This window comes from Aquidulcibacter sp., from assembly GCF_020253525.1.
In the GTDB taxonomy this organism is placed as follows: Bacteria; Pseudomonadota; Alphaproteobacteria; order Caulobacterales; family Aquidulcibacteraceae; genus Aquidulcibacter.
Genome location: NZ_JADCBK010000051.1, coordinates 1 through 57,671, shown reverse-complemented (window position 1 = coordinate 57,671; position 57,671 = coordinate 1). Strand labels below are relative to the sequence as shown.

The 57,671-nt window shown below is 55.6% G+C and carries 44 protein-coding genes; 24 read left to right on the top strand and 20 right to left on the bottom strand.

Going from position 1 to position 57,671, the window contains the following annotated elements:
* Window positions 1-728: 728 nt before the first annotated feature.
* Both IOB61_RS06960 and IOB61_RS06955 read right to left on the bottom strand, forming a co-directional pair.
* Window positions 729-1,364 carry an outer membrane protein gene (locus tag IOB61_RS06960; RefSeq protein ID WP_290814178.1) on the bottom strand — a complete coding sequence of 212 codons (636 nt, stop codon included), beginning with the start codon at window positions 1,362-1,364 and terminating at the stop codon, window positions 729-731.
* A gap of 357 nt (window positions 1,365-1,721) precedes the next feature.
* On the bottom strand, window positions 1,722-2,603 hold the full coding sequence (locus IOB61_RS06955; protein ID WP_290814176.1) for a LytTR family DNA-binding domain-containing protein: 882 nt from the start codon (window positions 2,601-2,603) through the stop codon (window positions 1,722-1,724).
* Between the two features lie 301 nt (window positions 2,604-2,904).
* On the opposite strand from IOB61_RS06955, the gene IOB61_RS06950 reads away from it, so the two are divergent.
* Window positions 2,905-3,681: a MerR family transcriptional regulator gene (locus tag IOB61_RS06950; protein WP_290814174.1), complete on the top strand. Its 777-nt coding sequence runs from the start codon at window positions 2,905-2,907 to the stop codon at window positions 3,679-3,681.
* 64 nt (window positions 3,682-3,745) lie between these two features.
* Here IOB61_RS06950 and IOB61_RS06945 read toward each other — a convergent pair whose 3' ends face one another.
* From IOB61_RS06945 to IOB61_RS06920, 5 genes are all read right to left on the bottom strand, one after another.
* Window positions 3,746-4,972 carry a hypothetical protein gene (locus IOB61_RS06945; RefSeq protein WP_290814172.1) on the bottom strand — a complete coding sequence of 409 codons (1,227 nt, stop codon included), beginning with the start codon at window positions 4,970-4,972 and terminating at the stop codon, window positions 3,746-3,748.
* Window positions 4,973-5,296: 324 nt separating this feature from the next.
* Complete coding sequence (locus tag IOB61_RS16815; RefSeq protein WP_367272821.1) at window positions 5,297-6,760, bottom strand: 2-dehydro-3-deoxy-6-phosphogalactonate aldolase; 1,464 nt, start codon at window positions 6,758-6,760, stop codon at window positions 5,297-5,299.
* Window positions 6,757-7,695 carry a 2-dehydro-3-deoxygalactonokinase gene (locus tag IOB61_RS06930; protein ID WP_290814170.1) on the bottom strand — a complete coding sequence of 313 codons (939 nt, stop codon included), beginning with the start codon at window positions 7,693-7,695 and terminating at the stop codon, window positions 6,757-6,759. Before IOB61_RS06930 ends, IOB61_RS16815 begins: the two co-directional genes overlap by 4 nt.
* Window positions 7,679-8,419, bottom strand: a complete 741-nt coding sequence (locus IOB61_RS06925) for an SDR family NAD(P)-dependent oxidoreductase (RefSeq protein ID WP_290814168.1) — start codon at window positions 8,417-8,419, stop codon at window positions 7,679-7,681. Before IOB61_RS06925 ends, IOB61_RS06930 begins: the two co-directional genes overlap by 17 nt.
* A 35-nt stretch (window positions 8,420-8,454) precedes the next feature.
* Window positions 8,455-11,112 carry a TonB-dependent receptor gene (locus tag IOB61_RS06920; RefSeq protein WP_290814165.1) on the bottom strand — a complete coding sequence of 886 codons (2,658 nt, stop codon included), beginning with the start codon at window positions 11,110-11,112 and terminating at the stop codon, window positions 8,455-8,457.
* 219 nt (window positions 11,113-11,331) lie between these two features.
* Here IOB61_RS06920 and IOB61_RS06915 point away from each other — a divergent pair, with 219 nt between their 5' ends.
* From IOB61_RS06915 to IOB61_RS06875, 9 genes are all read left to right on the top strand, one after another.
* A complete protein-coding gene (locus IOB61_RS06915) occupies window positions 11,332-12,234 on the top strand; it encodes a dihydrodipicolinate synthase family protein (protein WP_290814163.1) in 903 nt (300 codons plus the stop codon).
* Window positions 12,234-13,409 carry a mandelate racemase/muconate lactonizing enzyme family protein gene (locus IOB61_RS06910; protein ID WP_290814161.1) on the top strand — a complete coding sequence of 392 codons (1,176 nt, stop codon included), beginning with the start codon at window positions 12,234-12,236 and terminating at the stop codon, window positions 13,407-13,409. The genes IOB61_RS06915 and IOB61_RS06910 overlap by 1 nt, the downstream gene beginning before the upstream one ends.
* 94 nt (window positions 13,410-13,503) lie before the next feature.
* Window positions 13,504-14,229: a helix-turn-helix domain-containing protein gene (locus IOB61_RS06905; RefSeq protein ID WP_290814159.1), complete on the top strand. Its 726-nt coding sequence runs from the start codon at window positions 13,504-13,506 to the stop codon at window positions 14,227-14,229.
* Between the two features lie 21 nt (window positions 14,230-14,250).
* Entirely contained in the window at window positions 14,251-15,507 is a 1,257-nt protein-coding gene (locus IOB61_RS06900) for an MFS transporter (protein ID WP_290814158.1), read from the top strand.
* A 335-nt stretch (window positions 15,508-15,842) separates the two neighbouring features.
* Window positions 15,843-17,783: a TadE/TadG family type IV pilus assembly protein gene (locus IOB61_RS06895; RefSeq protein ID WP_290814157.1), complete on the top strand. Its 1,941-nt coding sequence runs from the start codon at window positions 15,843-15,845 to the stop codon at window positions 17,781-17,783.
* A gap of 113 nt (window positions 17,784-17,896) precedes the next feature.
* Window positions 17,897-19,039, top strand: coding sequence for an FtsX-like permease family protein (locus tag IOB61_RS06890; protein WP_290814154.1), 1,143 nt, complete (start codon window positions 17,897-17,899; stop codon window positions 19,037-19,039).
* The gene (locus IOB61_RS06885; protein WP_290814152.1) at window positions 19,036-19,749 is read left to right on the top strand and encodes an ABC transporter ATP-binding protein; all 714 of its coding nucleotides are present in this window, start codon (window positions 19,036-19,038) and stop codon (window positions 19,747-19,749) included. Before IOB61_RS06890 ends, IOB61_RS06885 begins: the two co-directional genes overlap by 4 nt.
* Window positions 19,750-19,754: 5 nt before the next feature.
* The gene (locus IOB61_RS06880) at window positions 19,755-20,990 is read left to right on the top strand and encodes an HlyD family efflux transporter periplasmic adaptor subunit (protein WP_290814150.1); all 1,236 of its coding nucleotides are present in this window, start codon (window positions 19,755-19,757) and stop codon (window positions 20,988-20,990) included.
* Complete coding sequence (locus IOB61_RS06875; protein ID WP_290814148.1) at window positions 20,987-22,327, top strand: TolC family protein; 1,341 nt, start codon at window positions 20,987-20,989, stop codon at window positions 22,325-22,327. The genes IOB61_RS06880 and IOB61_RS06875 overlap by 4 nt, the downstream gene beginning before the upstream one ends.
* A 44-nt stretch (window positions 22,328-22,371) precedes the next feature.
* On the opposite strand, the gene IOB61_RS06870 is transcribed toward IOB61_RS06875, so the two are convergent.
* A complete protein-coding gene (locus tag IOB61_RS06870) occupies window positions 22,372-23,616 on the bottom strand; it encodes a pilus assembly protein TadG-related protein (RefSeq protein WP_290814146.1) in 1,245 nt (414 codons plus the stop codon).
* A 338-nt stretch (window positions 23,617-23,954) separates the two neighbouring features.
* Between IOB61_RS06870 and IOB61_RS06865 the strand changes: the two genes are divergently transcribed.
* From IOB61_RS06865 to IOB61_RS06845, 5 genes are all read left to right on the top strand, one after another.
* Window positions 23,955-24,434 carry a hypothetical protein gene (locus tag IOB61_RS06865; RefSeq protein WP_290814143.1) on the top strand — a complete coding sequence of 160 codons (480 nt, stop codon included), beginning with the start codon at window positions 23,955-23,957 and terminating at the stop codon, window positions 24,432-24,434.
* 154 nt (window positions 24,435-24,588) lie between these two features.
* On the top strand, window positions 24,589-25,956 hold the full coding sequence (locus tag IOB61_RS06860; RefSeq protein ID WP_290814141.1) for an ActS/PrrB/RegB family redox-sensitive histidine kinase: 1,368 nt from the start codon (window positions 24,589-24,591) through the stop codon (window positions 25,954-25,956).
* Window positions 25,957-26,025: 69 nt separating this feature from the next.
* Entirely contained in the window at window positions 26,026-26,580 is a 555-nt protein-coding gene (locus IOB61_RS06855; RefSeq protein ID WP_085338453.1) for an ActR/PrrA/RegA family redox response regulator transcription factor, read from the top strand.
* A gap of 98 nt (window positions 26,581-26,678) precedes the next feature.
* Window positions 26,679-28,139 carry an NAD(P)/FAD-dependent oxidoreductase gene (locus IOB61_RS06850; protein ID WP_290814139.1) on the top strand — a complete coding sequence of 487 codons (1,461 nt, stop codon included), beginning with the start codon at window positions 26,679-26,681 and terminating at the stop codon, window positions 28,137-28,139.
* 65 nt (window positions 28,140-28,204) lie between these two features.
* Window positions 28,205-29,452, top strand: coding sequence for a TIGR03862 family flavoprotein (locus IOB61_RS06845; protein ID WP_290814136.1), 1,248 nt, complete (start codon window positions 28,205-28,207; stop codon window positions 29,450-29,452).
* Here IOB61_RS06845 and nagA read toward each other — a convergent pair.
* Entirely contained in the window at window positions 29,443-30,582 is a 1,140-nt protein-coding gene (nagA, locus tag IOB61_RS06840; RefSeq protein ID WP_290814133.1) for an N-acetylglucosamine-6-phosphate deacetylase, read from the bottom strand. The two genes, IOB61_RS06845 and nagA, sit on opposite strands and share 10 nt — an antisense overlap.
* Window positions 30,579-31,613, bottom strand: a complete 1,035-nt coding sequence (locus tag IOB61_RS06835; protein ID WP_290814130.1) for an SIS domain-containing protein — start codon at window positions 31,611-31,613, stop codon at window positions 30,579-30,581. The genes nagA and IOB61_RS06835 overlap by 4 nt, the downstream gene beginning before the upstream one ends.
* 104 nt (window positions 31,614-31,717) lie before the next feature.
* Here IOB61_RS06835 and IOB61_RS06830 point away from each other — a divergent pair, with 104 nt between their 5' ends.
* On the top strand, window positions 31,718-32,119 hold the full coding sequence (locus tag IOB61_RS06830; RefSeq protein ID WP_290814127.1) for an EVE domain-containing protein: 402 nt from the start codon (window positions 31,718-31,720) through the stop codon (window positions 32,117-32,119).
* Here the strand turns inward: IOB61_RS06830 and IOB61_RS06825 are convergent.
* Window positions 32,116-32,523, bottom strand: coding sequence for a GtrA family protein (locus IOB61_RS06825; protein WP_290814124.1), 408 nt, complete (start codon window positions 32,521-32,523; stop codon window positions 32,116-32,118). The two genes, IOB61_RS06830 and IOB61_RS06825, sit on opposite strands and share 4 nt — an antisense overlap.
* A gap of 213 nt (window positions 32,524-32,736) precedes the next feature.
* On the opposite strand from IOB61_RS06825, the gene IOB61_RS06820 reads away from it, so the two are divergent.
* Together IOB61_RS06820 and IOB61_RS06815 are read left to right on the top strand one after the other, a co-directional pair.
* Window positions 32,737-34,539: a hypothetical protein gene (locus IOB61_RS06820; RefSeq protein WP_290814121.1), complete on the top strand. Its 1,803-nt coding sequence runs from the start codon at window positions 32,737-32,739 to the stop codon at window positions 34,537-34,539.
* A gap of 200 nt (window positions 34,540-34,739) precedes the next feature.
* Window positions 34,740-35,741 (top strand): hypothetical protein, encoded by a 1,002-nt coding sequence (locus IOB61_RS06815; protein ID WP_290814118.1) that lies wholly within the window; start codon window positions 34,740-34,742, stop codon window positions 35,739-35,741.
* Window positions 35,742-36,053: 312 nt separating this feature from the next.
* Here IOB61_RS06815 and IOB61_RS06810 read toward each other — a convergent pair whose 3' ends face one another.
* The 9 genes from IOB61_RS06810 to IOB61_RS06770 form a co-directional block, all read right to left on the bottom strand.
* Window positions 36,054-36,548 (bottom strand): hypothetical protein, encoded by a 495-nt coding sequence (locus tag IOB61_RS06810; RefSeq protein WP_290814115.1) that lies wholly within the window; start codon window positions 36,546-36,548, stop codon window positions 36,054-36,056.
* Window positions 36,549-36,629: 81 nt separating this feature from the next.
* Entirely contained in the window at window positions 36,630-37,547 is a 918-nt protein-coding gene (locus IOB61_RS06805) for a replication initiator protein A (RefSeq protein ID WP_290814112.1), read from the bottom strand.
* A 293-nt stretch (window positions 37,548-37,840) separates the two neighbouring features.
* The gene (locus IOB61_RS06800; RefSeq protein WP_290814109.1) at window positions 37,841-38,230 is read right to left on the bottom strand and encodes a ribbon-helix-helix domain-containing protein; all 390 of its coding nucleotides are present in this window, start codon (window positions 38,228-38,230) and stop codon (window positions 37,841-37,843) included.
* A gap of 34 nt (window positions 38,231-38,264) precedes the next feature.
* Entirely contained in the window at window positions 38,265-38,912 is a 648-nt protein-coding gene (locus tag IOB61_RS06795; RefSeq protein WP_290814106.1) for an AAA family ATPase, read from the bottom strand.
* A gap of 755 nt (window positions 38,913-39,667) precedes the next feature.
* Complete coding sequence (locus IOB61_RS06790; protein WP_290814103.1) at window positions 39,668-42,616, bottom strand: glycoside hydrolase family 15 protein; 2,949 nt, start codon at window positions 42,614-42,616, stop codon at window positions 39,668-39,670.
* Between the two features lie 5 nt (window positions 42,617-42,621).
* Complete coding sequence (gene malQ, locus IOB61_RS06785; RefSeq protein WP_290814100.1) at window positions 42,622-44,145, bottom strand: 4-alpha-glucanotransferase; 1,524 nt, start codon at window positions 44,143-44,145, stop codon at window positions 42,622-42,624.
* Window positions 44,135-46,234 (bottom strand): glycogen debranching protein GlgX, encoded by a 2,100-nt coding sequence (glgX, locus tag IOB61_RS06780; protein ID WP_290814097.1) that lies wholly within the window; start codon window positions 46,232-46,234, stop codon window positions 44,135-44,137. The genes malQ and glgX overlap by 11 nt, the downstream gene beginning before the upstream one ends.
* A 14-nt stretch (window positions 46,235-46,248) precedes the next feature.
* Window positions 46,249-48,510, bottom strand: a complete 2,262-nt coding sequence (glgB, locus tag IOB61_RS06775; protein WP_290814094.1) for a 1,4-alpha-glucan branching protein GlgB — start codon at window positions 48,508-48,510, stop codon at window positions 46,249-46,251.
* Entirely contained in the window at window positions 48,510-49,379 is an 870-nt protein-coding gene (locus IOB61_RS06770; RefSeq protein ID WP_290814091.1) for a MurR/RpiR family transcriptional regulator, read from the bottom strand. The genes glgB and IOB61_RS06770 overlap by 1 nt, the downstream gene beginning before the upstream one ends.
* A gap of 318 nt (window positions 49,380-49,697) precedes the next feature.
* Here IOB61_RS06770 and IOB61_RS06765 point away from each other — a divergent pair, with 318 nt between their 5' ends.
* The 6 genes from IOB61_RS06765 to zwf form a co-directional block, all read left to right on the top strand.
* On the top strand, window positions 49,698-50,810 hold the full coding sequence (locus IOB61_RS06765) for an ABC transporter ATP-binding protein (protein ID WP_290814088.1): 1,113 nt from the start codon (window positions 49,698-49,700) through the stop codon (window positions 50,808-50,810).
* 3 nt (window positions 50,811-50,813) lie between these two features.
* On the top strand, window positions 50,814-52,100 hold the full coding sequence (locus tag IOB61_RS06760) for an extracellular solute-binding protein (protein ID WP_290814085.1): 1,287 nt from the start codon (window positions 50,814-50,816) through the stop codon (window positions 52,098-52,100).
* Window positions 52,097-53,902 (top strand): carbohydrate ABC transporter permease, encoded by a 1,806-nt coding sequence (locus IOB61_RS06755; protein WP_290814082.1) that lies wholly within the window; start codon window positions 52,097-52,099, stop codon window positions 53,900-53,902. The genes IOB61_RS06760 and IOB61_RS06755 overlap by 4 nt, the downstream gene beginning before the upstream one ends.
* The gene (locus IOB61_RS06750) at window positions 53,899-54,777 is read left to right on the top strand and encodes a sugar ABC transporter permease (RefSeq protein ID WP_290814079.1); all 879 of its coding nucleotides are present in this window, start codon (window positions 53,899-53,901) and stop codon (window positions 54,775-54,777) included. The genes IOB61_RS06755 and IOB61_RS06750 overlap by 4 nt, the downstream gene beginning before the upstream one ends.
* A gap of 4 nt (window positions 54,778-54,781) precedes the next feature.
* Window positions 54,782-56,482, top strand: coding sequence for an alpha-amylase family glycosyl hydrolase (locus IOB61_RS06745; protein ID WP_290814076.1), 1,701 nt, complete (start codon window positions 54,782-54,784; stop codon window positions 56,480-56,482).
* Window positions 56,483-56,555: 73 nt separating this feature from the next.
* On the top strand, window positions 56,556-57,671 hold a 1,116-nt coding region (zwf, locus tag IOB61_RS06740; protein ID WP_290814073.1), incomplete at its 3' end, for a glucose-6-phosphate dehydrogenase.

The following is a 57,671-nucleotide window of genomic DNA, read 5'->3' as shown; positions in this document are numbered from 1 at the left end:
GCCAGTGGTGGTCAAACTCTGCAGATAACGCGCTTTGCCTCTGACAATAGGAAGAACACTCGTGGCCGAATCTAATCGCCAGATTTAGAGGTCTTATTTGCAGGCACCATCTTTAACTTCATACTCAAAGGAGGCTTCTATTCCTTGCGTGACATAGCCAATAAGGCAGCTGGTTTCTGAGCCATCCGTTCGTCGAACAATGATCTTCCCAGAACCTTCGCAGCTGATAGGAGTTCGTGCGGAAAAGTTCGACCCACGTTGTACAAATGGCTGACTTTTCCCACAAAGCTGAAGTTCGGCTGATGCAACGTCTCCAGACGGCGCGCGCACGACGAAATCGTTTTTAACATCAGAACAGCCCACAAAAAAGAAGGGGCAACCGACTAACCAGTAGAGCCATTTGCCATTGAAGGGAGTATTGAGCTTAGTAGGTCGCGTATAATGCCCTGAGTCCATTCCCAGAAAGTCTCCCAACCTGATTTAGTTTTGCGCGTGTTGGCATTCCTGTGCCGGGATTGCTCAGTCTTCCACATACGATCTGCGGGCTGGGTGAATCAAAATGAAGGCACGGCCCCAAAACTTGCTCTGCCCGCCTAGGTGCCTACCGGCATCCTTATCAGGTATATAGAAACAGCCTTTGCCAGACCGAGGCAAAGACTGTCTCCGCGTACAGCCTATACAAAGTGGAGCATGCATCACAGCATGCTCAATCTTGCACGTGGCAATCGTCAGAATTTCTTGGCAATTCCAATGATTATGTCAGTTGTTCGATAGTCGGCCTTTAAGGTGCGAGCACCGCTCTTCAAACTTGGACTATTGACAGAGAACGTCCGCAGTTCACCAAACCCCCTCCAATCTTGAGCGAATTCATACTCGACGCCAGCTATGCCCTGAACTGCAAACAGACTAGCTCTGGAGTATTGCCCGCGGTTTGCTGTTGCGCCAGCGTTTAAGTCGAAATCAACTTCACGAGTAAGGCCAATACCCAAACCGACGTAAGGCTTGAAATTACCAGCCTCATTGAAGGTATAAAGACCATTCACCATGATTGAAGTTGAAGCATAGTCACTATTGCTTGCTGCAACCCCGCTGAGGGAGTTTAGCGAACTGGATCGATAGGTGTACTCAAGCTCGCTTCGCCATGGGCCAGCATAGTCGTAGCCAATTGCTCCTCCAACCAATGTGCCCGCCCCGAACTTTCCTTTAGTGCGGGTTCCCCCGACTTGCAGGTCCGTGTTGCTCAATGTGGAGCTCCCGGCATAAACCTTCGCATAGAGACCGCCCTCATTATTGGCTGTTTGAGCGAGTGCTGTACCTCCAGATGCAAGAAGCGCCGAGACAACAGCCAACGTACGGTAGAACATTTTCTTTTCCTTCTAAGTGATTCACAGGGAGATTACGGTCGGGCTGGTTGCTCGACCTGTTGGGTACCTAAGTGATCGAATTCAAAGGAAAAGCGCTGCTGCACGAATGGTCGCAAATCCTGCACGAATGGACAGGTTATCTGCAGTCAGTTCGAAAACATTGCCGTCAGCTGGCGCAGTCATCGGGAAAAGAAGCGATGACGACAATGCTTTCACCTAAGCGAAGTGCTTGTGTGAGAGCAGCTCACCCTCGTAGAAGTCGGCTTTGTGCCATCAAAGCCCGTTGGAGACAGTTGATCCGTTTAAAAGCGCAAAGGGCAGTTAGCCTATGCTGCTCATACAATGGAAAGTTTTGCTTCATGGCCCTGTCAGAATCTGGGACACGTCGTTCTTCCTACGCCTGCTGACAGGTATCTTAAGACCTGTATCCATTTGCAAAAAGCCACGGGAACTAAGGCGCTTCTTCTGCAATATGTGAACCTGAGCAATCCAATGGGAGCGATGGACTTGCAGGCCCGGATAGCCAGCTTCTTTTAACTCCTCGATTGCTCGGCCAAAGGGGTAGAATATTAATGCTTCACCGGCAGCCGTGTACACACGTGTATAGTGAAGCTCGGCAGATAGGGCGACCAGATCAGTCCCTAGAGCTGTTGGAAGCAAAGCAAAGAAGGGCACCTTCAAAGAATCCGTATCACCGGTCTTACCGTCAGCTTGATTTTCAAGCGGGCCAGTATGCGGCTTAAGGTCTTCATCAGTCTTTGTTACGACTACGCCTTTATCTCGGACTGCGTCAAAATCGGTCTTTAAACGGATGGCATTCAGGCCAAGCCACGCTGCAAGCGCTGGGGGCGAAACAAAGGCAAGTTCTTCAAAAAACTCTAGATGCCAATCTTGAGGCAAAGCCACCGTGACTTGATCTAACCCCAAATGTCTATCAAGCGATATCCCAATCGGAACAAAAAGTGCGGCTCCCAAGAGACCCGAAAGAACCAATTGAGCAAAAACTGGCCACCCTACGATTGAGTTTAACTGCTGTAGCCCTAGTTGCATCAGCTGCATCATCGTCAAGAGTAGGCTTACTTGGATAAGCCAGAATGCAGCTCGTGGTACGATTGAAAGTTCTTGGGTCGAACTTGGATTTAGAAGTGTGATCACGGTTGCAATACATACTACTGAATAAGCCAAAAACTTGGGCCAACTTAGGTTCTGCGTGCTTGATGAATCGAGCTTGGACGTCATCCGTCGTCTTTACTCAAAGGATATACTCACTTCAAGCATTCAACCAATGGCCATTCATGCCAACTCTTTGGCTAGGTCGGGCAATCCGCTAGCTTTAGGGAATGCAAGAATGGACCAAAAGGTGCACATGGCTATACCCGTTTGCGGGCGCAGCTTGTGCTGCGCGTTCATTCCCCATGCCAACGTTCACACCCATTCACAGAGCCTAGGTCGCCCACTGCACGAACCCTTAAAATGCCCATTGACCCCGCCCTTGGGGCAGAGTGCAGAAGGAGATCGTCACTTAAGACGAGGTGCTGACATGAACTCTGATCGACCCGCAAAAATCGCCAAGCGTCTTGGTATCGGCTTAAAGGCATTACGCCTGTGGGAAGCAGAAGGGCTCATCAAACCACATCGTTTGGCAAATGGTTGGCGGGTGTTTCGGGACGAAGATATCACTGCTGCTTGGCGCATTGCCGCACTCAAGCAATTGGGCTTCTCGTTACGCGCGATCAAAGCTTTGCTAAGCCGTGGAACACCCAGTCTTGATGTGATCCTATCAGTGCAGGAACGCGCGTTGAATGAGCAAGCTTTGCAGATTCAACGCGCCCAAAAGGCGATCCAAGCAGCGCGAGAAAAACTCGCTGGCGGTGCTCATCTTGATGCTGATGCCCTCATCATCCTTCATCAGGAGACCAACATGTCGACTAATTTCATCAATCCAACCACGGAAAAATTGTGGGAGTCCACCTTTTCACCCGAACAAATCCACACGCTGAAAGAGCGGCCCTTCACCCCAGAAGCGCAAGAGCGCGTGGGCGCTGCTTGGGCTTCCGTCATTACCGAGGCGGACCGGTTACGCGTGATCGGCGACCCTGCCTCAGAAGCCGCCTTGGCACTTGGTCGGCGCTGGTTTTCGCTGGTGCGCGAGTTTACAAGAAGCGATCCCGGCATGATTGCATCAAGCCGCGATTTCTATGCCCAAGGCTTTGCCGACCCGACCACTGCCAGCCAGATGCCGTTTGACAAAGGCGTGTGGGATTTCATTCATAAAGTCGCCGAACAATTGGTCGCGCGGGGCGAGGCCATCACTTAGACCCATCGGGCGCTTTATGGGGTGCATTCCTAATCGAATGCACCCTCCAGCATCATGTGTCTGGCTATTTCTGCGGCTTTAATCCGCATTGGCTGAATACCCCTCGAACAGAGACATTCAGGGCCGCTCGCTTGGCTTTGTTGTACAAGTCAAGGACCGTCGAACAACTGATAGGATCGCCATTTCGGTAATCGCTTTCAATCCGGCGAATCGCCATTTGAATGGCAGGCTTATGACCAAGCGCTACAGAATTATTCAAAAGCGCCTCGGCGCGTTCTGCGTCTTTTGGCAAGCCTAAGCCATTGGCAAAGACTCGCGAGGCAAAATAGCTTCGCTCCCCTGAACGATCAGCCGCTGCATGCGACAAGATTTCATTCAGACTGCCCCTGCCCCACAAGACTGTTGTGTTACGCCCCAAGGTCATCACACGGTCGCCAGACGCACTGGCAACGAGAGACGCGAAATCCTGCAGCGGCACGCGCCAGAACTCAGTCCCATCCAGCGTGCTCCAAGCCGAAAGCGATGTGCCGTCTGCAATCACGACTTGATTGCCTTCTTGGGCAAAAGCCACCCCCTCAAGGCTTGGTGCCACTGGAAGCCAAATCTGGGCTCCGCCTTTTGCACCAAGCTTCCAAAACAGGACTTGCCGCCTCAGATCTTGTTCAGACCGCGCACCTTCAAGAATAAGGGCTTGATCGTCAGGACTAAATCTGGGCCGGGCAGCTCGCAGGAACTCTTGTCTGGCCAAAGTGCGGCCATTGGTAAGATCGAAAACTGTAACTAAAGCCCATTCGCGCCGGCCCTGAAAATTTTGAACCAGTGCCAATCTTTGCCCAGACTGACTTAGCGCGGCATGTTTGATACTGCCGTCACCTATGCTGGTACCAAGTGTCTGCAGAACTTGAGACGTGCGACCATCCACAAGCCCCAAGATTCGAGAAACGCCATCTTTCGAATAAAGCCAGGTAAGTGCGAGATTAGCCTCTGAAGAGAATGCTACTACTTGATGATTGTACGGCGAGGGCGTCTCACTTGGATACTGACTCCACAGGAGCGTATTGGGAATGCTCGATAAGATTTGCCCCGATGGCAGCGCGAGGGAGCCCGCCAATGCGCCTTCACTTTTAAGGCCGCCTATGAAGCCAAATTGCCCGATGCGATCAATGAAGGAGGCCTCCGTCCCAACAGGAACTTGGAATGAAGCACTTACTTTTTCTTGACCACTGGCGGTGACCTCACTGACGCGGCCAGAAGTCCCACTAACCAAGACCACAGAATTGGACTTTGGCATAAATCCAGCCTGATTGACCCCGTCGAAGATTGCAACAGGGACCAATCCCTCAGAGGGCGCTTGCTTGGATTGAGCGGCTACAGGGCGTGGTGGCGAAATAACCGCAAAAATAAGTGCAATGAAAACGAAATGTCGCAGGTCCAGTTTTATCATAGTCCACCAAAGTCTAAGTTTCGGCGTTGCATTTGAAGTGCAAACAATACATCCGCCATAGATAGATTTCTTCAGCGATAGAAGTAAAGCCGGGATGTTTTCTGCCGAAATGCACAAGGCTTCACCCCAACAGACTTTTGCGGCGAAAGTCTGCGGGAAACTGGCAGCACGTTAGATGGTCAAGCTAAACAGCCCCCCTGAGAGCGGATAGCTTTGAAGTTGCGCCGGACTAAGGCGCATGCGCGAGGTGCTAACTAGGCAATGCCCAACTTGGCCGGGCATGGTGGAGACACTGCTGACATGGGGCACGGGAATTGGATGCAGGGCCAAAAGAGCCCCCGTAGCCGACAATTCGGCAATCGATGATCCTCCCCACATCGCAACAAGGATGCGATGATCGGGAAGGACAACAAGGCCATCCGGTTTGCCAGCAATCCCCATAAAGTCAGAGAGAATTCGCGGCGCACCCAGCTCTGGTCGAGGCTCGCAGATGTCAAATGCCAAGAGTGTGCGCAATAAAGTGTCGGCAACGATCACCTTCTTGCCGTCCGGGGTAAGGTCGATCCCATTTGGAATGCCCAGCCCGCTGGCAACAATCTTCACGTCACCTTCGGAGCTGCAATGAATGATCTTTCCCTTCCCGGCCAGTGCGCCAGAGTGAAAAGCGGTCGCCCAAATGCCCCCGACCCCGTCTGCGCACATATCGGTAAGGCTTACGCCTTCGCCTAAATCCGTGCAGACAGCAAAAACCGAAAGCGACCCAGAGATCGGGTCAAGCTTGAATAGGCTTTGGTTTGCGACTGCCATCAGGCCAGTCTCGGTTTCAGCTAAGCTCGAAACTGGATGGGCCAATGGAAGCTGGGTCAATACTTTGTCAGAACAGCGATAGCTGAACAGATAGGCCTGCACAGGATCAACCCAAAAAATGCTATCGAGACGAGCCACATAAATGGGTGACTCACCTATTATAGCTTCAGGCTGACATAGAAGCTTTGCGCCCGGCTCGTGGTGCTTGAACGCCGTCATCACGCGCTCTGCTTTCTCGCGAACCAGAGCAGGTGTATCACCTGGCTTATAGATTTCTGAGCCAAGACCAAAGCCCGCCACGCCGGTGGAGCGCCAGGCAGAAAAATCCTTTGCCCCAATCCCCCCCACCGCGAGAACCTGTATCTGCGCCGGTAAAACTGCGGACATGGCTTTCAAGAATTCTGGCCCAAGGCTTCCCGCTGGAAAGAGCTTCAAATAAAGCGCTCCGGCTTTAATCGCCGCAAAGGCTTCGGTGGGCGTACTGCTCCCCGGTAAAGCCACCATACCGCGATCAAGCGCCGCCCCAATCACGTCGGGGTCCATGTTTGGCGAGACGCAGATCTGGCCCCCCTGATCGGCGACATCGTGAACCTGCTGGACCTCGGTGACCGTGCCTGCACCAATAATAATGCGATCACCAAAATGGGTTCGCAACGCGGAAATGGATTTCAAAGGCTCAGGAGAGTTGAGCGGTACTTCTGCAATCCGAAATCCGGCACAATAAAGTGCTTCAACGACCTCAATGGCTTCCTCCGGCTTTAGGCCACGTAGAATCGCGACAAGTGGGCAACTGGCCAGAGCCGCCGCAAATGCTGTGGCATGCATCATTGGGCCTCTGCTTCAAAACTCGCTTGATGCAGGGCTGCAAACCCCGCCAAGCATGCCGAATCCGATGAGACGATGATTGACTTTAGGCCCATTTCGTCAAGCGCAGCCTGATAAAGACTGGCGACGAGCGGGTTTCCAACCATTTCGATGGCCGCAGTTCCGAATTGTGCCAGACGGGCCTTTGCATCCGCCAATTCCGAACCAATCAATAGCCCCCGCAGATATGAAGCCGCGTCCGCTTTTTCCATCTTCTTTCGCATGACCAAGGCGCGCGCTTGGAACAAAAGGCTCGCAAGGCTGCGCCCACTCGACCAAGACTCGCCAAGCCCTCGCGAAAACCAAAGACCTGGCTTCGCAGGCCCATCAATGATTGAGGCAAGAATGCCCTTCTCGGTAACCCGATCAAACAATTCCCCCGCCATGGAGGTGAAGAAGATTTCGATTGAATTGCCTGTCATGGACACCCATTTCGAATGTGTGCCCGGCAAAAGGATGGTGCGATGCCCTGAACCGGCCTTACTTGAAGGGCGCATCAACAAACCGAAAAGCTCAAGTTCTTCGCCACGCAACACATCGGGTTGGCCAGATGCATCGTCGCACGTAAGCCCCGGCACGATGGCGACGTCGCGGCCCGCCATTTTGGTTCTGGTCAATTGGTGAGACAAGGCGTCAATGGAAGTTGGGCACTGAATATAGGGGGCCTCAACCCAACCGACATTCGAACCGATCATGCCAGACGCATAAATTTGGCGAGCCTGCGGCCATTGCACATTCAACAGCTCAATCTGCTCTTCCATACCTTCTCGGGTAAGACCCAATATCCCGCATGGGCGGGACACTTCGTCAATCTTTGATCCATTATGGGCGATGAGATAAGCGCGGAAATTGCTGCTGCCCCAATTGATCCCAATAAAGGGTCTATCTTCTTGTGACATGGGCACCTCCATCGATTAAGTAGATTGAGCCCGTAATCCAAGACGACTGGTCGCACGCCAAAAACAGAGCAAGGTTTGCGACATCCTCAGGTTTGCCTAACCGCCCCAAAGGATGCCGGCCTATATTGCGTGTCCGGGCAAGTTCAGGATCGCCTTGCGCGGCAAATGAGGCGTGTAATAAGGGCGTGTCGATAGAGGCGGGCGCAATGGCATTAACCCGAACCCCCTTGGGTGCAAGTTCAAGAGCCGCTGTCTTGGTAAGATTATTGAGCGCCCCTTTGGAAGCTGCATAGGCAGCCAAACTGGGCGTCGCAAAGTCCGCGTTGATGGACGAGACGAGGATGATGCTGCCTGTCCCCTTGGCAATCATATCGGGTGCAAATGCTTGGATGAGGCGCACAGCACCAGCCACATTTACATTATAGATTTCGTTGAAGCGCTCGGGAGAACTCTCAAAGATCGTGGCATTGTCGCTGATAGCAGCAGCATGGACTAGGATATCCACCGCGGCGACCTCGCGGCGGATCTGGGCGGCGAGCTCGCTGATCTGTTCGCTATCGCCCACATCACATTGGAAATTGTGGTTACATGTATCTGGCCTTTGACGACCAAAGCCAATTGTTGTTGCGCCATTATGCTGAAAACACTTCGCTATGGCAGAACCAATACCACTTCCGGCACCAGAAATGACCGCAACACGATCTTTGAGGGTTTCACTCATCATGCTGCGGCCACTCCTCTATTGACGCGTCACTCAGCCTAAAACTTTGCGCTCAGTGTCAGCTTGTACTGGCGACCATAAATGACATTTGTGCGCAAGGCTTCTTCTACGCCATCAAAGGTGCGTTGCTCGCTATCAAGGAGGTTGGCGGCCTCAAAGCTTAAAGTATAGCGATCGTTGAAATCATAGCGGGCACTCGCCGATAGGTCTGAGTAGCTATCATTATAGATACCCGTGTTGGCAGCCGATAGTGACAGCAAATAAGCATCCCGCCAATTATAGGCGAGGCGGAAGCTGACAGGCCCCTTTTCATAATAGCCGACCAAATTCACATTGTTCTCAGACAGACCTGGCAGCGGCAAAACGCGACCACTTCCGTCAACAATCGGGGTCTCCGATTTGATATAGCTATAGGTCGCATTGACACCGAATCCATCAAATGGCGCGGGGAGGAAACTGAGCGGCTGCTGATAGAGCAACTCAATCCCTTGAACATTGGCCCCCTCACCATTGATCTTCCGATTGATGAGATAATTCACCCCACTATAGGATTCAGCACTTTGCCGCTGAATGATGAAAGTGGAGATATCCTTGTAAAACAGCCCGACCGAAACCATCGAGTCTTTCGCGAAATACCATTCCAAGGAAGCATCAAGCTGGTCTGCCTCAAACGGCTTAAGACCGGGCGCACCGCCAGACCCCGTACCAGGCGATGTTTGCACCCCATTCACAAAGACCGCATTGTTGGAAAGGGTCAAGCCATTGTTGAGGTCTTCTGTATTGGGGAATGCGACCACCTGGGCCAAACCAGCGCGAATCTGGAAACTATCCGATAGCTCAAGCCGGAGAGCAGCCGATGGCAACGCCTTTTCGTCCTTCGCCTTAAACGACACTGGAACGGCGGTTCCCGTTGACGAAATCTGATTGCCAACAGAGGTCATGTCGCGACTTATGTAGCGGACACCCACATTGCCGGAAAGCGCAACAACGCCAATTTCATGTTCAAAATTGGCCTTCAAGTATAGGTCCGAGAAGTCTTCTTCGATCTCAAACGTACCCGCCAATGAATTGAGCGTGGTGCCAGGTGACGTACATTGGACGTTCTGAGACACAACCGGGATTGTTGTGAAGGCCTCGCAACCTGTCAATTTAGACGAGCCAACAAGATAGCTGCGGGGCAAGCCAGAAAAGCCGCCAGAGAGGAAGTTTGGTCGTGATCTCACGGCGACGAGGTCGCCCAAAGTGTTGGCAACAAGACCGCCAGCTGGGCGAATATCTGCGCGCAAGGGTGCTTGAACCGTGTTTAGATTGCTGAACCGCGCGCCGGCCTGAAGTGTCGTAAAGGCACCTTTATTGACATCAATCGTCCAATCATTGCGGGCGGCCCATGTGGTGGATTCAGAGGTGAAGACCTGATCAAACAGGATCGTAAATCGCAATTGAGCCGGATTGAGAAGATCAATGCCATTGATGGTAAAGCTGCCATAATTTGTCTTTGTCAGATCAAAATCAACAACCGGCGTGATCCCGACAATCGGTTGAAGCCGGAAGTACATTTGTTGATATGTAGAGGTTGATTTACCCCAAGAGACCTCTGCTGTGGTCGAAACACCGTCACGCAGATCAAAGCTTGCGTGCAGCGCCGTGGAGAGCACATCGGCTTCGGTATTGGCAAATTCGGTATTGGTCAGAACAGCGGTGCTGGCTCTGCCACTCAACAAGATGTTGTTCGCCGAGTAAACGGGATTGGTTAAACCGCTGGTCGGGTTAAAGGCCAACCAATGCCGTTTACGATCCGAAGTCAGTTTTGAGTAAAAAGCATCAAAGGAGAACTCAGAGCTTTCATTCGGCTGCCACTGGACCATCGCACTTGCACCCACGCGATCGCGGGTCTCGTTGATTTCCTGGGCCCGAATATCTGCATGGCCAAAACGGGTAATGCCGCCTTCTGTAAAGCGTGAATAGCCCGAGAAGGTTCCTAGCCCTTCTTCTGATAGCTCGCGACTACTTGCGCTGGCGGTGACCAAAACCCCTAAAGTGTCATTGGCGAATTTTCCGGTGGCGAGGCCAAAAATCTCGTAGCCACCAGCTTCAGACTGGCTATCGAAAGTCCCCGAAACATTAAGGGCATTGGCTGAGCTGGATCGGTCCAAGGGCTTTCTGGTTCTAATGTCGACAAGCCCGCCTAGAGCCCCAGCAATTTGATCAGCCCCGGCCAGCTTTGTAACTTCAAGTCGGGAGATCAGCGGCGACGGGACCAGACCCAATAAGCCGTAAGTTGAGGTTTCGAGTTGGTCCAGACCATTGCCACCGCGCCCGGTAGAATCGACGATCTGGCGTCCGTTATAGAGAATTACATTTTGGCGAAGACCGCGCACCGAGATATCAGACCCCTCCCCGATGCCGCGATCAACTTGCACCCCTGACACGCGGGCGAGGGATTCTGCCACATTCACATCTGGCAACTTGCCGATATCATCGGCGACAATCGCGTCGACAATCTGAGTGGAGCTGCGCTTGATTTCGCGCGCCGCCTCTAAGCTTCGACGCACACCCCGCACAACAACGACATCGGTCTCCGTCGACGCCGAAACTGAGGGCCCAGACGATTGGGCAGAGGCATGTCCACCCGCCAAAGTCAATCCAAACACGATCGCTGATGAACCTAAAATCAGAGACTTATAGCGTGATGTCATCTTCTATCCTCCCAAAGGACGCTTCTTCTTATCCAGTATTAACGTCGCTATTATAGCAATGTCAAGCAGAACTAAAAACACCTGAGAATCCATAGACATCGGCATTTCCGCCTTATTTATCGGCAGTTAGACCATAAAATTTGTCTACGCACACCCTATTGACCAAACAGCAAATGCAAAATAATGCGTATATAGCAACATTTTGCGAGGGTCTCATCCATGTCAAAGCCATTGATCGGCGCATTTCCAGTTTTGCCGACCATTTTTGATTCTACCGGACAGATTGATGAGGCGGGCCTCAAACGAGTCCTAGACTATGTCATCCATGCGGGCGCAGCCGGCATTGTCTTCCCAGGACTTGCAAGCGAATATGATTGCTTAACACAGGAAGAGCGCCTGCACTTAACCGCCAAAATTGGTGAGTGGAATCAGGGACGCGTACATTTCATCGTCGGGGCAAGTTCTCTTACCCCAGAAGATTCTGCGCGCTTTGCTTTGGCGGGGGCACGGGCGGGCGCATCTGCGGCAATGATCATGACACCCCATGCTTATGCCCATGATCTAAAGGAAATGGCGGCATTTTATGAGCAGGTCGGTGCCCAAACAAGCCTTCCCCTCATGCTACAAAATGCCCCTGCCCCGATGGGGATTGGCCTGTCTCTCGAGCATGTGGCGAGTATCATGAGCGAGGTCCCAGCCATCACCTATGTGAAGGAAGAAGCCGCCCCATCAGGACAGCGCATCTCACGGCTCGCAGAATTGACCCATGGAGAATTAAGCGGGATTTTAGGCGGCGCGGGCGGCCGCTATCTGATTGATGAACTCAGTCGCGGTGCCGTGGGGTCGATGCCAGCGTGTGAAATCACCGAAATCCATGCGGCCATCATAAAGCACTTCCTCGCCGGAGAAGAAAAGATCGCACGCGACCTGTTTGAACGGTCCCTGCCGCTTCTAAACGTGCAAGCCAATTTCCGTTGGCGCTTAACCAAAGAGGTTCTTCGTCGCCGCGGTCTGATTGAAAGCACATACACACGCGCCAAAGGACCCAGCTTAGATGCCTATGATCTGAAGGAAGTCGATGCTCTACTTGCCCGGATCAAAGACCTAACTGGAATAAGCTAATGCCCAAGCCGCGGATTGTTGGAACCGATACCTTCATTGTCTCAAGGCCACGCGACATTCCTTATCTGGGACCGCTTGGCGATGGTGAGCAGGTCAATCGGCGCGGCTATATTGTGCGCCTTGGCAATGGCACCATTTATCCAACTGCTGATCAATCGGTTGTTGTCAAAATCACGCTCGACACGGGCCTAGTGGGTTGGGGCGAAACCTACGGCATTTGCGCACCCAAGGCCGTCTGCGAAATTATCAATGACATGCTGGCCCCCGTGCTCGAGGGTGCAGATCCCGAGGAAGCAGAAACGATTTGGGACACGCTTTACGGCCTCATGCGCGTCCGAGGTCATGCCAGCGGGTTCTATTTGGATGCCCTGGCCGCCATCGACATCGCGTTGTGGGATCTAAAAGGCAAATTGGCGGGAGTGCCAATTCGCAACCTGCTTTGCCCTAACCCGAGAAACTCGATCCCTGCCTATCTGTCCGGTTTGCCGGAAGCTACTTTGGAAGGCCGTGTTGCGCTTGCGCGAAAATTGATCAGCGAAGGCTTTTCAGCCGTCAAATTTGCAGCTGTCGTCAGCCATGAAGGCATTGAAGCAGAGATGGGCGCACTCAGATCCGCCCTCGGCCCCAAAATTGATTTGATGGTTGATTTGCATTGGAAGTTTTCACAGGCGGAAGCCCTAGAGCTCCTACATCGGCTCGCACCGCACAAGCCCTATTTCGCCGAAGCTCCGATTGCACCAGAGGATATTGAGGGGCTGAGAAGCGTAGCAGCCCAGTCACCAATCCCGATCGCCGCAGGAGAAGAATGGCCCACCGACTATGTGGCGGGCCCTCGCCTGAAGGACGGCAATTTAGCCTTTGTGCAGCCCGAAATGGCGCATACCGGAATAACCCAATTCTTGCGGATCGCTCAACTTGCGCAACGTCATGGAGCCAAATTAGCACCCCACGCCACAATTGGCTCAGGCTTCTTCCTGTCAGCAAGCATTCAGGTGTCATCCGCACTGGCCAATGTGGCAACACATGAATTCCAGCACAGCGTGTTCAATCCCTCAAGCGGACTGATTACCACCGACATGACATGTACAGACGGAGCCTATCACCTTCCAACAGGCCCAGGGCTTGGTGTGGAGCCGGGCCCAGACTTCTTGAAGCATGCTGTCCATGTGGGATGACACAAAACATGCTAACTCTATGCGTGAGCAGAACGGTGAACCCTCGGCGCATGCCGCAGCGGCTTTGCCGGCCAGATCACAGACGAGTAAGAACATGAGATCGAAACTGAATGCCCAGCCCAATCAAAGCCTGATTGATGGTATCCGAACCCTACAAGCCTTGGCCGTGGCTGAAGAGCCCATTGGCTGTCGTGAACTAGGCCGTCAGCTTGGATTTGAGGCAAGCAAAGTCAATAGGCTACTCAAAACATTGGCCTATCTTGGGATTGCGCGCCAGTCGCCAAACCGAAAATACTCGGCAGGACCAGGCATGCATGTGCTGGCAGCTCAAAGTCTGTTTGCGTCAGGCTTGATCAGGCGTGCCCTGCCCATCTTGGAAGACCTGCGCCGCCTTGGCCATACGGTCGCAATGGGCGTTCTGTGGAATGACAGTGTAAGTTATCTGTTTCACGCCCCACCCGGAATCGAAGCCTCGCGAGCGCTGGGGAGAATTGGGGTCCTCCCCGCGACAACAAGTGGTCTTGGCATGGCGCTTTTGGCGCAGCTCGATGGCGAGGATATCGGCGACCTTTATGAAAACTCTGAGACCATCGCAAACTTCCCCGATGGCTTAGAAGGCCTCACGAGCCAACTCGAGACAATCCGCAAACAAGGCTTTGCGCGCATCCCCGTGCGCGACAATCAGCACACGATCGCGGTGACCTTGGGCAAGCCAGCCTATGCTGCCATCGGCATGTCCGGATGGATACCAGACAGCATCACAGAAGATGTTGTGGCCGCGTTGGTGCGCGCGGTCGAACAGATTGATGCAGGCACCTAACATGAAAGCACGGAACAGGTGATGACGACCCAATCAAGCTTAGAAGGCGACCTCAAGCGTTCCGTGCAATGGACCATTTTGGCTCTCTTATTCTTCTCAACCATGCTGAATTATATTGATCGGCAGGTTCTCTCTATTCTTGCAACCACAATCCAGAAGGATTTGAAGATTGATGATAGCGGCTATGCCTTCATCGTTCAGATGTTTTTGGTAGCCTACACGCTAGCCTATCTCGTTGTTGGCCGCATAACCGACTGGCTCGGCTCCAAACTAAGTCTCACACTCTTTGTTATCTGGTGGTCTGTCGCCAATATGATGTCGGGCTTTACCACAGGCGTTGCCAGTCTGGCGGCGACAAGGTTTGCTTTGGGGCTTGGAGAAGCTGGCAATTATACCGCGGCCCCCAAAATTGTTTCGGAAAATTTTAAGCCAGACCAGCGCGCCCTTGCAGTCGGCATTTATACGGCTGGCTCGATGGTTGGTGCTACATTAGCGCCTCCCTTGATTGGCGGGGTTGCGCTCGCATTCGGTTGGCGCGCCGCCTTTGTAGTAACCGGGGCACTGGGGATTGTGTGGGCAATTGCTTGGCTGATCTTCATGCCGAAAACCCCCCTCATCAAAGCTGCCGACCCTGAACCGACGGCAGACAAGCCAAGCGAAAAGCAATTATGGGGGTCACTGCTCAAGAACAAAACGCTTTGGAGTTTTGTGTTGGCGCGCATGCTGGCCGACCCTGTTTGGTATTTCTACTTGTTCTGGATGCCAAAATATCTGGGCGAACAACGCGGCCTCTCCCTCGTGGCATTGGCGGCTACAGCTTGGATCATTTACTTGGCAGCCGATATCGGCAGCCTTGCAGGTGGAGCCGCATCTGGAAAATTAGTCAGAAACGGAATGAACCCAGTAGATGCCCGTTTCAAAATGATTATGGGCGCAGCCCTGATTGTGCCACTGGGGGCTTTGATTGGCTTTGAACCCCCGATCCAAATCGTATTCGCACTGGCCGCCATTGTCGCCTGCGCGCACCTTGTCTTTCAAGTTAATCTAACCACCATGGTTGTTGATGTTTTCCCCCAAAAGAGCATTGGGACAACCTTTAGCCTGGTGGCATTCGGCAGTGGTTTGGGCGGCATCATTTCGACGGGCTTTGTTGGCAAGATTGCTTCCACCGGAAACTATACGTCCTTATTCCTGATTAGCGCCATTCTGCATCCGCTGGCACTCGGCTGTATCTGGCTTGGCTTGAAGAATAGGCCAAAGGTGGCACCACAAGTTTAACCCGCGGCTCGGACCGTGTGTGCCGACGCGTTGCGGCACCTTGGCCTGTGTCGCCTTGACTAGAAGGGGTCACTGCCCCGTCCATGACCTTCACGGGATGGGGCTGGTCTTTGATATCAGGGTAACCTGCCAGTTAACATGCAGCAAATCTATCCATTTGTGAGTGTCTTCAGCACGATTTCCGCCGGAGAATGCGGTAAAATCTATATTCTAATTTGATTTGGCTCTACTATTTTACTTCTTAATTCCAGTAGCTTTTAGCGCTTATTAGTAACTTACTTGCTAAGTATCATCTCAGTGCCTCTCTATCTTTGGCACTTTGAGGGGAATTACTGATGAGATACTCAAAAACCTTTGTTGCGACAAAACTGGCTCGCAGCGAAAGGGGCAATGTCGCCATTGTCTTTGCCTTGGTCTCAGCAGTTTCTCTAGGTGTCCTTGGCGCCGCGATTGAACTCACCCGTATTTCCAACACCAGAGCCTCGTTGGCGGCGGCTGCCGATGCGGGGGCTTTGGCCGCCAAGCGCGAACAAAGCGATAAGGCGTCTGAAGGCGAGACCGTGGCCCGGGCCGCAGGGGTTGCAGCCGGTACCAAAACCTTCCTAGCCTCTGCGCCGGGAGCCGATCGAGGGGTTAGTAATCTTCAAGCTGTTGTAACTTGGGATGCCGACGGTGCAGCCCGCCTGACCGGAACAGGCAACCAAAGCCTAATTTTGGGCGGCATCATTGGCCGTTCAACCGTTGCCCTACGGGCTGTGGGCGTAGCAACCGCTGGGGCGGACAAGCGTCTGGAAGTGGCTGTCGTCATGGATACGACGGCCTCGATGTTCCAGTATGACGGTCGCCCCACGACGCGCTTTACCCAAATGCGCAGTGCCGCCAAGACCTTTGTCAACACGCTGTTCAATACCATCACCATTCCAGACCGTTTGCGGGTGGCCGTTATCCCGTGGACGACGACTGTGAATATTCGCGGCGAAGTACCCGACCAAACTTGGGACAATTCGCCCGCCCCGGTTCGCAGCACCGCAGACGCCGGCACACGTTCCTTGCCCAGCAATACGATCAGCCGCTCGTCCAACATTAGCGAGAGCAGCGCCACCCTCACCTCCATGTTCGCGCCTGTTGGTTGGCGTGGATGTATCTCTGGCAATGGCGAAAGCCTTACCGCCAATGATGACCTTAAATCCGGCATGACGTGGAATGCCCTGCGCGTGCCACCACGCGTCAATAATGCCACGCGTACCCGCGGATTTGTCGCCACCAAAATGTGCGACAATTGGACCGGCTGCGGCGGTGGCGGTGGTGGCGGGGGCGGTGGTGGCGGCGGTGGCGGCAGCCCACCTCCCCCAAAGACACAAGGAAAGATGGAGCTTCCCGGCAAAAAACCAGAATCATTTGCCTTTTTGAGCTTTGGCAAGACGGCAATCAATGCGGCTTGCGTCAATAATCCTTACGCGTGCAACTATAATTCCTGCCCATCAGGCAGCCCAAGCATCACCACCATTAATTGCTCGCAGAATGACAATAATGGGACGCGCAACGCCTTCTTCAATTTCAGCGGGTCGCAGGCTTGTATCAGCGGCTCAGGCTGCCGCTTGGATCTCAATACCGGCACCGCCAATGGCTGTGTCGCAGACTATAATGAAATCGCATGGAATAATGCCAATGGCGCTTGGTGTTCCTGGGTCCCCAAACAGACATGGGATAGCTTCCGCCGCATCACGGGGCCAAACTTAAATTGCCCGATGCCCATGCTTGGCCTCTCAGCCAATCGAACCCAGCTTATCAATACGATTGATCGCCTGTCGCCCTCTCCAGGTGGCACACATGCTGATGTCGGCTTGCGCTGGGGCTTACGTGCCCTTTCGCCGCGCACCGAGTGGGCCAACTTCTTCCAGCATGCACGGCCAGAGCCCTTCGGGTCCAGCAATGCTACAAAAGTTATGGTATTGATGACCGACGGGGCCAATGAGCAAGCCATTAACTTCCCGGGCTATTGGGGCTGTAGTGAATCGGGGGCTCCGGGTTGTTCAGGATCGCCCGACCGCACCACCCTCGACAGCCGCATGCAATCTTGGTGTACCGCGATCCGGGAAACCTACAAGATCGAACTCTATACGGTTGCAATCAACGTATCAGATGGCGATGCGGTCAGCCGTCTTCGTACCTGCGCCGGGGATCCGACGCGCGCCTTTGCGGTGGATGCCAGCCAGTTGAACGCAACGTTTGAACAGATTGCACGCGAAACCTTCAGCCTGCGATTGAAAGAATAAAGCACGTGGGTGCCGGAAGTCGTTAGGCTTCCAGCATCTTCAGGGCTGCACCTCCACACACGCTCCACACTTCTTCCATGACCTCTCAACGGAGGCGGCGCAGAAGTGCACCCATGAGCAAGCAAAGCTTCCCCAAGGTCTCGATTGCCCGCCGAACCCTTATTTATGACTGGCGTCGCTATGCGGCAGCGGTTGCCGCCCTTGGCTTATCTGGGCTTTTGATGTTGGCCCAAATTGGTTTGTTGTTCGGCCAATTTGCTACCTTCACAGTCACCTTACGGCAGTCCAACGCCGACCTCATTGTTACCTCGGGAGATTCGTTAAGCTTTGATGCCTCGGTAGATATTCCTGAACGTTATGTTGGCCGCTTCTGGGTTGATCCAGCGGTTCAAGGCGTCGATCGTCAAGGACAATTTGGTGGCGATTGGCGCAAGGGCAGTCGCCGGGTGCCTGTCTTGGGTATCCCGCTCTCCTTAGATCCCGCCTCGCCGGTGCGGATGCAATCAATTCCCCAGAACCTTATGGCTGCCCTTTCAGAACCTGGTGCGGTGCTGATTGACGAAGCTGACGCGCGAAAGCTGGGGATCAACCGCATTGGCGATACGGCCGAGATCAATCGGCAACGCGTCCGCGTTGTTGGCTTTATCTCTGGCTTTCGAAGTTCTTGGGGGGCCTTTGTATTCGCCTCCCAGGCCACAGCGCGATTGCTTGGCGATGATGATCGCTCCAACCCGCTCTACCTCATTCAAGTGAAAGACCCGCGGGAGGCCGAGGCCACACGTGACCGCCTCAATGCCAACGCCTTGGGAGCCCCGTACAGGGTCTGGGAAAAGCATGATCTGATCAAAAGTTCCGAAATGGTTTGGCTCATTGATTCTGGCGCGGGCGCATCCTTTGGCTTTTCGGCATTTGTCGCCTTCTTGGTGGGGATCGGTGTAACAAGTCAAACGCTGCGCGGCGCGGTTTTGGCCCAGTTGAAAGAACTCGCATCCTTAAGGGCGCTCGGCGTTCCTGCCTCCAAACTGCGCGCGATTGTAGTCGAACAAGCCATCTGGGTCGGACTGGTCGGCATTGCCGTCATGTTGGTGGGCGCAGGTTTGGTGCAGATCCTGGCTGGGGTTTTCAAGGTTGCCATCGCCTATCCGTGGCCAGCAAGTGTGACATGTTGTCTGTTTCTGCTGATTGTCGCCCTTCTGTCTGGCGTACATGCCGTGCGGGCGCTTTACCGCTCCAACCCAACCGAGTTGTTGCTATGACCGCGCAGACATGCATCGAGGCAACGGGGCTCACCAAAAGATTTGGCGATGGGGCCACCGCCAAAACCGTGATTGATGGACAGGACTTTGCCTTGCACGCAGGGCAACTCACCCTGTTGATGGGCCCATCCGGATCTGGCAAATCGACCTTGCTGGCCATGGTGTCAGGCCTATTAAAGCCCGATGATGGGAAGGTGATCGCCCTCGGCGAAGACCTGTGGAGCCTATCGGAAGCCAATCGCGAAAAGCTGCGCCTTGCTTCGGTTGGTTTCATTTTTCAAGGCTTCAATCTGTTCCCTGCCTTAAGCGCGCGAGAAAATGTCCAAACCGTTTTGGAAACGATGGGGCTTGCGCCCCGCGAAGCAATAGAGCGCTCCATCGCGGCTTTAGAGCAGGTAGGTTTGGGTGACCGGGTCGACCTTCTGCCCCGACAGCTGTCGGGCGGCGAGAAACAACGCGTCGCCATTGCGCGCGCACTCGCCAAGCAGCCGCGCCTCTTATTTGCGGACGAACCAACCTCAGCACTCGATCGGGCTAATGGAGAGCGCATCGCCGCCCTACTCAGGACCGCAGCCCACGCAACCGGTGCCGCCGTCTTATGCGTCACGCATGACCCACGCTTGAAGGACCATGCAGACCGCCAATTGTGGATCGAAGATGGCCGCATCTCATCCGAAACGGATGCGACGCGCCAGGATCGAAGGAGTTAAGCTTCATGAAGTCATCCAAGCCACTCATTGTCGCGCTTGCAGCTCTGCTCTTTGCCGCCTGTGGCCCGCAAGAAGAGCCAAGTCCCCCTGAAGCCGAAGCGACTGCCTTGGGCGAAGCCGCGGCGGTGGCTAAGGGCCGAGTCGATGTCGAGGGCGGTGTGATCGCGATTGCGGCACCGCGCGACGGGGTCATCACCCAAGTCTATGTGGAAGAAGGCGACTCCGTAGAACAAGGCCAATTGCTGGCCCGCCAGGATGAGCGTGTGCCAAGTGCGGCGCTGGCCGAAGCTGTGGCTGCCCGCGATACCCAAGCCGCGCGGCTGGACGGTTTGGTTGCCCAACTTGCCTCCGCCAAGGATGAAGTCGAGCGATTAAGTGGCAGGTCGGAATTGAGCTCATCACGGGCTCGGCTTGCTTTACTTCAAGAACAATTGGCGGCGGCAGAGCGCGAGCGCGCCAGATCTGAAGGCACAGGACGGCCAGACCCCCTCAGCGCCCGTCTGGCAAGCTTGGAGGTACAAGCGTCCGCGGCCCGGCGCGAAGAAGACCGGCTTGTCGGTCTGGTCAATCAAGGCGCAGACACACTTCAAGCGCTGGACCGGGCTCGCGATGAGCGAAAGCGACTTGAGTCAGAATTACGCGCCCTCAAGGCGGAGACCGACAAAACACGCAGCGAAGCGGGAGACCGCGTCCGTTCCTTGCGTCGCGAAGTCGATGTGATCCGCGCAGAGCTTGGCCGTTCAAAAGTCGAAGCGACGACACGTGTGCGCGTGCTGCAATCGGATTTGGCATCGGCGCGGGCCGAACTGCAGGCTGCAGAAGCGCGCGTGCTGTCCGCGCGCCTTGAAGTAGAGCAACGTCAAATCCGGGCACCGGTGGCTGGCATAATCGTTCGGGCCGCCGCCAGACCCGGCGTTGGGGCATCGACCTTGAATGTCACGTCGCTCTTCACCCTTGCCCCATTCAACGCCAAAATCATTCGTAGCGAACTTGAGGAATCCATGGTTGAGGCCGTCAAACCTGGACAGCGGGTGAGCGTCAAGGTTGAAGGCAGCACCCGTCCCGAAATCAAGGGTAAAGTGTTGCGCGTGGGGCAGGTGTTTGGCGTGAGCCGCCGCGACGATGATCCAAATGCCCGCGCAGATGACCGGGTCATTGAAGTGGTTACCTCGGTTGAGAACCAAAACTTGCTGATTGGGCAACGGGTTCGGGTCCACTTTCTCCGGGAAGCAAAGCCATGACAGCGAAACTGACGCGCCGAAACGCGCTGGCCCTCTTGGCTATAGGCTCATGTCTCCCCCGCCATGCCCAAGCACAACCCCTCCCAAAGGCCGAGGGGCCGGCCTCGCTTTGGAGCCAGATTGGCGGGCCTGAATTCGCAGCCCTTTTAGCCGTGACCCTTGCTGGGGCACCCAGTATAGAACAAGCCAAGCTGCGACAGAGAGCGGCTGTGTTTGCCGCCAATGGGCAGCGGGCATCGCTCTTCCCACAAGTCCGCGCAGAGCTAAATGCGAGTGAGGATCGGCCGTGGAACCGCGACGACCCAGACCGCAGCAGTCGCAGCAGCAATAGCGCCACCGCCAGTGTGAGCTGGGCCTTAGACCTCTGGGGCAAGGCACGGGATGAATTGCGCGCAGCGCGGCTGGAAGCTGACGCCCAAGCCATTGAAATTGACGGGGCGCGGGTTGCCCTCGCCCTACAACTTGCGCAAGCTTTGGCCAATCGCACCCGCGCCGCAATTGGGCTTGAGAGTGCACGAACCGCCTTAAGCCGCCAAAGCGAGATTGCCGAGAAAATAGAAGCCCGCCAGCGTGCCGGACTGGCAACGCTGGCCGATGCCGCCGAAGCTGAAGCGGCCGTCCGATCAAGCGAAGTCGCCCTCACCGAAGCCGAACGGAACGACCGGCAGGCAACATCGGTTCTGGCAGCCACACTTACCATCGACCCGCTGACACTCCGCCCAGAACCGATCTATTTTGGGCTGAATGAGGATGCAGCTCCCCTTATAGAGGAAGTCACCTTTGAAAGCCTGTCTGGTCGGCCAGACTTACGGGCGCTTGAAATCCGCCTTTCTGCCGCAGGGGTGCGGGTCAGCTTAGCGCAGCGCGCGCTTTATCCAGACTTGTCGATCTCTCACGGTATTACTGGCTCCTCTGGCCAATTCGAATCCCTACTTGCCCCGCGCAATCTGGCAACACAGCTTGCCGGGACCTTGGCAATGACCGTTCTGGATGGCGGGCGGCGTCGGGCACAACGCCATATCGCGGCGCTGGAGCTGGAAAGTCTGGCCACCGCCCAGCGAGGCTTGTTGCTAACTGCGGCCGATGAAGTCATGCGTGCTTGGATTAGTCTTCAGACAATCCAAACCCAGATTCCCCAGCGCCTCGCCGCCCTTAAAGCCAGACAACGTACCCTCACCCTAGCGCGCGCCCAACATAGCGCGGGAACCTTGAGCACGCTTGAGCTCTTGCGCGCAGAGGCCGCGCTAATAACTGAAGAGGCCGAAGTGCGCGCTCTGCCAGCAGATCGGTTTCTGGCATCAGCCAGCCTATTGGCAGCCATGGGTGTGGTTCCCTGATTTTCCCCTGGACAGCTACGCACATGGACTTATGTCGCCATCGCCTAATTCCGCAGCCGGAGCGGGGTCGATTTTGACCCGCCGGCGCGATTGCCCACCCCGTCTGGTACCGGGACCGGCGAGCCCGCATAATCAGAATTAATCACCAAGTTTGCTGAGTTAGAGGTGATTACATTGCGCGCCACAACAACGCTCCATTGCGAACCGTCTGCCACGCTGCCGGGCGAGGTCACATAAATTGTGGTCTCGGGAAGATAAATGGTCCCAAGCAGGCGATCCACATTTGGGGATTTGAAGCTGACATGCTCACTGCTCTTGCGACTACTGACAATAACAAAGCCAGACCAAGCTCCGGAGCGACGACCTTCCAAAGACACAAAGGTCTTGTCCTGCACCATAAGCTCGGCATTCATCAAGATCATCACCGTGTCTTCACCTTCGAGGCGCGACTCATCCTCAAACTCTAAGTCTTCACAAAAATAATGCTCTCCTGGCAAAAGCTTGAGGGTTGCTGTTCCACTCATCTCAAACTCAATCCGATGGGTTCCAGGATTCAAGACCTTGGTGCCCGACTTCATTTCTACTTCCCCGCCATCGGGGACCGATGAACATGACTTGGGTGGCGCTATGATTCTGTCTTTGAATGGATCGGCGATCGCTAGAGCGCCCATTTGCGGCTGCGGCGAAAAAGCGGTTCCGATAGCTTTGCCGGTCATCCGCACGGTCCCGGCTTCTATCGACGCCTTTTGCTTAACTTCATGATTGCTGTTGGAATGCACGACACAGCCTCTGGCTGTGATTTTGGACGTGCCCGCCCCCGAGACACCCGTGTCATTGCTCCCATCATCCATGCCAAGAATGCACAGGGGCTGTTTCACCAGCGCTTCTGCCGTGGCTTCGACATTGATCTTGAAACCACCGGGCGGGACAAGATTGCCAAAAAAGGACGAGCGGATCGCTTCGCCCCGCACGGTAAAGGACCCGTCTGGCCCATCGCTGGCATCAAATTCAACCTTGGCCCGTTTGGCGAAGTTTTCGACCTGGCTCAGGGCAAACCTCTCTGCATAGTCACTTGCACTTTTTTTCGAAGTTCCTGCGATCGTCATTGACTGCGCGCCGGCAAGGGCTGCGGCGTCAACGGCGGCTTGCATAGCGGCATGCTCATTGCTCAATGCGGTAAGTTCGATAGCAGCGACCAAAACCAAGGACAAAGGGACGGCAACCAGTGCCGTGATGACGGTAACATTGCCGCGGCCCGGATTCCGCACCCGGGGGTCAAGCTTAAACACAGATCTGTTGCGCGTAAGGGGCAACGCTTTCAAATCCAAAGGCCAAGCCGCCTTTTCCGACTAGCGCCAAACTTGATTTGGCACGTGACATCTAAAAGTCAGCCAGTGATTACCTGCAAGATATGTCTGAAGATTGGCTCTAGCAATAGATTATACAAAAAATTGATCGCTCTAGAGATCGCTGTAGATTTTCCGATAGTTTGGGACCGAAGGCGGATTGATCTGGACCCCTCAATCAGAATTGCGACGCTTAAGCCGATGATTGGATTTGATACCTCCTCTGGCGCTTTGCATGGTGTTTGAACCGCCTAGCTCTTTAGCCGTTGGGTAACTCAAGCATGATAGAATCCAATTCGCCAGTTGGAGGTTTTGGTTTGATGGAACCTGCTTCAATAATCTATGCGCCCTCAACCAAGCGACGCCTCTTTATTGCGGGACTTTCCGCCCTGTTTGTCACTTTCGGTATTTTGATCGCTCAAGAAATTGGTTCGGGCATGTACCAGATCGCCTTCATCGCCATCCCTGTGATGACTGCCGCGCTCAATCTTATTGGCAATTTCGTCCAAAAATTGGCCTTCACCGACCGTGAATTGACCTATCAATCGCTGGGGAGCAGGTGGTCGATTTTGCGCGAGGATATTGAAGACTGGAAACTAATCCGAAACAAAGGACAGCATAACGCGATGCTACATGTACGCCATAAAAATGGTCAGGTTTTTGTTGTGTCAGATATCTCTATCTTGAGCGTGCAGGATGATAAAGCTTTTGCCAAGCAGTTTGCGCGATGGCTGCGCATCGAGACGCTTCCCAAGCGGTAAAGCTAATGTTTCCAAAGACGGCCTTTTGCCGAACTCGACAAAGATCAAGCACCACGCCCACCCCCTTCACCCCTGATTTGCACATCGCGCGGATCGGTGGCTAAACTGGTGCGGCAATCTATCGCATGGGGATGAAGCAAAAGGCGTTGGGCGAATGGCGACAGGTGCTTATGCTGGGCGGATGGACAAACTTTCGAAAGATCAAGAGATTATCGCGGCGGCTATCGCGATTAATGCCCCCTTCGTCGGCCGTCTTCGATCACGGACCTTGGTCGGCTCCCGCTGGTTTGCGCTGATTGGGCAATTCATCACCGTTCTGGTGGTGCACTTTGGCTTTAAGTTTGAACTGCCGCTTTTGGCCTGCCTTCTCACCATTGCAGCCAATATCACGCTCAACATCATCATCACCGTGGGCCTGCCGCCCCAGCGCCTCGTGCGGCAATGGGAGGCAGCTGCGCAATTGACGTTTGATGTGCTGCAGCTGGCGCTTTTGCTTTACCTAACTGGCGGCATCGCCAACCCATTCTGCCTGTTGCTGATTGCACCAGCCACCATCGCCGCTTCGACGCTGCAACCGCGTTGGACGTTGAGCATCATTGGGGTAACGATCTTAAGCGTCGGGGTATTAGCCTTTTATTCTTATCCCTTGCCTTGGCTGCCAGCTGGCAGCTTTATGCTGCCGGCGCTTTATCAATTCGCCATGGCATTTGCCATCATCATCGGCCTGTTGTTTACGGCAAGCTATGCTTGGCGGGTGTCCTTGGAAGAAAGCCAATTGGCCGATGCCCTTATTGCCACCCAAGAAGTGCTGGCGCGCGAACAAAGGCTCGCCGCCTTGGGCGGGCTTGCTGCCGCGGCAGCGCATGAATTGGGAACACCTCTGGCGACCATCCAAGTTACCGCCAAAGAAATGCTGCGCTCCCTGCCGCCCAATAGCCTCGACATGGAGGATGCCGAACTCATCCTGTCCCAAGCCCAGCGCTGTCGCGAGATTTTGCGCAATCTGACCAATCAGAAGGAAATTCCTGAATCAGTCACCGACACCCTGCCCTTTGGCCAATTGCTCGAAGAAGTGGCAGAACGCCATCCCGAGATGGGCCACAAGGCCGTCTTGTTTGATATTCAAGGGCCGGAGGGCAAAGGCGAGCTGATGGTCATTCGCAAGCCCGCCATTCTCTATGGGCTTGGCAATTTGTTGGAAAATGCCATTCATTACGCAAAACAAGCTGTCACAGTCTCGGCCAAATGGGATGAGCGCAGCGTCCGCGTCACCATTACCGATGATGGACCAGGCTTTGACGAAGCTATCCTCGACCGTTTGGGTGAGCCCTATGTGTCGACGACCCTGCAGGGTACAGCTTCTGCCACGACGCGTGAGGGCATGGGCCTTGGCTTCTTCATTGCCAAAACCCTATTGGAACGCTCAGGCGGGCAAGTATCCTTCTGGAATGGTGCGGGCCCTGGACGGGGCGCTGTCGTGCAAACCGTGTGGCCAATCTCGGCAATTGCCGCCAAAACATAAGATTTACCACCGAAAGACCTGCGACTTCTTGTCACTTGCAGTTTGAGGCGTTTGGGTTCACTGAAAACTATGGCAGCAGAAACACTTATTGACGCCCTCCCCGACCGTTCCCTCCTTGTGATGGATGATGATGCGCCCTTGCGCAACCGTTTGGCCCGTGCGCTGGAAAGCCGCGGCTTCTCGGTCAAGACTGCGGCTGGTGTGGAAGAGGCAATGACCATTGCGCGCGGCGCACCGCCTGCCTTTGCGGTTTTAGACTTACGCCTCGAAGATGGGTCCGGGCTTTCGGTTGTAGAAGAACTCCATGTCCGCCGCCCAGATGCGCGCGTCGTGATGCTGACTGGTTATGGCAATATCGCCACGGCTGTTGCGGCCGTAAAAGCCGGGGCTGTGGATTATCTGTCAAAGCCTGCCGATGCCGATGATGTGGTCAAAGCGCTTTTGGCCCAAAGCGACCATTTGCCAGACCCACCTTCTAACCCCATGAGTGCGGACCGCATTCGCTGGGAACATATCCAGCGCGTCTTTGAGCTCTGCGGCCATAATGTCTCGGAAACCGCGCGCCGCTTGAACATGCATCGCCGCACCTTGCAGCGGATTTTGGCCAAACGCGCCCCACGCTAAAGCTTTATGCCTTGACGTTGGCATCGTGCTCCATAACGATGGGCTAAAGGATCACGTGCTCAACGTAGAATCCAGATCATGCTCATAGGAATGTCGCCGTGGAACATCTAGACGTGCTGATTGTTGGTGCTGGCATTTCCGGCATCAGCGGGGCTTACCACCTCAAAAGCCAATGCCCGGGTAAAAGCTATGCGATTTTTGAAGGCCGTTCGGCCATAGGCGGCACGTGGGATTTGTTTCGCTATCCCGGCATCCGGTCTGATTCCGACATGTACACCTTGGGCTTCTCGTTCAAACCTTGGACGGAAGCTAAAGCCATTGCAGATGGTCCATCCATCCTGAACTATCTGCATGAAACGGCTGATGAATATGACATCAAGTCCAAAATCCGCCTGAACCATCGCGTGGTCGGGGCTTCATGGGATTCTGCGACGGCGCGGTGGACGATTGATTACACGTCTGGTGAGGCCCAAGCCAAAGGGCAGCTGACCTGTAACTTCCTATATATGTGCACGGGCTATTATAATTATAGCCAAGGCCATCGCCCCGATTTTCCGGGCGAAGAAAACTTCAAAGGCCAGATCATTCATCCGCAATTCTGGCCCGAAAATCTTGATTATCGCGGCAAGAAAATTGTGATCATCGGCAGTGGCGCAACAGCGGTAACTTTGGTCCCTGCGATGGCCAATAAAGCCGCGCATGTGACCATGCTGCAAAGATCGCCCACATATGTGGTGTCGCGACCCGGCGAAGATGCTTTTGCCAATTGGTTGCGCAAAGTTCTGCCCGGCAAATTGGCCTATGGCCTGATCCGGTGGCGCAATGTGTTGTTTCAGATGTATTTTTACACGATGGCACGCAAGCACCCTGCCCAAGTTAAAGAGCGTTTATTGGGCATGCTGAAAGAGGAATTGCCGGCCGATTTCGACATGGCCAAGCATTTCACCCCCACCTATAATCCATGGGATCAACGCTTGTGTCTGGTGCCAGATGCCGACCTGTTCACCGCCATAAAGGCTGGCAAGGCCAGTGTGGTGACCGATCATATCGAGCAATTTGACGAGGCGGGCATTGTTCTTAAGTCGGGCGAGCGGGTTGATGCCGACATCATCGTCACCGCCACGGGCCTACAATTACAAGTCTTGAGCGGTGTGCCATTTGAGGTGGACGGCAAGGCCGTCGATTTCTCCAAGACCTTTTCCTATAAGGGCATGATGTATAGTGGCGTGCCGAATTTGGCTTCAGCCTTTGGCTATACCAATGCGTCTTGGACTTTGAAGGCTGACCTGACGGCTGAATATGTCTGCCGCTTGCTGAATCATCTCGATGCCACCGGCCAGACCACCTGCCTGCCCGAAAAGGGCAGTGAGACGCTAGAGCCAGCCCCTTGGCTGGACTTCAGCTCTGGCTATGTCACCCGCGCGATGGAAAGCTTCCCCAAGCAAGGCCATGTCGCACCTTGGAAAGTCCATCAGAATTACGCGCTGGATCTGATGGCCTTCCGCTTTGGCAAGCTGGAAGATGATGTGATGCGCTTTTCTAAGCCAAAAGTCGCCTGAGGAAGCGGCTGGATGGACAGGGCGGGCCAACGCCTGCCATGAAGCGCCATGCTTGGAATTCCGTCATGACAGAACCCGTCGCTAAAGCCCCTGCCCTGCCGATCCTGATCATTGGGGCGGGACCTGCAGGCCTATTTGCCGCAGAGCTTTTGGCCAAGGCAGGCCATAAGGTGCAGGTATATGACGGGATGGCCTCGGTCGGTCGAAAGTTTCTTTTGGCCGGACGCGGTGGCCTGAACCTGACCCATAGCGAAGCACTGGCCCAGTTTAAGCCACGCTATGGGGCCTCACAGAAGTGGGTAGAAGACTGGTTGGATGGCTTTGGCCCCGATGCGTTGCGGGCTTGGGCCGAAGGTCTGGGCCAGCCCCTCTTTGTGGGTTCCAGTGGGCGGGTATTCCCCCGAAGCCTGAAAGCATCCCCTCTCTTGCGCGCCTGGCTGCAGCGATTGGCTGAATTGGGCGTGACCATCACCACCGGGGCGCGCTGGACGGGCTTTTGTTCCAACGGGGCCGCACAATTCACCCATCGCGATGGGTCGATCCATGAACACCAAGGTTCTGCCATTCTTTTGACTCTTGGCGGGGCGTCTTGGCCCAAGCTTGGCGCAGATGGGGCTTGGACATCAATCTTGAGCGCGCTTGGTGTGGGCATTACCCCGTTAGCTGCCTCCAATGTCGGGGTCCAGTCTGCCTGGACAGAAACCCTAAAGGCAGGGTTTGGCGGTGCCGTTCTGAAAAATGTTGAAGTCAGTCTGGGTGATGCACGCGCACGCGGTGATGTGGTCATCACAGAGGCTGGCCTCGAAGGCGGACCAATTTATGCTTTGTCGCCGGCGCTGCGGGCAAGGCTCGGCCATGGGTCTTGCCAGATTCACCTTGATCTGCGGCCCGATGTTGAAACCGAAACCCTCGCCCATCGCCTTGTTAAGGCCAAGCCGGGACAATCTATTTCAACCGCGCTCAAAAGCCATGTGAAACTCGCCCCGCCTGCCATTGCCTTGATGCGGGAAGCAACCGGCAACAAGCTGCCAACCACCGCCATGGGACTGGCACGCTTAATCAAGACCCTGCCCATAGACGTGTCAGGCCTTGCAGGCCTTGACCGGGCCATCTCCACCGCGGGCGGCATAGGTCGCGACAGTGTTGATGCCCGGCTCATGCTGAAGGTGTTGCCCGGCGTGTTTGTTGCGGGAGAAATGCTCGACTGGGATGCCCCAACCGGTGGCTATCTCCTACAAGCCTGCTTCTCCAGCGCCCAGCATGCTGCCAAAGGGATAGAGTCTTGGCTCATGGAACGCGCAGATCAGAGCTGACGGCCGTTTTGCCAGACCTGAACCAGATTGGCCTGAGCGTCGAGGCGCACAAAGTCCGCCCGCGCCCCAACCACCAAGTGGCCCAGAAGGTCTTGCAGACCCATGGCATCGGCGGGGGCATGGGTTGCCATCATCAAGGCATCGGCCAAACTTACCCCGACCGAGCCCATCATCACCCCCACGGCATCCAGCATGGATAAGTTAGACCCTGCTAGGACCCCATCAGGCGTGTAACAGGTCAAGCCACGGGCTAGGATCTTTTCACCCTTCAACTCAAACCAGTCTTGATCCGAGCCTAGGGTCGGCATGGCGTCACTGACCAGAATGGTTCGCTGGGGTCCAAGCAAACGGGCGACCAAGGCCATATTGGCCGGATGGACATGCACCTGATCTGCAATCAGGCCTGAATAAGCATGGGGGCTAGACAAAGCCGCGCCAACCACACCCGGTGCGCGGCTGGAGAGCTGGCTCATGGCGTTAAAAATGTGGGTGAAACCCCGAAGGCCTTCCGCCTCGGCCGCCACGATTTGTTCGTAGCTTGCCTCGGTATGGCCAGCAAAGACCACAGCCCCACGGCCGACCAGTTCCGCGATGGCACCTGGCGGGGCGGTTTCAGGCGCTAAGGTGATTAGGGTTTTGCCATGCTTCAAGCGGGTCAATAATTCAATGGCCGCAGGATCCAGCACTTTGAATTTCGAGGCATCATGAACACCTTTGCGGCTGGCGTTCAAAAATGGCCCTTCCAAATGAATGCCGACAATGCCCGGAACGCCGGCCTCAATGGCGGTATCGACAGCCTCAATGGCTTGGGCCACCTTGTCTAGGTCATCGGAGATCAGAGTTGGCAAGAGAGACGTCGTGCCAAACTTGACATGGGCTTTTGCAATGGTCGCGATGGTTTCAACCGTCGGCGCGTCATTGAACAAGGCCCCACCACCGCCATTGACTTGAATGTCAAAAAATCCGGGTGCGAGCACATCCCCCTTCAAATCAACAAGCTCATAGTCCGCCGGTATGGCCAAGTCGGCCCCAATGGCTTCGATCTTGCCCCCCGACACAAGCAGTGTCTGGCCAGTCAGGATTTGGCCGCCAAGGCCCAGGCACCCATTGTGGAAAGCGGTCGCGTTCATTGTGTTTCGGTGACTTTATTAAGCCAGGGTGGCGAATCGGGGTTTCGCCCACGCGCACGGGCCAAAGCCTCTGCGCAGGCATAAAAAGACGAGACCTGACAGAGCGGTGCAATAAGGGGGTGAAGTCCGGTTTGTGTTGGCAGGTCAATGGCCCCCGGGAATGGCCCGCCCGAGGCAAAGACCTTGGCATGGCGGGCGGCAAATTCGTCACTCAAGGCCGGGAAACTGGCAGCCGCCTCGTCCATTGGTGCAATAAGGATAACCGGAAAGCCCGCCTCAACTATCGCCATTGGCCCGTGGCGCACTTCGGCAGCCGAAAACGCCTCTGCATGAAGCGCGCTGGTCTCTTTCAATTTCAACGCCATTTCATGGGCAATGCCAAAAGTCAGGCCCCTGCCGATAACAAACAGGCTTTTGGCATCCAAAAGCGCCTCGCCCACAATCGACCAATCCTGGTGAAACGCCGCACTGATGTGATCGCCAGCTTGGTTGATCGCTGCCAACAAATCCGCATCTTCACTCCACTCGGCAACCAAATGAATGATGGCCGATAGGGATGCGATATAGGATTTCGTTGCCGCAACAGCCAGCTCAGGCCCGGCATGGAGGGGGATAAACACATCGGCGGCTTTAGCAGCGGGTGAATTCGCGTCGTTCACCATGGCAACGACAAAGGCGCCCGCCTCTTTGGCAAATGCGATTGAGGTCAAAATGTCGGGGCTCTTACCAGACTGCGAGATCACCAAAAACAAGGCCCCATCCAGATCGCGCAGGGGTGTCCCAAAGATCGAGGATGTCGACGGTGCGTGAGAGGCCACCAGCACGCCAAGGCGTGTTTCAATCGCATATTTGCCAAAGCCGGCTGCGTGGTCAGACGAGCCACGCGCGCAGGTCAAGACCAGACGCGGCTTTTGGGCGCGCAGCCGAGCCCCCAGGTCGCGCATCAGGCTGGCGTTTGCTTCAACTTGACGACGGACAATTTGGCCAGCCTCGCGCGCCTCGGTCCACATCAAGGTTTTGGATTGACTCACAGGGGATCTCCTAAAGGGCTGTCGTGTGACGTGACTCGCCGCGGGAGCCCAGTTATCTATTAGACGGACTTGATAAAAGTTTTTTGAACTCAGGAGTTATAGGGATGGCCTATTGGCTTTTAAAGAGCGAACCCGATAGTTTTTCGTGGGCTGACCAAGTTGCGCGCGGAACACAGGGTGAGCCTTGGACCGGGGTTCGCAACCATCAGGCCAAGAATTTCCTCAAGCAAATGACCCTTGGCGACCGTGCTTTCTTTTATCATACCGGCGATGAAAAGCAGATTGTCGGCGTGGTTGAAGTCATTCGCGAGGCCTATCCAGACCCAACTGATCTTGCGTGGTTTGCCGTTGATGTGGCCGCCCACCAAGCTTTAAGTCAGCCCATTACCCTTGCCCGGATAAAGGCAGATCCTGTGCTTTGCGATCTTGCCTTGGTAAAGTCGCCGCGCCTGTCGGTGCAGCCGGTTTCAGACGCACATTGGCATTATCTGATGGGTCAAGCCTAATTTGGTTTCGATTTGAAAATCTTGCCATAGGCCAAAAAATTGAACGTGGATGCGACCAGCGTTCCTGCCGCCATTGCCACAAGCAGCGGGAGATTGACCAAGCTTGCGCCGACAAAAACCAGATAATTGATCAGAAGGCCGATAAGGCTTGCCGCCACATAGGCGATCACTTCGTGCCATGTCGGCAGGCCGGTTGCAGCAAAGGTTGCCTGTCGGTTGAGAACAAAGGTGAAGAGTACAACCACAATCAAGGACAGGGCCCGACTAACATATTTATCAAGACCCGCATGGACCATGGCAAAAACCAGTCCCGCATCAAGGCCAAAGGCTAACCCACCGACGACCACAAAGCGCAGGATGCGCGCGCCCGTGGAATTGGCCTTGAGGAGTTCAGAAATTTTCACGCAGCGACTTTCTCACGATTAGAGGCAGGATGCGCTTTGAAGATTAAGATCATACCAAAGCCCTGATGTTACGGACTGCGCCAATTTGGTTCGTCTTCATCGCAGATTCAGGCTTGTGTGTCAGATGGAATTCCCACATGCGGGGTCCTGTTCATCACTCGCAGTACACCTTATGCACACTAGGAACGACGTAACTTACGGTGTCTCAAGTCGATGTCTCTTGCTGAACCTTCAAATCCGACTGAACAGGCCCCCAAGACTTCCCCGGTCAGGCTTTTATTTCGCTTGGTATTGGTCGCCGCGATCCTGATCGCGACCTATCAATTGCTGGACCCATTTTGGAAGCGAGTCTCGGTTTGGAATCTGGCCGATAATGATGATGCCATGCGGGTGTTGCAGGTGCGCGATTGGCTCGCTGGACAAGCTTGGTTTGACGTGTCGCAACATCGCTTCACCGAACATCCAATTAGCAATATTCATTGGTCGCGCATCGCGGACTTGCCTTTGGCTTTGACCATGCTGATCACCAATCTGATCTTTGGTCAGTCTATGGGGGAAAAGGTCGCGACATTCATCACCCCAATTTGGTTGGGCGTGATCTATGTGCTCATTGGTATGAAGGCCTCGATGGCTTTGGGCGGCAAGAAGGCATTTCTGCCAGCCATCTTCCTCATCACCTGTGCGCCAGCCGCCCTGAATTATTTCCTCCCCGGTCGGGTTGATCACCACGGGCTGCAACTCATCTTCCTCGCGACCGCTTTATGGGGTTTAGTGGCGGGTAGTCCCAAAATGGCGGCTTTGAGCGCGCTTGCCATCGCCCTTGGCATTGGGGTTGGCTTGGAAGCCCTGCCGCTGCAGCTTGTCCTTATCGCTTGGGTGGCGGTGCGCTGGGCGGCACGCGGTGGGGATGTACAAGATGAAACGCGCTGGTTTGCCGTCAGCCTTGGTTTAAGTCTGGCTCTTTGTTTTGTTGCGACCGTGCCCGAGGCAAAATGGGCAGCACCAGTCAATGATGCCATCGGCCGCGGCCATGTGGTTTTGGGGGTGTTGGGTGCCGCCTTACTCAGTTTGGCGACCTTTATGCCAACAGCTCGATTAGGTCCCAAGGGTGGGATTGCTGTTCGCCTCGCTCTCTTGGCGGTGATTGGCGTCATTGTTCTGTCCGGCGTACGCGTCTTTCCGGAATTGATTACCTCTCCCTACGCCCAAATCGATCCGCTGTTGAAACGGCTCTGGCTCAATAATGTCACCGAGGCCGCGCCCTTGATGAAGACAAAATTGAGCGTGATCCTCGCCTTTGCTCTGTTTCCGGTCCTTGCCGGCATTGCGAGCATTGTGGCCGTCCTATGGGCTAAGGACAAAGAGCGCGACTTATGGATTTTGGCCGCTGTCACGATTTTTGTCTCTGCCGCTCTTGCCGTTTTCTGGCAGGGTCGCTCTGCTGGGCTTGCAACGACCGTTTCTGGGATCATGACCGCCGCTTTGGTTGGGAAACTGATTGAACAGGTCAATCTGCGCACGGCCTTGATTGTCGCCCTCATCGCCAATCCGATCATCCCAGGCCTTGTCGGCTCTCGGGTGGCAGAATATTTTGAACCGAAAATCACGAAGTTTTCGACTGGCGGTGGGGCGGGCTGCTTTACCGAGCGCGCCTTTAGTGGCCTTAAGGCGCAGTCTCCGGGTCTTGTGGTCGCACCTATTGATATGGGCGCGCGGATCTTGTTGACGACACCCCACCGGGTGCTTGCTGTTCCCTATCATCGTAACAATACGGGCAATCTTGCGGCCTACCGTTTGTTTATGGCCAAGCCCGATGAGGCCAAGCGTATGGCCAAGGATTTGGGCGCGACCTATGTCGCCATTTGTACCCGTTCGGCCGAGGTTGCGATCCTGTCGCGGCAAAGCCCCAAAGGCCTGATGGTGGAGTTGCGGGATAATCGCATCCCGGCTTGGCTGACGCCGATTGAAAAGCCCAAGGGCTCAAACGTTCAGGCCTATAAGGTCAATCTTGACTAATTGGGAATCGGTGGTTGATCCCCCGTCATGGCGCGGGCTGGGCTTGGATGCTTTCGGCTTGTTCTATAAAAATTGTTGAATTTATAGGCTTTATTGCTCTTACGACTTCATAGTCGCAGATGGGTGAGCTCATTTGATTCGGGGTATTGCACACCGCCGCCCTGTCGTGGTTGAAGGGGCTCGCAATTGTGGAGAAGCCTGTGTCGAAGCGCCAGAAAGGGCCCCTACCCTATCCAGCCCCCGGAATTGGTGCCGCTTGGCTGGGTGATCGCCCTGCCTTTGGCTTTGGCGATGGGATGATGAAGCTGGGTGAGGCGCTGGTTCACTGCCATGAGGGTGGGATGCTGGCGATGCAGGCCAGTCCCGATGGTCAATCCATCTGGACGGCGGGCGATGATGGCAGGCTGGTTCAAGTCGATTCACTCGGTCAAGTTCATCAGCGGCTGCATGTGCCGCGCAAATGGCTCGACTCGCTGGCAATCTCCGCTGATAGCCGCTTTGTCGCGGTTGCTGCTGGCCAAACGGTGCATGTGCTGGGGCCAGATGGGACCTCTCAGGAACTGCGTCCACCCAAAGGTCCGACAGCGATGGCCTTTGCCCAAGACGGACAAGAGCTTGCCGTCACCCATAGCGGGGGCGTGAGCCTGTTTGAGCTCTCGTCTGGAGAACTGGTCCAAGAAATTCCCTGTGCCGGTGGGCCGATCTCTGTGGCCTATGGTGCGGACGATGCGTTCTTGTTTGTCGGCCTTTCTGAACCCGCCTTGGCCGGTTGGCGGCTGCAAGATGGTCAAGCCTTTAAAATGGGCGGCTATCCGGCCAAGCCGCGGTGCCTCGTTCAAAACAAGACGGGCTCGGTGCTTCTCACGTCAGGTGGGCCTGCTCTCCTTGCTTGGCCCATTGTGGCGGGCAAAGGTCCGATGGGGCAATCGGCCGGTGTTTATCGTCCACGGCTAGGTCTTGTGACTTGTGTTGCCGTGCATGATACGCGCGCCTTGGTTGGCTGGTCTGATGGCGGGGTGGATCAAGTGGATTTGGCTTCGGGCAAAGCAGGGTTTTTGGCCGGCCCTCGCCCGCGCAATGAATTATTAGACGATCCCCGCAAAATGCGCCGCTCAATCCTCAGTCTGGCTTTCCATGCATCCGGGAAACGCTTTGCTTATGTCGGCGAAGACGGCAGCTTTGGCCATCAATGGCTGCAGTGACTAGGACAAGCGCCTTAAACCGGGCTTGGGCACATATCATGATGTGCCCAATAGCCCACTTAGAAAGACTCTTAATAGAAGAGTTAAAGAGTTAAGCGGCGCGAAAGTGCCTTTTTGTCCTATCACTTCAGGGGCTTGAAGAAAGAGAGTGCGGGCGTTCCCCCGTGGATTAGCGTCCGATACCCCGAAGCCCCTGTGGGTGTTCCACCGCCAAAACGGCGCCCGTTCCCCCGACAGAAAGTGGGCGTTCCCCCGTGGGATTAGGGCAGATTGGAAAGGGTGTCGCCATCAGTATGTTACGAGCATGCGAAGTTACAAGGCAGCCTCACGACCCTTCTCAACGGCCAATTCACGCAGCACGACCCCGCCAGTCTCTGTCACCGATAAGATCGCTCGCGTGGGGCAGCTGCTTTGAGGACTGCTACCAACCAATATCTGGTTGCCATCTTTCACAAAGTCTAAGTCGGCGGCCTGGGTTGAGAGGATCATCAGGCCCACGGGCGGGCTTTCCATGTCGCGTGTTTGAATGAGGGACATGCCAATTGTCGCTTTATCGGCCTTCTCTGCCTTGTCTTTGGGCTCAAGCGGCCAGAAGGTCATGGCGTAATTGCCTTTGGCGATACTGAGCTCTGGTCCAAGCCTTGAAAGCTCTCTCAACGACACATGCTCGACCGGAACGACTTCCAACGTGCTTTGGCAGGATGGATTGGCGCTTGGGGTAGCTGGCGTCTGCGACCAAGCGTTTGAACCACTGGGGATGAGGGCGAGCGATGAGCAAATGAACGTCTTTGTAAGCGATTGTGACATGGCGGTACCAAGGCCTCCTATTCTTAGCTAAGAATTTTTTCTCCCGCCGCCTCCCCCAAAAGTGGGTGATCCCCCGTTAGGTCAGAGGAGCAAATCGCCCTGCTTTTTCGCGATGGTGTCGGCGTATAATTGGTCAAATTCAATGATGGCGTCGGAGATGGCGGTGCGTTCACCCGCGTCGCGACGGATAAAGTGGGCAGCAGGCGAGCCGTCGGCGGCTTTGACAATCGTCATACTATATTCAGGCAATTCATCGCGCAGCGCGATCTTGCGCATCATGCGGGCAAACTCTTTAGGTTCAGAGTCAGAGCCGGTCTTGTCTTTTAGAACCGAAAAGCGGCAGAGCCAGCCCTTTTTCTGATCGCCGGCATGCTTGCGCGCAATCCGGTAGAGCGCGCGTTCCAGCCCACCGGTGAGGCTGAAATAGTCTGGGTGCATGGTCAGCAATTGCTTTTCCTGCGTCACCCCTTCGTAAATCCAGTTGGACAAAGTGATGCGAAGCGCGCGCGGCTGTTCGGTAATGGGGTCAACCTCAATGTCCCACTCATCAATCCACGAGAAGCGACGGTCCCTGCCCCGCTTGGCGCGGAGCGAGGTGAAGATGGTGGTTGAGGCCAAGCGGTCGAGGGCGGCGCGCATTTCCTGATAGCCCTTGCCGCCCGTATCGCGCTTGATGGCGCGCAAGAGGTCATAGGCGGTGGTGCGCAGCGTACGCGGCAGATCATTGACGCCTTGTTGCTTGAGACGATTGAGGGCGCTGGCCGCCCAGATGAGGATATCGGCGTCCCAAATGGTTGCCATGCCATAGGCAGGTACTGCTTCAACCTTGACCCAAACTTCGCCATCGGGGCTGCGGTAATCAATCGGCTTCAGGCGCTTGCGCTTTTGCAGCGAGAAGAAGGGCCGCTCCATCGTCTCCCGCTGATCTTTCAACGGAATGTCGTGCACCATCGGGATGAAGAAGTCGAATTGAGGGTCATCTTTGCGTCGCGCGGACATAGCTGTCTCTCTCTTTCGAACTACGCCCTGATCTCATGCGCGAGCGGGCAGAAGCTTATCCCCGGTGACGCACCACAAGGTGCAACTTAGACCTGTCCCGATTCTGGGCTTTAACCAAGCCAAGCGGGCCTTTTTGAAGGTCTTCAACTAACCCTATCTGATTCTGTGATCGCGCAGGGTATTTTAGGTCGACGTCGGCAGGCAGGTGGAGTTGTCGACCTGTCTGCGTGTGGACACGTCTTCACGTCGCCACATGGTCGTGACGGGACCCCTGCCCTCTGGCGCTTATCAGCTTAGCGCTCACCCATTGGGTGTTTGCCATAATGGCGCAGGACGAAATCTAGCCCCTCACCCACCAGGTGCTGTACCGTCACATCGCGCTCGGCGGCCAGAATGCGCAGCGAACGGGAAAGTTCTGGACTGAAATAGCCTGCCACCATCACCCGGCCGTCACGCGCTTTGGCCTTCTGCGGCACCGGCATGGCAAAATTGGGCGGCGCAAAGACAGGTGCTGGGGCCATTGGCTCGGCGGTTGCAACAGGTGCCGGGGCAGCGGCTGCGAAGTGAGGTTCTACCACGGGCTGGCTGTCCTGATTAGCCGGGGCGGTCATCTGGTATGGGCTTGTGTTGGGTTGTGCGGCTACGGCAGCGAGGCGCGCTGCGAGGCTTGGTGCTTTGGCCATCTATCTCCCCTTCCCTCTTGAGTAAATGTGCTGGTTAGGCCGCTTGGGCGACGGTTTGGGTTTTGGTGAGGCGGCCCATCATCCATTCAAAGACCGCATCGACTTCGGTTGCGGCTTTGCAGCCGGGTTCATATTCGCTGGCGGTATGGCCATCAACGACGGCATGGCGGAAGGCCGCCCGCTCTGTCAGGCAAACAGGGGCCAGTGGCATGCCAATCCCGCGCACAACAGCGGCAGCATCTTCAACCAGACTGGCTGCCCGAGGTGGGACAGCGTTGAAAATCGTATAGGCGGGCTTTTGCGCGATCCGCATCAGTTCCCCTGTGGTCTTGATAGCATGAAGGTCAAAAGCGCTGACCCGGGTTGGCACCAAAACTAGGTCAGCGGCACGCGCAGCAGAGACTGCCGCGGCATCTGCCGCCGGTGGGCTATCGAGGATGCACAGATCCACCCCCGCTTGGGCCGCTTCCTGCAAGGTGGCCTCTAATCGTGTGTAAGGCGTGGCCACAACGGCTGGATTATCCCCGCCCCGCCAGTCGCCCCATTGCGCGGCAGTTGCTTGAGGGTCGAGGTCGATCAGAGCCACCGAGAGGCCCTTGCGCGCGGCCGCAACAGCGAGGTGAACCGATAAAGTGGTCTTACCTGCCCCACCTTTTTGGCTGACTATGGCTACTACATGCATCTTCCTACCTCCTCGTGTCCACATGCGGCCATGTGGTAAGTTCGGCGCGTCGTCATTCTGGAAACCCCACGTCTGGAGGCCCCCACAAGTGGGCATCAGAGACATGGCGAGGTGTCGCCCTGTCCGAAGCTGGACTTGTTGAAAAGTCGCCGCCTCCCCGTGTCCACATGTTGAAAGACTAGACTTTAAACCTTAACGATTCCTTATCGGTCATCTGAAAATTCGCCTCTGGGGCGAGGCGAGGGCCAAGACGCATCTCACACGGTCTTTTGGCGAACAGGGCGCTCCTGGTCGATTTTTGAGCCGCAGCGGGGCAGGTGAGGGGGCTGGCAAGGCTGTGCCAGCCCATCAGCGCAGCTGGGCGCACGATTTTCAGCTTTGGGAGGCCTTCGAAGGCCCTGAGGCGATGAAATGTCGGCTTGTGGGCGTGTCCACACACCCACCTATCCCCGTGCGGGCTTGCAGCCTTGTGGGCGCGCCCAAATGTAAGATTGCGGAGGCGTCCACGAGCTGACACATCGACATGGCCACATTCTAGATCTGTCCACGCGCCTGCACGCCGATTATGAGGACGTGTTGACGCAAAAATCCGCAAAAAGGGGAGGGGAAGCGTGCCGTTCAGGGTTGGCAGGTGGGTCTAAAGTCGCGTTTCTGCCCATCAGCCCACATGAGGGGCCGCCTCGCAACGCAAATTCACGCGCTCAATTCGTCGGGGTATCACACACGCGGTGCAGGCAACCTGCGCAGCTGGCGGATCAGCAGAAAGCGGGTTCAGAAGTGGCTTTATACTTCTCACAACACGCATAAAGCGCGAGCGCCATCGTCTGTGCATCAGCATGGCGCGCCATCGCCCAAACGGGACCCGCCTCTGTCCAATCTGGCTCGCCATGACCCGCTTGGCGCCAAATCCAAGCCACCGCATCATGGATGAGATCATCGAGAATAATGTCTTGCTCAACCCGATAGTCGGGATCGCGCTCATGGCGATTGGCGAGGACATTCAGCGCCTCGAGGCAGAAGGTGCGATAGGCCGGGTCGGGGATGGTCTCAAGCCGGACTTCAATCTCCAACGCGAAATCTTTTTCCCAAGCCGTCAAGTCAGACCGCGCGACCGCTGCGTCCAGTCGGTTATTCGCGCCAAACACAATACCGGGGCAAACATGCAGCAAGGACCATAGGCGGGCAAAGAAGTCATTGCCCACGCGGGTCAAAATGCCCAGACGTTCGCGCCATTGTTCCCAGTCATTGCCAATTGCTTGCGCCGAGGGTGTTAAAGCAAACGCGGGGGCAGGGGAGACCACCGCCCGAACGGAAGGTGTTTCCAACAGGATGGACTTCACGCGGTCAAACAAAATGCTCGGGGGTTCTGCCACCAGATTATCCATCCCGCCGGCTTCTTCTTGTCCCAATCGTCCCACGATTTCCGTCAGGCGGATTGTTCTCATGCCACGCACGGCATTGGAGTCAGATTTGCTGAACAGTCCCAGTGCTTGCAAAACTTCTTGAGCAATCACCGCATGCAATTTGGAGTGCAGACCATCCTCGATCATGGTCACAAGCTCGCCCTCCGAGACAGGGCGGGTAATGACACGCCCTTCGCCAAGACCAAGGCGGCGCAATCGAACCACAATGTCTTTGGCTGAATCCTGTAGTCGGGGGTCGGTGCGGTTCAAAGATGCAGCACCCCGCCGGGCTGTTGCCCAATCGCCCGCCCGTCCGGCCGCTTCGTAAATCCGCTCGACTTCTGCTTGATCGCCCGATGCGATGGCCTGATCCAAGCTGGGCCCAAAGCCTTGGTCGATGGACTGGGGCAGGCTTGGTTTCAATTCTGTCTTGGTTTCATGCCGCAAGAGAGAGCCAATTGACCGAGACTTGGCCTGAGCGCGCAACACGTCGTCCATGCGCATCAGTTTGGTTCTGGCAAAGTCCACTTGGCCGCGCTGAACCTCGTGCAAAAGCTCGATCAGGCGGTCCACGCCGGTCCCTTGCATGGCGGTTGCATCGACGCAGAGGATAAAGACAGGATTATCCTGCCCCCGCCAATGCCGCGCCACATAGCGAAGATCGCCGCGCAGGCGGCGTGCTCGGGCGGCCGCATCATAGCGAATATGGTGGTCATGGGCCTCTAGAAGCGTTGCCGAGAACACAACTGGCTGCCCTTCGGCCTCATAGATATAGGCATTGGCCAAAGGCCCTAGCCGCTTTTCTGGTCGCCCCGTTAGACCCAAGTCCGCATTGCTGCCAATCTGGGTCCAAACGCTGACCAAATCCCCGGCTGGACGGATGGTGACCTCCGATCCAAGCTCGGCCATCCGGTCACAAATTAGTCCCAAGTCGGAAAGCTTCGCAGCGGTTTCCTCATCCTCGGCGACAATCGCAAAGGCGATTTCCGGCTGATGGGTACGATTGAGGTGATGGCGTCGACCAAGTGGGTCAATGTCTTCAGGGGCCAAAAGGCCTTCTTGCAGCATGGCGCCCAATGCCCAGAGAGACTGTGCCCACAAGAGCGGCAAATTGGCATTGGCGACGCGGTCTTGACTGCCCGGTGCGGCAGCTTCTGCCTCCACCGCATCGGCCTCGACATAATAAAGCTCTGGCAACAGGGGCAGGCCATCGCGGATTTGGAACAAGGGATCCAGCCTGTCTGCCCAAGCACCTGCACCGCGCTTATCCCCTGTCATCTCCGCATCAACCAGGAGATAGGTAAAGAAAAGCGGCCATTCGGATTCGATATTGGCGAATTTTGAGAGCTCACCAGCGTGATAGTGTAAGCGGTGCTCGTCTTCCACCGTCGTTTGATGGCCGTCGCGCAAAAACCGCTTGCAGCCATAGCGCCCAGCCAGCCGATCCAGGATACGACCGCGCGTATGAGCAATCATCACCTTGTCGTCGACCGCAAAAGCGGGCCAGCCAACCACCGCCAGCAAAGCGGCATCAGTTTCTTTAGAGGCGGATTCGCCCGGCAACAGGACCTGCAAGGTCTCGCGCGCCCGGGCAATATCATCAGCTGGTACCCGAATGGGGCCGCGGGCCTGACAGCCAAAGTCCAATCCATCCATGGCCTCCAGCGCTGCTTTGGCAACGCCGACGGAGCTCGCGTTGATTTCGACAACGCCGTCATTGGATTTGCGGCCACGCTCCCAAATCCCATAATCGGCAATCCGGTAAGCGGGGCCAATATAATGTACGAGGTTTTGGACAAAATCGACTTCATCGGCGGTCTTGAGAATCTTGAGCCCGCCAGCCGTCATTTGTGCCAAGAACAACAGGAAGAGGGAGGTCGCATCAATCTGCAAATGCCCCCAATGGGCATCGCCAACAACAGGCTTTCCTGTGGCCGCATCATATTTTGCGTGCAGACCATCAAGTGGGTCTTGCGTATGCTTAAACCGCTCAACCTTATCGGCCTGACCCATCATGGCCGAAAGCAGGCCCCGCATCAGCCGAATGACATTGGCTTCTAAAAAATGCGTCCGCTCAGAACCCGGCTCCAGCCGCTTATAAGCACACGCCAAGCCCCAAACGCCAAGGATGGAATAGACATTGTCGCGCACCCAAGCATGCGCATAATCCCCATGGACGGTTTTGGCGGTGCTGGCAGGCAAAAGGCCTGCTTCGGCGCTCAAGCGCTTCAGAAAGATCGCGTCTATATGGTCATACCAATGACTGAGGCGCGCTTCCATGTCCGGGGCTTGGTCGTTCATGTCGGTTAGCGTCCGTATTCTTTCGCAAGGTCACGCAGCTTTTGCCGGGCTGCAGGGGTGAAGTCGCCAGTCTGGAACCGCCAGTTCCAATTGTCTTCAATGGTGCCTGGTGTATTCATCCGGCCATTGCCATCGAGTCCAAAGACATCCTGTAGCGCAATAATGGCGAGATTGGAGCCAGATTGCATGGCCAATTCAATGAAGCGCCAGTGCAAATCACTGCCGTCACCCCCAAGCAATTCTAATGCGGCAGCGGCTTCACGCGGGGCATCATTGGCGCGCTCTGCGGCTTCGCGACCGTCATTTTTGAACCAGCCAATCACCGTATTATTGTCGTGCGTGCTGGGATAGCAGACGGTTGCGGCGGGATAATGATAGGGGTGGCGCTCGTCGCGTGGCGGGCCATCGCCAAACTCAAACTCTAGGATTTTAAGGCCGGGGAAGGCAAATTTGTCGCGCAAGGCGATGACGTCTTCGGTGATATGGCCCAAATCTTCGGCGATCACTTTCAGATCGGGCAAGGCAGTGGTGATTGCGGTGAACAAAGCGTCACCTGGAACATCAACCCATTGGCCATTGATCGCGGTCGTTTCACCAGCCGGGGTTTCCCAGCACGAGGCAAAGCCACGGAAGTGGTCGATCCGGACCGCATCGGCAAAGTCCAGCAAGCGGCGCATGCGGGCCACCCACCACGAAAAGCCGTCTTCAGCCATTTTGTCCCATTCATAAATGGGATTGCCCCACAGCTGACCCGTAGCGCTGAAATAGTCCGGCGGAACACCCGCCCCAACCCGGGTATTAAAGTCCTTGTCCAATTTGAACAGGTCAGGCCGTGCCCACACATCGGCTGAATCATGGGCAACAAAGATCGCCATATCGCCAATGATCATAATGCCCTTCGACGCTGCATGCTGACGCAAGCGCTGCCAGCGCAGATCAAACAGAAATTGAAGGGCCTCGATCGCGGCAATATCGTCTGCCAAGTCCTTGCGGGCCTCAGCTAAGGCTGCAGGGTCCCTGCGGCGTAGATCGTCGGGCCAATGCATCCAGCCTTGGCGCTGGCGGGAAACCGAAATGGCTTCAAACAAGGCATAATCATCTAGCCATGCCGCACCATGCTTCGCTTTAAACGCAGCAAGGCCGCTCGCCAGGGGATGGTCCTTTTGCGCTGCCAGGCGACTGCCAGCCAAGCGCAGCACGCCAAGACGGGCGGGCACGGTTACCTCATAATCGACCTTCACCTGTGGCAGAGCCTTCAGATGGGCCACTTCGTCTGCGGTCAATAGCTTTGCTTCAATCAAGCCATCGATGTCGATCAAAAGCGGATTGGCGGCAAAGGTTGTGGTCGCCGAATAGGGGCTGGCATTATTGCCGGTCGCATTAATGGGCAGGATTTGCCATAGTTTTTGACCAGACTCGGCCAAAGCATCGATGAAGGCCATGGCCTCATCGCCAATTTCCCCAATACCATAGGGGCCAGGCAAGCTGGTGGGGTGGAGCAAAATGCCACTGATGCGATCAAAAGCCATGTCCGGTCTTTCCAATTGTTCTTGAGGTGTCACGCGAAAACACGATCAGGGTTCGTGCAGGAAGGTGAATGGTCTGCCCGCCCGCGGCCACTTGATCTTGGGTGGGGCGAATGGGGTCGGCGGTGGTCAGCGCCATGCGCCAGATGCCGGTCCCGGTGGGGGGCAAGATGAAGGCTGCATCGGCCAGACTGGCATTGAACAGGATCAACCAGCCGCGCGGCTCATAGATAGCCGCAAAACACTGGGTCTTCTCATCCATCCAATCGCTGTGGGTCATCAGATTGCCCCACACACTCCACCACGCAATGGTCGGCTCGCGCTCGCCCGGGCCATTGGGATGGCCGTCTGGAAAGCCTGAAAACATCTCTTTGCGCAAAGCGATGAGTTGTTTGGTAAAGCTTAAGCGTTGCCCGCCAAGGCGAGAGCTGGGCAATCGCCAATCAAGCCAACTGATTTCATTGTCTTGCGAGTAGGCATTATTGTTGCCCCCTTGCGTGCGACCCATTTCATCGCCGGCCAACAGCATGGGCGTGCCAAAGCTTAGAAAGACGCTGGCCAACATATTGCGGGCTTGCCGCTCGCGCAGCTCTTCAATTTCGCGATTGGCGGTTTCGCCCTCAACCCCATAATTGGCCGAGAAATCATGATCGCCCCCATCGCGATTATTCTCGCCATTGGCATGGTTGTGCTTTTGGGAATAACGCGTGAGGTCCAACAGCGGGAAGCCATCATGGCAAGCGATGAAGTTAATGCTGGCCTCAACCGGCTTGCCCTTATGGCGAAACAAGTCCGGTGTGCCCGCTAAGGCCTTGGCAAAGTCGCGCGCTTTATCTGTGTCGCCGCGCCAGAATTGCCGGATTGAATCACGTGCTTTGCCGTTCCAATCGGCCCAGTCCGATGGGAAATCGCCAACATAATAGCCCCCGGCCGCATCCCATGCTTCGGCGATAAGTTTAACGTCCTTTAGCCGCGGGTCGCGCCGGACTGCAGCAAAGAAGGGGGCCTCACGGCTAAAGTGGCCGGCCTCATCCATGCCGAGCGAGGGGGCAATGTCAAAGCGGAAGCCATCGAGGCCATAGCATTGTGTCCAATGGGCCAAGGAGTCCACGATCAGGTTTTGCACGTGGGGATGGGCGGCGTTCAGCGTTGCGCCACAGCCGCTAATGTCGGCATAGCGACTTGGGTCTTGCGGGTTCAGCCGGTAGTAAGAGGCGTTGTCGATCCCGCGATAGGACAGGGTTGGTCCATGCCGATTGCCCTCACAACTGTGGTTATAGACCACATCCATCCAGACATCGAGATTGCGGGCATGGGCGTTTTGGACAAAAGCCCGCATCTCTGCGATGGGCTCACCCATGGCATAGTCGCCATGCGGGACGAAATAATTGAGCGTGTTATAGCCCCAATAATTCTTCAGGCCCTGATCGACGAGAAATTTGTCGTGAATGAATTGGTGAATGGGCAAAAGCTCGATCGTTGTAATGCCCAGCGCGCATAGATAATCGAGGGCTGCTTGGCTGCCGAGACCTGCAAATGTGCCACGCTCTTTCTCAGACAAACCCGGCAGCTGCATGGTAAAGCCCTTGGCATGCAGCTCATAAATTAGGGTTTCGCGCCACGGTTTGCCTTGATGGCGGGGCAGGGGGGCAAGTGCGGCGGGATCGACGACCACCCCTTTAAGGCATGTCGCGCTATTGTCGCGAGGATCGGCCATCCCATCGGGGTCATGGCTTTCGTAGAAATAGCCAAAATGCTCTGGCCCCCAATGAAAGGTGCCAGCCACAGCCTTTGCATAGGGGTCCAGCAAGACTTTATGCGGGTTGAAGAGGTGCCCTTGATCTGGCCGATAGGGCCCATGGACGCGGTAACCATAGACGGTTCCAGCCCCCAGCTTGGGGGCAAAGCCATGCCAGATGTCGCCCTTGCGGGCTGGCAGATCGGCGCGCGCAATTTCTTGACGTCCATCGCTGGAAAACAAAACGAGCTCAACCCGGACGCCATGGGCACTGAACAGCGCAAAATTGACGCCACCCTCACCGAGCGTCGCCCCCAATTGATTTGGGTTGCCTGGTTCCAGTCGCAGCAGCATTCAGATCCTGTTTCCTATGCCGGAACGAGATAAAGGCCTGCAAGCGGTGGCAGGGTCAGAACAATCGAAGCGGGCTGGCCATTGAAAGGCATGGCCTCTGCCTCCACCCAAATGGGGCCTTCGAAATTAGACCCATCATAGGCCGAAGAATCTGTGTTCAGGATCACCTTCCAAGCCCCACCATGGGGCACGCCCACCCGGTATTCGACGCGGGGCACGGGGGTCATATTGATCAAAGCGAGGACTTTTTCCGAACGGTCGTGGTTCCAGCGCAAGAAGGCAAACACTGACACATCCGCCGCATCGGCCTGAACCCATTCAAAGCCTGAGGGATCGCAATCGCGTTGATGTAGGGCAGGGGTTGTACGATAGAGTTTGTTCAGATCCCGGACCAGAGACTGAACCCCTTTATGGCTGGGTTGATCTAACAAATGCCAATCAAGGCTGCCTTCATGGTTCCATTCGGCGACTTGGCCAAATTCAGCCCCCATGAACAACAATTTCTTGCCGGGATGGGCCCACATCAAAGCGTAATAGGCGCGCAAGTTTGCATAGCGCTGCCAATCATCGCCGGGCATGCGCGAAAAGATCGAGCCCTTGCCATGGACGACTTCATCATGACTGAGCGCGAGCATGAAGTTCTCGGACCAAGCATAGGCTAAGCCAAAGGTGATCTCGCCATGGTGCCAGGCGCGGTGGATGGGGTCGCGGCTCATATATTGGAGCGTGTCATGCATCCAGCCGAGGTTCCATTTGAACCCAAAGCCCAACCCGCCGTCATAAGTAGGTTTACAAACGCCTGCCCAAGCGGTGGATTCTTCGGCCACCATCATGATGCCATCGGCCTCGCCATAGCACATCTCATTCAAGCGGCGCATGAATTGGACAGCTTCAAGATTGATATTGCCGCCATAGATATTGGGGATCCATTCTCCATCTGCGCGAGAATAATCGAGATAGAGCATGGAGCTGACAGCATCGACGCGCAGGCCATCAATTTTGAAGCGGTCGAGCCAGAACAAGGCCGAGGAAACCAGAAAATTGACGACTTCGGGCTTGGTGAAGTCATAAATATTGGTCTTCCAATCGGGGTGGAAGCCAAGGCGCGGGTCGGCATGTTCATAGAGTGCGGTGCCGTCAAACCGGTTCAAGCCATGGCCATCAATCGGGAAGTGGGCGGGCACGAAATCACATAACACGCCGATTTCTGCTTCATGCAGACGGGCCACCAAAGCGCGGAACTCATCAGGTGTGCCATAGCGGCTGGTGGTGGCAAACAGACCAACAGGCTGATAGCCCCAAGAGCCATCAAAGGGATATTCCGTCAACGGCATGAATTGCACATGGGTAAAGCCCATGTCGCGCACATAGGGGATCAGCCAATCGCCCAGCTCGCCATAGGTCAGCGGGCGGTTACCCTCTTCGGGCTTGCGGCGGAAGGAGCCCGCATGGACTTCATAGACTGAAATGGGCGCATCGAGGCCGTGTCGGCTATGGCGCGACTTTAGCCAGGCTTGGTCGCTTTGGATGTGCTTGGGCGGATTCACCAAGCGGCTGGCATTGGCAGGGCGCAACTCTGCGGCTTGGCCAAACGGGTCAGACTTTAAGGGCTGGAGGTCTCCGTTTGCGCCAATAATCTCATATTTATAGATATCGTTCGCCGACAGGCCGGGGATGAAAATCTCCCAAATTCCGGCATCATGCAGCTTGCGCATGATATGGCGACGCCCATCCCAATTGTTGAAGGGGCCGACGACCGAAACCCGCTGCGCAGCTGGGGCCCAAACCGCAAAAGCATAGCCCTCAACCTTGTCCAGTGTGATGGGCCTGGAGCCCAAACATTCCCAAGCCCGCCAGAGTTGGCCTTGGCGGAAGCGAAGGATTTCCTTCGGGTTCAAAATCCCTGCAAACCGATAGGGGTCTTCAAGGCGTACCTCTTCCCCGTCCCAGCTTGCCAGATAATGATAGGTTAAGGGCTGCTTGGGTTTGGCGATGTTGGCGACAAAAAGGCCGTCTGGATGCACTTTTGTCATTGCGAGTGAGAGCTTTTGATCTGGCGCGACCAGCGTCACACTTTCTGCAGCAGGCAGAAAACAGCGGATTGTAACGTCATGGGCTTCCGCATCGCCATGAGGGCCTAAGAAGGCAAATGGGTTTGTATGTGTGCCTGCGACTAAAGCGAGAATTTCGCTTTGGTCTGCCAAAGCAGGCCCTAGCTGGGCCGAGCCATTCAAAGCGGCCTTCGCCGGTTTTGCCCGGGTCGTTTTGGTGGCCATTAGCGCGCATCCTCATAAAAAGTCGTGTCGTCCGGATTTGCCTTCAGCGCGCTCTGCCGGTCTCTGCGGCGCGCATCGGCATAGGCATTTTCGCGCTGCGACTGCAGCATTTCCGAATCTGCTTGTGAGAAATGTCCGCTCTTGGATAGGCGCGCCTCGATCCCAAGCCTTAAAGCTTCGATCGTGGCTGCATAAGCAATATGGTCGGCAAGGCCGACGTCAAACTCGCCCAGCGCAAGCGTGGCTGGCAAGCCTGTATGGCCGATCAGGGCAACCCGCCCGCCCGCGGCGCACACATCTTGCAGGGTTTGCTCAACCTTTGGAATGCGAACGCTCGATTTCAGTGCAATGACTAAGATGCTGTCGCGCCGTCCGCTGATATCGGCGGTGGTTTGGTCGCATACTTCTAAGCCACAGCCCCGCAAGGCATTCACCAGCGTGTCTGCAAACAGAGTTTCTGCGCCCGAATGCAGCACAATGATTCGCCCGCTCCCGGCGCAAATCTCCAAAAGGGTTTCTAACTCATCAAGTGCGAGGGTGGTTCCCTTTTGGCCCAAGGTCTTTGAGACTTGCTCAAACAAGGCTTGGCCAAGCCCGCTATGGCCCTTCACATGCGGGTTCTGGCGGCTCATGGACAAGGTGCGGCGCTCAAGATCTCGCGCAAGGCTCAGCTTAAAGTCCATAAAGCCCATACAGCCTATGGCCTTACAAAAGCGCATGATCGTGGGTTCTGACACATCGGCACGCTCGGCCAGATCGGCAATGGACATTTCAACGACGACAGTCGGGCGGCCCAAAACAAAGCGCGCTACACGCTGTTCAGACGGGCGCAAGTCCGCGAGATGAGAATCGATCTGACTGATGATCATCGTCTTTTTCCCTCCCGCCCTTTGTTTCTTGGCTTGATTTATACGAATAATCTGCGCCCAATGCCACCCTTGAACGCGTGTTGCGCAGGTTTTGTAGTTTTGCTACATCAAATGTGCAATACCAAAACCAATGAACGGCAGGCGAACCCTCCACAGGGCGGAAACTGCAGTCGGGGAGAGAAGTGGGCCTAGTCGGGTATTTATCTTGGCTTTGGACCAACATTTGTCTGATGGGCAGCGGCCCTTCGGTTTCATAAGTGGCTCCTTCGCGACTGAAATTTCCAGCTTCTGCCGAAATAACCGGGGCAGGAAAACGGCATGGCAGGCATCACTTTTGAAACCGTCGCAAAGCGATATGGCGAAACTGATGTCATCAAGAACTTATCGCTCGACATCAAGGATGGCGAGTTCATGGTTCTGGTTGGGCCGTCTGGATGTGGCAAGTCGACCGCCCTGCGGATGATTGCCGGCCTTGAATCGGTCTCCTCTGGCAATTTGAAGATTGCAGATCGGGTTGTGAATGATCTGAAGCCCAAAGACCGCGACGTTGCCATGGTGTTTCAGTCCTATGCGCTTTACCCCCATATGACGGTTCGCCAAAATGTCGCCTTCGGTCTTGAGGTGCGAAAAATGCCGAAAGCCGAGATTGAAAAGCGCGTGCAAGAGGCGTCGGCCATTTTGGGTCTTGACCCCTATTTGGATCGCAAGCCTAAAGCGCTTTCTGGGGGGCAACGACAACGTGTGGCGCTGGGGCGCGCCATTGTCCGCGATCCTGCGGTCTTTTTGTTTGATGAGCCTTTGTCAAACCTCGACGCCAAGCTGCGGACTGGCATGCGGGCTGAGATTTCGCGCTTGCAGAAGCGCTTAGGCACCACCGCCGTTTATGTCACGCACGATCAAACCGAAGCCATGACCATGGGCGACCGGATCGCCGTGCTAGCGCCTTTGGCCGAAGCCGGCGACAGCAATCTGATGCAGGTTGGCACGCCCTTGGAGCTCTATCACCGTCCGAGCAGCGTCTTTGTCGCCCGCTTTATCGGCGCGCCCAGCATGTCAATTTTGACCACACAGCTGGCCGGACGGGCGATTTCGCATGCGGCCTCGCCTGGTTTTGCGATGCCGGATCGGTGGGAGCCTTCGGCCCAAACAGCTGACAGCGTCCTGATCGGTTTCCGCCCAGAGGATGTTCGCGTGAAGGGGCAGGGCAGTTTTGACGCGGCCGCCCAATTCAAAGGACGGGTCGAAATGGTGGAGACCTTAGGCCACGAGGTTCTGACCCATCTCGATGTCGATGGCACCACTTTGATCGCCAAGAGCCATGGTGAGGCCCCCACGCCCAAATTGGGGGAATGGGTCGAAGTGGAAGCCGATCTCAGCAAGGCGCATTTCTTCGATAGCAAGACCAATCTGCGCTTAGCCGAGAAGGTTTAACCCATGGCTTGGCGCACAAGTCACGGGGGATCACCCACCAAACGATCATTCCTAGCAGCAGGGCTCGGGTTGTCCGGCACCGCGCTATTGGCCGCTTGTGGCAAATCTGCGGGTCCTAAACGCGATGCTCTGGTGGTTTGGCATTCTTATCGCGGTCGCGAGAAGGCCGCCCTGGAAGAAGTTGCGGCCCTTTATTCTGCCCAAGTCGCTGGTAAAGCCCGCCCTGTCCGCTGCGTCGGGGTGCCTAATGACGCCTTTGCCGACAAGATTTCAGCGGCGGTGCCCCGCAATAAGGGCCCTGACCTTTTCATCTTCTCCCATGATCGTATGGGCGGCTGGGTTGAAAGCGGCAATACGGTCGCGGCCATCGATTTCTTCTTAAGCGAGGAAGATCGCCAAGGCTTTTTGCCGGGCATGCTGGACGCCACGACCTATAAGGGCGTGACCTATGCCTTGCCGTTGAACTTCAAATCTGCCGCCTTAATCTACAACAAAAGATTAGTCCCTAATCCGCCGCGCACCACCAAAGAACTCGTTGAGATCGCGACAAAGCTCACAGATAAAGCGCGTGGTCGGTTTGGCTTTGCTTATGCCTATGACGATTATTTCTTCCATGCGGGCATTGCCAATGGCTTTGGTGGGGGTGCCTTTAATGCGGCGGGGGATTTGATCCTGAATGATCCTGCCAATGTCGCAGCCTCTGATCTGGTGCGCAAATGGCGGTCAGAGCTTAACCTTTTGCCAGATGATCCCGCCAACTCACTGGTGACGGCGCTATTTAACGAAGAGCGCGCCGCCATGGTTATGAGTGGACCGTGGTTTTTGGGCGAAGCGGCCAAGACTATTGATCTGGGCATTGCGGTTTTGCCGATGATTTCAGAAGCCAATAATCAACCCATGCGGCCCTGGATGACGATTGAGGCCATCTATCTGGCCGCAGGTACAGCCGACGAGCACGAAGCTTGGCAATTTGCGAAATTTTTGGCCGGGCCGCAGGGCTCGACCATTATGGCACAAAAGGGCGGGCAATTGTCCGCATCAGAGGCGGCCTATCGCGTACCCGCCATCGCGAATGATCCCATCATTTCCGCATTCAAAGCCCAAGGCGCTTTGGCCGTGCCTATGCCCAATTTGCCAGAGATGACATTGGTTTGGTCGCCGGCGGATAAAGCTATGAAGCGCTTCACCAAAATGGAAACGACATCGCAATCGGCTTGGAATGATTGCCAAGCCGAAGTGCAAGCAGCCATTGACGCCTTGCGGGCTTCCCAAGCTGGGGGACGGGCATGAAACGTAATTTAAGCGCGATCTTCTTCGCCCTCTTGATTGTCATTTCCGGGGCTTTGTTCTTCCTGCAGCAAGCCGCTCAACATCGCGATGAAGCGGCCTCAGGCGCGGTTGCCTTGGTGACGGCGTCTGATTTGGCAAAACTGGGTTCGGCGGGCCTAGAGGCGGGGCTTAGCGACCAAACAATTGGCACCTTGATGGCCGATGTGCTCAAGCGCTCAGGCCGGGAAGGCGATCGCTATCGTCTGGTTATGCGAGACGGCAAGCAATTGGCCGTCAGTAATTGGCCCGGTGAAGCTGCACCCCGTCCGCTAAACCTGAACGAAAAGCCCCTCTATGATTTGATCCTTGGCCTACCGATAGAAGGCGCAAAGCTTAAGCCAGAGGCCTTGGGGGCCCATGCAGCCGCACCTTTGGTCGTGGCTGGCCAGCGCGTCGGTATGGTCGAGATTGTCCAAACGTCGAAAACATCAGGTCCAGCGCTCATTTCCCCGCTACAATGGGGGGCAATTGGCCTTGGCATTCTGGTGATTGCTGGTCTCGCCCTCGTTCAGCCAAAGCTCGGTGCGTGGGCGGGTTTGGCTTTGCCGCTGGGCGTTGCCTTTGTGCTGGGGCAGTTCACAGGAACCAATCTGGCCACGACCTCGCAAGTACTTCTCGACAATCTTAACACCACAGCCCGCGCTGTAGATGAGGCGATGTGGGCAGTGGCCACCAGCAACGGCCTAACACTTGCCGGTGATGTTGCGCGGTTGGACTCGGCTGTCGTTGCAGGCGCGGTGGACGGGGCGGCGCTTAATACGTCGCTTCTGTTTTTGGGTGGGCTTGGTGCCTTGATTGGCGGCTTCATCAGTTTCGGGGCCGCATCTTCAACGTGGCGGGCGCTCAAAGAAAACCCCACCGCCTATGCCTATGTTGCGCCCGCCTTGATTGGCATGTTGGCACTGGCCTTCTTCCCCTTCTTCTATGGCTTTATCCTGTCGTTTACCGACACGACTTTGCTGAACCAAGGCGCAAGCTGGAGTGATCGCTGGGTTGGGTTTGCCAATTATGCCAGCATTTTGGGTGACTTTAATTTCGGCGGCAATGGAGCAGCCTTTAACTATCAGAACTTCTATTGGACCTTGGGTGTCACCATTGTTTGGACGGCCTCCAATGTCGTTTTGGGGGTGGCGATTGGCCTCGGGATGGCGCTCCTGCTCAATATCAAAGGCCTGCGCGGGGTTGCGATCTATCGCACACTTCTGATCCTGCCGTGGGCTATTCCCAATTACATCACGGCTTTGACGTGGAAGGGCATGTTCCACCCACAATTTGGCGCGATCAACCAAGCCATCCAAGCCTTTGGGGGCCAACCCGTTCAATGGTTTGATAGCGTGGGGCCCAGCTTTATCACCGGCCTTGCCACCAATGCGTGGCTGTCCTTTCCCTTCATGATGGTGGTCGCACTTGGCGCGCTTCAGGCGGTGGATGAAGATATGTATGAAGCCGCCCGCATTGATGGGGCCTCACCCTGGCAACAATTCTGGCTGATTACCTTGCCCAGCCTGCGACCCGCCCTTCTGCCTGCCATCATCGTTTCGGTCGTGTGGACGTTTAACATGTTCAATGTGATCTATCTGGTCAGCGCCGGGCAGCCTTCTGGGGCCAACGAAATCCTTGTGACACGGGCTTACCGCATCGCGTTTGAGGAATATCGATACGGCTATGCGGCCGCCTATTCGGTGGTGATTTTCTTGATCCTGTTGATCTATGGCGTGTTCCAGATCCGCGCGACTTCTGCCACGGAGGCCAATAACAAATGACGTCATCCGATCAAAAGCGCGCGCCGCTGTGGCTGCACCCCATTCTCATCCTCATCACTTTGTTTGCGCTTTACCCGATCTTCTGGGTGTTTGCTTTGGCGTTCTCGGGCACCCAGAATATCGGCCTTGCAGACTTGCCGGCCAATCCAGGCTTTTGGGATCGGATGCGGGCGGCAACCCCTGTTCCCGCGCAATGGTCGATGGAAAACTTTGTCGGCGTGCTGCGGGATCAGCCCTTCCTCAAATGGATGCTGAACAGCTTATTGGTGGCCGCCCTGACCACCGTCTTTGGGGTCGCCTTGGCGTGCTCTGCTGGATACGCCTTCTCGCGCTTCCGCTTTAAGGGCCGCGAATTTGGCATGACCTTATTTCTGGTCACGCAAATGTTTCCGGGCACTTTGATGCTGATCCCGCTTTATGTGATCATTGTGGATTGGCTTGATCTCGATAACTCGGTTTGGGCGCTCGTGATTGTTTATTCGGTCACCGCCATTCCCTTCTGCGTCTGGATGCTGAAGGGCTATTTCGACTCCATCCCGATTGAGATTGAAGAAAGCGCAATTATGGACGGCTGTTCGCCTTCGCGCATTTTCTTCCAAATCGTTTTGCCCTTGGCCCGCCCGGCTGTCGCCGTAACGGCCCTCTTCAGCTTTATGACGGCGTGGAATGAGTTTATTCTGGCCGCCACATTCATGGATGAAGAGGCGCTTTATACTGCCCCCGTCGGATTGCGCTTCTTTGTGAGTGAATATTCTTCGCAATGGGGCTATTTCGCTGCGGGCTCTATTCTGGTGTCCCTGCCAGTGGTTCTGCTGTTCTTGATGTTGCAGCGTTTCCTCGTATCGGGCCTAACAGCCGGTGGCGTGAAGGGCTGATCGGATGGCGTTTCGGGCTTGGATAGGCGGGGCGCTGCGCTTTTCTATTATTGCGATGGCAGGCGTGGGATTTGTCTCGGCTGGCGCTGTTGCGGCAAAGCCCGCTGAAGCCCCGACTGTCATTTCTGCCCCCATGGGCCAGACCGAAGCCCGCTTGCCATGCAATCGGGGGGGTAGCCCCTTTTGCGAGTTGCGCCTCTATCAAGTCATGGTCGGCACCTTTGTCGATGGCTCGCCAGAGCATAATCCAATTGGCGGCTATGGCCCGGGTCCCCATACCGGGGACATTAAAGGCGTGATCCAAGCGCTCGATGGCATCAAGGCCATGGGCTTCAATGCCGTTTGGCTGACACCGATTTTTGACAGTGCAGCGGGCAGCCCACAACACCGCCATTCTGGCGAGAAAGTGGTCAATCCCCGCCTTGATGGCACGGGCTATTATCCACGTGACTATTTCAAAGTCGATCCGCAGTTTGGAACGGCCCAAGATGTGCGCGATCTGATCACTGCCGCCCGTCAGCGAGACTTGAAGATCATTTTCGATGGTGTTTTTGGCCACCATAAGGGCAATGTGACGCCCTCGCCATCGGGTCTTGTGCCTGCTGCCTCAAACCGCCCCGCTGACTATTTCAACAATCCTTCGACCTATCCCGGCGAAGTGGTGGACTTTGATAATCCCAAGTCTCTGGCTTTTTATGATGAAGTCGCGCGCTATTGGATTGATGTGTATGGGATAGATGGCTGGCGTCTTGATCAAGCCTATCAAGTGCCCAATCGCCCCATGGCGCGGCTGGTAAAATCCATCTCTGCAGCGTCGAAGGATCAAGGCAGGCTGGGCTATGTGGTGGGGGAGATTTGGGGCACGGCCGAACGAATTCGCGCCTCCCTCGGCACGACGGAAGAGCCTGCCTTGCCCAGCGCGTTTGATTTTCCCACACGCTATGCTTTGGTCCAAATCCTCGCGACGGGGGAGGATGGTACCAAGGGCAAGCCCGCAGCGACCTTACAAGAAGCTTGGGCCATGGGGGCCCATGCGACCTATCCAGATCACGCCATTATGAATCTGATGCTGGGCAATCATGATTTGGTGCGCTTTGGCGATCTGATCCAGCGGGCCGGGAAGGGGGAGCCTAGGTCAGAAGTCTATTGGGCCCGCCACCGCTTGGCCTTCACCTTTATGGCGGCATGGTCTGGCCCAATCACAACTTATTATGGCGAAGAAGTGGGTGCCGAAGTTGCGGGCTTCTCGATGAAAATCCGCCAGAATTGCGGCGAGCTTCAGAAATGCGATGACCACATTGCTCGAAATATGGTCAAACTGCCCGGTATCAATGCCAAAGACAGGGAAGTTCTGCCTAAAGCGCTTGCACTGCGCGCCTACCTGACCGAGTTAATGGCCTTACGTAAGGTCAGCCCCGCTCTTTATGCCGGTGCGCGGACCCATCTCTATTCGGATCGACAGCTCTATGTGGATCTTAAGACGCTGGGCGCGGAGAAATTTGTGTTTGTGATGAATGTTTCTGATCTGCCTCGGACGATCAGCTTGACCCCAAGCGCGTTGTCGGAAGTGGAATTGGCTGGCGCTGAACGCATGATTGGTGACATTCAGGTGCAGACAAGCTCATCGGGGCTCAAAATCGACCTGCCACCTTTGAGTACGGGCATTGTGCGAATCCAAACATCTGGGGCTGCTGCACGTCCTTGAGATAAAAACACTGATTTGGCGCTGTATCTTGTGACAAATCCCTTTAACCCTGATGTTCCAATGGAGCGCACTGATGGCTGAATTCGTCCCCGTCCCCAGTTTTGATTTGGTTGTTTTCGGTGCATCTGGGGATTTGGCGCTGCGGAAGCTGTTCCCGTCTCTGTTCCACCGCTTCAAGGACGGCCAGATTCCAACCGATAGCCGTATTGTTGGCGTCGCCCGCCAAGCTATGACCAAAGAAGCCTTTCGCAAATCCGTAAGCGAAGGTTTTGCCAATTTGGCCAAGGGCGACCCGTCGTCTGCTGAGTTTCAGGCCTTCTTGGCCTTGATTGATTATGTAGCGCTTGACGCCACGAAGGCCGATGGTCCGTGGGACCATCTTGTGCAATCGTTAGCAGGCGGTGAGGACAAGGTTCGCGTCTTCTATCTGTCCACGCCGCCATCGGTCTTCGGCGGCATTTGCGCCCAATTGCGCGATGCGGGCCTTGTATCGCCTGCTTCGCGTGTGGTGTTGGAAAAACCCTTAGGCCGGGACTTAATGTCGGCCAAAGCGATCAATGATGCCGTGGCAGAGGTCTTCTCTGAAGATCGCGTCTACCGCATTGATCATTATCTCGGGAAAGAGACGGTCCAGAACCTTTTGGTCTTGCGCTTTGCCAATGCGTTGTTTGAGCCAGTTTGGTCGCGGGCGGCGATTGATCATGTGCAAATCACGGTGGCTGAGACGATCGGTGTTGGCAGCCGTGGCGATTATTATGACAAGTCTGGTGCCATGCGCGACATGGTGCAGAACCACTTGCTCCAGCTCTTATGCTTGGTTGCGATGGAGCCGCCCAATTCAGTGGATGCCGATGCCATTCGTACTGAGAAGATCAAAGTGCTGCAGGCGCTGGTGCCCATTGGTCCGGCCGATATCGCCAGCCACAGCGTGCGCGGCCAGTATCGCGCCGGCCTTGTCGAGAATGAGGCTGTGAAGGGCTATTTGGAAGATTTGGGTCCTGACCGGACCAGTTCGACCGAGACCTATGTTGCTTTGAAGGCCGAGATTGCCAATTGGCGCTGGTCTGGCGTGCCATTTTACCTGCGCACGGGCAAGCGTTTACCCTCACGCCGGTCAGAAATTGTCGTGACCTTCCGCCCACCTCCCCATAGCCTGTTTGGGGGCAGCGGGGAGCCCAACCAACTTGTT

Bases quoted from the DNA above. Each gene is read 5' to 3' on its own strand.
- IOB61_RS06960 (WP_290814178.1), bottom strand. From the start codon at position 1,364: ATGTTCTACCGTACGTTGGCTGTTGTCTCGGCGCTTCTTGCATCTGGA.
- IOB61_RS06955 (WP_290814176.1), bottom strand. From the start codon at position 2,603: ATGACGTCCAAGCTCGATTCATCAAGCACGCAGAACCTAAGTTGGCCC.
- IOB61_RS06950 (WP_290814174.1), top strand. From the start codon at position 2,905: ATGAACTCTGATCGACCCGCAAAAATCGCCAAGCGTCTTGGTATCGGC.
- IOB61_RS06945 (WP_290814172.1), bottom strand. From the start codon at position 4,972: ATGCCAAAGTCCAATTCTGTGGTCTTGGTTAGTGGGACTTCTGGCCGC.
- IOB61_RS16815 (WP_367272821.1), bottom strand. From the start codon at position 6,760: ATGATGCATGCCACAGCATTTGCGGCGGCTCTGGCCAGTTGCCCACTT.
- IOB61_RS06930 (WP_290814170.1), bottom strand. From the start codon at position 7,695: ATGTCACAAGAAGATAGACCCTTTATTGGGATCAATTGGGGCAGCAGC.
- IOB61_RS06925 (WP_290814168.1), bottom strand. From the start codon at position 8,419: ATGATGAGTGAAACCCTCAAAGATCGTGTTGCGGTCATTTCTGGTGCC.
- IOB61_RS06920 (WP_290814165.1), bottom strand. From the start codon at position 11,112: ATGACATCACGCTATAAGTCTCTGATTTTAGGTTCATCAGCGATCGTG.
- IOB61_RS06915 (WP_290814163.1), top strand. From the start codon at position 11,332: ATGTCAAAGCCATTGATCGGCGCATTTCCAGTTTTGCCGACCATTTTT.
- IOB61_RS06910 (WP_290814161.1), top strand. From the start codon at position 12,234: ATGCCCAAGCCGCGGATTGTTGGAACCGATACCTTCATTGTCTCAAGG.
- IOB61_RS06905 (WP_290814159.1), top strand. From the start codon at position 13,504: ATGAGATCGAAACTGAATGCCCAGCCCAATCAAAGCCTGATTGATGGT.
- IOB61_RS06900 (WP_290814158.1), top strand. From the start codon at position 14,251: ATGACGACCCAATCAAGCTTAGAAGGCGACCTCAAGCGTTCCGTGCAA.
- IOB61_RS06895 (WP_290814157.1), top strand. From the start codon at position 15,843: ATGAGATACTCAAAAACCTTTGTTGCGACAAAACTGGCTCGCAGCGAA.
- IOB61_RS06890 (WP_290814154.1), top strand. From the start codon at position 17,897: ATGAGCAAGCAAAGCTTCCCCAAGGTCTCGATTGCCCGCCGAACCCTT.
- IOB61_RS06885 (WP_290814152.1), top strand. From the start codon at position 19,036: ATGACCGCGCAGACATGCATCGAGGCAACGGGGCTCACCAAAAGATTT.
- IOB61_RS06880 (WP_290814150.1), top strand. From the start codon at position 19,755: ATGAAGTCATCCAAGCCACTCATTGTCGCGCTTGCAGCTCTGCTCTTT.
- IOB61_RS06875 (WP_290814148.1), top strand. From the start codon at position 20,987: ATGACAGCGAAACTGACGCGCCGAAACGCGCTGGCCCTCTTGGCTATA.
- IOB61_RS06865 (WP_290814143.1), top strand. From the start codon at position 23,955: ATGATAGAATCCAATTCGCCAGTTGGAGGTTTTGGTTTGATGGAACCT.
- IOB61_RS06860 (WP_290814141.1), top strand. From the start codon at position 24,589: ATGGCGACAGGTGCTTATGCTGGGCGGATGGACAAACTTTCGAAAGAT.
- IOB61_RS06855 (WP_085338453.1), top strand. From the start codon at position 26,026: ATGGCAGCAGAAACACTTATTGACGCCCTCCCCGACCGTTCCCTCCTT.
- IOB61_RS06845 (WP_290814136.1), top strand. From the start codon at position 28,205: ATGACAGAACCCGTCGCTAAAGCCCCTGCCCTGCCGATCCTGATCATT.
- nagA (WP_290814133.1), bottom strand. From the start codon at position 30,582: ATGAACGCGACCGCTTTCCACAATGGGTGCCTGGGCCTTGGCGGCCAA.
- IOB61_RS06830 (WP_290814127.1), top strand. From the start codon at position 31,718: ATGGCCTATTGGCTTTTAAAGAGCGAACCCGATAGTTTTTCGTGGGCT.
- IOB61_RS06820 (WP_290814121.1), top strand. From the start codon at position 32,737: ATGTCTCTTGCTGAACCTTCAAATCCGACTGAACAGGCCCCCAAGACT.
- IOB61_RS06810 (WP_290814115.1), bottom strand. From the start codon at position 36,548: ATGTCACAATCGCTTACAAAGACGTTCATTTGCTCATCGCTCGCCCTC.
- IOB61_RS06805 (WP_290814112.1), bottom strand. From the start codon at position 37,547: ATGTCCGCGCGACGCAAAGATGACCCTCAATTCGACTTCTTCATCCCG.
- IOB61_RS06800 (WP_290814109.1), bottom strand. From the start codon at position 38,230: ATGGCCAAAGCACCAAGCCTCGCAGCGCGCCTCGCTGCCGTAGCCGCA.
- IOB61_RS06795 (WP_290814106.1), bottom strand. From the start codon at position 38,912: ATGCATGTAGTAGCCATAGTCAGCCAAAAAGGTGGGGCAGGTAAGACC.
- IOB61_RS06790 (WP_290814103.1), bottom strand. From the start codon at position 42,616: ATGAACGACCAAGCCCCGGACATGGAAGCGCGCCTCAGTCATTGGTAT.
- malQ (WP_290814100.1), bottom strand. From the start codon at position 44,145: ATGGCTTTTGATCGCATCAGTGGCATTTTGCTCCACCCCACCAGCTTG.
- glgX (WP_290814097.1), bottom strand. From the start codon at position 46,234: ATGCTGCTGCGACTGGAACCAGGCAACCCAAATCAATTGGGGGCGACG.
- glgB (WP_290814094.1), bottom strand. From the start codon at position 48,510: ATGGCCACCAAAACGACCCGGGCAAAACCGGCGAAGGCCGCTTTGAAT.
- IOB61_RS06770 (WP_290814091.1), bottom strand. From the start codon at position 49,379: ATGATCATCAGTCAGATCGATTCTCATCTCGCGGACTTGCGCCCGTCT.
- IOB61_RS06765 (WP_290814088.1), top strand. From the start codon at position 49,698: ATGGCAGGCATCACTTTTGAAACCGTCGCAAAGCGATATGGCGAAACT.
- IOB61_RS06760 (WP_290814085.1), top strand. From the start codon at position 50,814: ATGGCTTGGCGCACAAGTCACGGGGGATCACCCACCAAACGATCATTC.
- IOB61_RS06755 (WP_290814082.1), top strand. From the start codon at position 52,097: ATGAAACGTAATTTAAGCGCGATCTTCTTCGCCCTCTTGATTGTCATT.
- IOB61_RS06750 (WP_290814079.1), top strand. From the start codon at position 53,899: ATGACGTCATCCGATCAAAAGCGCGCGCCGCTGTGGCTGCACCCCATT.
- IOB61_RS06745 (WP_290814076.1), top strand. From the start codon at position 54,782: ATGGCGTTTCGGGCTTGGATAGGCGGGGCGCTGCGCTTTTCTATTATT.